This window comes from Burkholderia sp. L27(2015), assembly GCF_009765705.1.
Classification (GTDB): Bacteria; Pseudomonadota; Gammaproteobacteria; order Burkholderiales; family Burkholderiaceae; genus LMUX01.
This window is the reverse complement of sequence record NZ_LMUX01000012.1, coordinates 1-56680: the sequence shown is the minus strand read 5'-3', so window position 1 is coordinate 56680 and position 56680 is coordinate 1. Positions and strand designations below refer to the sequence as shown.

Below are 56680 nucleotides of genomic sequence, written 5' to 3'. Positions count from 1 at the left end.
CCGTTGATCGTGAAGGAGATCATGCACATCATCGCGAAGCTGCGCGAGACGGGGGTGGCGACCTTGTTGATCGAGCAGAACGCGCGGGCCGCGCTTCAGGTGGCCGACTACGGCTACGTACTGGAGACCGGTGAGCTGGCGCTTGAAGGCCCCGCTCATGAACTCGCCCATAACCCCAGGGTCATCGATACCTATCTGGGATTGGCGAAAAAACCCGTTCCCGTCCCCTAAATAAGCCACTCAGGCTCGTTTATCGAGTCGTGTTTCACGTGAAACACGACCTCTCCCGATGCGTTTCGATCAAGTTACGGCTGGCGTCTACCGATAGCCGTTATAATTCGGCCATATGTTTACCGGAGATTCGCGCCCCAGCCACTCGGCACGACGCGCGAAATAGCGATGCTTTATCCCACAGAATTCGACGTGATCGTTGTCGGCGGCGGCCACGCTGGCACCGAAGCGGCGCTTGCCGCGGCCCGTATGGGCTGCAAAACGCTGTTACTTACCCACAATATCGAAACATTAGGCCAGATGAGCTGCAATCCGTCGATCGGCGGGATTGGCAAGGGCCATTTGGTCAAGGAAGTCGACGCACTCGGCGGCGCAATGGCGGCTGCGACGGACGAAGGCGGCATCCAGTTCCGGATTCTCAATTCCTCCAAAGGCCCCGCGGTACGCGCCACGCGCGCTCAGGCCGATCGTCTTTTGTATAAGCAGGCAATTCGCCATCGGCTCGAAAATCAGCCTAACTTGTGGTTGTTCCAGCAATCAGTCGACGACCTGATGGTCGAGGGCGACCGCGTTGTCGGCGCAGTCACGCAGGTTGGCATCCGTTTTCGCGCCGGCGCGGTCGTATTGACGGCCGGGACATTTCTGGATGGCAAGATTCACGTGGGCTTGAATAACTACACCGGCGGCCGCGCAGGTGATCCAGCTGCGGTGTCATTGTCGGCCCGGCTAAAGGAATTGAAGCTGCCGCAGGGCCGTCTGAAAACCGGTACGCCGCCGCGCATCGATGGTCGAAGCATCGATTTTTCGGTACTTGAAGAGCAGGCCGGGGATCGGGATCCGGTCCCCGTGTTCTCATTTCTTGGCCGTAGCGAGCAGCACCCGAAGCAGGTCCCTTGCTGGGTCACGCACACGAACGAGCACACTCACGACATTATTCGTGGTGGCCTCGATCGCTCACCGATGTACACGGGCGTGATCGAAGGGGTCGGCCCACGCTATTGCCCGTCGATCGAAGACAAAATTCACCGTTTTGCCAGCAAGAACTCGCACCAGATTTTTCTGGAGCCCGAGGGTCTGACGACGAATGAATACTATCCGAACGGTATATCGACCAGCTTACCGTTTGATGTTCAACTAGCGCTAGTGCGCTCGATGCGTGGACTGGAGCAGGCGCACATTTTGCGGCCGGGCTACGCGATCGAATACGACTATTTTGATCCTCGCGGACTAAAGGCCTCCTTGGAGACCAAGGTCATCGCTGGGCTATTCTTTGCAGGCCAAATCAACGGCACGACAGGTTACGAAGAAGCTGCTGCACAAGGCTTGCTGGCGGGTATCAACGCTGGGCGATTGGTGCGAGGGTTGGAAGCATGGAGCCCACGCCGAGATCAGGCGTATTTAGGCGTTTTGGTCGACGATCTTGTGACAAAAGGCGTATCGGAACCGTATCGAATGTTTACCAGCCGCGCGGAGTATCGTCTCAGTCTTCGTGAGGACAATGCGGACATGCGTTTGACCGAGATTGGCCGCGAACTCGGGGTGGTGGATGACCATCGTTGGGATATATTTTCGCGCAAACGCGATGCTGTTTCACGTGAAACAGAGCGATTGAAGTTGAGCTGGGTCAATCCTAAGTCACTACCAGCAGACGAGGCCGTGCGCCTGCTCGGGAAGGCCATCGAGCACGAATACAGTCTCGCCGATTTGTTGCGTCGTCCCGAAGTGACTTATTCGGCATTGATGGCATTGCAACAGGGCGCATTTTTGCCGCAGCCTCCACTGGACGATAGCGATCCGGTTCTCCACCAGCAGATCGAAGAGCAGATTGAAATCAGTATCAAATATCAAGGCTATATCGAGCGACAAGCTGACGAAATCGAGCGCCACGGAGCGAACGAAAATATGCGTCTTCCGGAGAACCTCGACTACGCCGAGGTACGCGGCTTGTCATTTGAGGCTCGCCAAAAATTGACAGCGGTGAAACCGGAAACGATTGGGCAGGCTTCTCGGATTTCCGGCATGACGCCGGCCGCCATTTCGCTGCTCATGGTTCATCTGAAAAGGCGTCTGGGTCGCTCGTCGCGCGATGGCGGTGCCGAGACTAACGAGAGCGACGACGGGCTCGGTCTTCCGCAGGTTCTCAGTCAATGACGAGTTACGACGCGGGTTCCATGGCTCGATCGACAAATTCGCGCGGAGGGGCTCCCGGGGGGGCTCCAACACGCAACCAACTGGCGGGCATGTTGGCTGAAGGCGTCCAGTCTATTGGTATCTCAGTCGACGAAGCCCAGCAAGCTCAACTGCTGGATTATCTCGAATTGCTCTCGAAGTGGAATGCCGTCTACAACCTTACGGCGATCCGCGATCCGCGGCAGATGCTGATCCAGCATGTGCTCGATTCGTTGGCCATTGTGCCGCATCTGGCGCCGCGGGGCCCCTCGTCGGCGCTCGACGTGGGCACGGGCGGTGGCCTGCCGGGTATCGTCATGGCAATCGCGATGCCAGACTGGCGCATCACCCTAAATGACATCGTCCACAAGAAAACCGCGTTTTTGACCCAAGCAAAAGGCTTGCTGCGACTCGCCAATATCACCGTGGTCACAGGAAGGGTAGAGACGTTGCGACCGGGAACAGAAGTGGTTGCGCCTTTCGACGTCATCGTTTCACGTGCATTTGCTGAATTGGTCGATTTCGTTACTGTCGCCAGACACCTTGTTGCGCCACGCGGAGCGATGTGGGGCATGAAAGGCGTGCGACCCGACGCGGAAATCGAGCGGCTTCCCGAAGACGTGAGGGTCGAGCAATTGGTACGTCTGGATGTGCCGTTTCTGGGCGCAGAGCGGCATCTGGTTGAAATGACGATAAGGGCATGATGAAAAACGCGCTGACTGTAATTGCATTGACGATAGGCATGGCCAGCACAGCGGCGTCGGCGCTTACCCCGGCACCGTTGCAGCCGGTGCCGGCGCTGGACATTACGCGCTACGAAGGCAAATGGTTCGAGATTGCGCGCCTGCCAAATTCGTTTCAACGCGACTGCATGGGCAGTGTGACTGCGCAGTATGAACCCCTGTCCAATGGCGCGATAAGTGTGGTCAACTCCTGTCGCAAAGCCGACGGCACCATAGACCATGCGTCGGGTGTGGCTCGTCCCGACCGTGCCGATCCGGCTGCTACAGCCAAGCTGCAGGTGCGCTTCGCCCCCGCGTGGTTGAGTTGGGTGCCCTTCGTGTGGGGACGGTACTGGGTGGTGGTGCTCGACCCCGACTATCGCTATGCCGTAGTGAGCGAGCCCGACCGCAAATATTTGTGGATCTTGTCGCGCACACCGATCATGGAAGTCGCCACGTATGATGCCTTGCTCTCGCGTGTCGCAGCCATGGGCTTTGACACGTCCCAATTGATAAAAACGATACAACCCTGAATCGCGTTTGCTGGATGCGATCAATAGTTCAAAGCCACCGCCCGGATAAGGAAAACATATCAATGACCCGAATTTTTTGCGTCGCCAACCAGAAGGGCGGAGTCGGTAAGACCACCACCACGGTAAATTTGGCGGCGAGCCTGGCGGGGCAGCAGCAGCGAGTTTTATTGATCGATCTGGACCCGCAGGGCAACGCGACGATGGGTAGCGGCATAGACAAGGCGGCCTGCGAAACGACGATTTACCAGGTGCTGCTCGGGCTGGCGAAAATCTCGGAAGCGCGGGTGCGCGCCGAAGGCGCCGGCTACGACGTCGTACCGGCCAACCGCGAGCTGGCTGGCGCCGAGGTCGAGCTGGTCGGTATCGAGCAGCGCGAGCGTCAACTCAAACGCGCGCTGGTCGATATCACAGCCGAATATGATTTCATCCTGATCGATTGCCCACCGGCCTTGTCCTTGTTGACGCTGAACGGCTTATGCGCCGCCCACGGCGTAATTATCCCGATGCAGTGCGAATATTTCGCGCTCGAAGGGCTCTCCGACCTGGTCAATACGATCAAGCAAGTGCACGCTAATTTGAACCGCGATTTGAAAGTGATAGGCTTGCTGCGCGTCATGTTCGACCCGCGCATTACCTTGCAGCAACAAGTCTCGGATCAATTGAAAGACCATTTCGGCGATAAAGTGTTCGACGCCGTCATCCCGCGCAATGTGCGGCTTGCCGAGGCGCCCAGCTATGGGTTGCCGGGCGTTGTGTTCGACCGGGCTTCGCGCGGTGCGCAAGCCTATATCCAATTTGGCGCCGAGATGATTGCGCGCGTCGAGAAGCTGTGACCTCGTCAATCCGGGAATCGAAATGAAAGCAGCTGTGAAAAAGAAGGGCCTGGGCCGCGGTCTCGAGGCATTGCTGGGCAGTAGCGTGGACGTGACGGACTTGGCTCGCCCGGAAGGGGAGCCCACCGTGTTGTCGCTGGACCGCTTGCAACCGGGCAAATATCAGCCGCGCACACGTATGGACGAGGGCGCCTTGCAGGAGTTGGCGGCCAGTATTCGCGCGCAAGGGCTGATGCAGCCGGTGCTAGTGCGAAGAGTAAGCACTGACTCCGAAGGCGACCGGTTCGAGATCATCGCCGGTGAGCGGCGCTTCCGCGCGGCGCGCATGGCGGGCCTACACGAGGTGCCGGTGCTGGTCAGGGATGTACCCGATCAGGCCGCAGCGGCGATGGCGCTGATTGAAAACATTCAGCGCGAAGATCTTAATCCGCTCGAAGAAGCGCAGGGCATTCAGCGCTTGATCGACGAATTCAACTTTACCCACGAAGAAGCCGCGGAAGCGGTCGGACGCTCACGTAGCGCGGTTTCCAACCTGCTACGGCTGCTGCACCTGGCTCAGCCGGTGCAAACCATGCTGCTCGCCGGCGACCTCGACATGGGGCATGCGCGGGCCTTGCTGGCGGTCGATGCCGCGAGCCAGATCACAATGGCGCATCAGGTGGTGAACAAGCGCATGTCGGTGCGTGATACCGAAAAGCTGGTGACGACCGCACTCAAATCCGCGCAAGCTGACGCTTCGGCGCGCCCGGTCAAGTCCGGAGGGCGCGACCTGGAGCGTCTTGAGGAGGAGCTGTCCGACGCACTGGCGGCCAATGTCAAAATCAAGCTGGGCCGCAAAGGGCGCGGTACGCTGACCATCGATTTTGGCAATCGCGATGCGCTGGAAGGCATCATCGACCGCTTGCGTACCGACCGCGCCGAAAGCGCCTGACGCCGTCCGCGTGACATCGGTGCCGTCCAAACGCGTTGCCCCTGTGCGGCTATCGCGGCATGTCGCGCTCTGGACGAGGCGCTGGATAACGGGCGAGCCGGTGCTGGCCATCCTGCTGCTGGCGTTCATCATATTGGAAGTGCTGCGCCCTCAGACGCCGCCAGCGTTGATGGGCCTGGTCGACTGGCCAACGATAGTGACACTGGCCGGCCTGCTGATGCTGACCAAGGCTATCGAATTTTCGGGCGCGCTCGATTGGCTGGCGCGCCGGTTGCTGCAGCGAGTTCACACGCAGCGCGGTCTTGCATGCTTGCTGGTGTTGCTGGCCGCGGGCCTCGCGACGCTACTCACCAACGATGTTGCACTGTTCGCGGTGGTGCCGCTCGCGCTCTCGCTGCACAGGCTCACACCGCTGCCGATCAAACGCCTGGTGATTGCGATCGCGCTCGCGGTCAACGCGGGTTCGGTGCTCACGCCGCTGGGCAATCCCCAAAATCTGTTTCTCTGGCAAAGCAGCGGCGTCTCGTTTCTAGCGTTCACCTGGGCCTTGGCGCCGCTGGCCGGCGTGTTGATGCTGATGCTCGTACTGCTGACGATATTTCTGTTTCCCCCCAAGAAGTTTGCCCTACCCACGGGAAGTGGTTCCGCTCCCCATACGCTCGCGCACCCACCGCTCGATATCCCGTTGATCTGCGTGACGGGCCTGGCCTTCATCGCTTTCGTGGTCTTGGCGGATCTGCGTCATGAATTGATCGCCTGGTCCTTGGTGTTGGTGGGGTATGGATTGTGGCGCCGCAATGCCGTACTGAAAATCGACTGGCTGCTGCTGTTGATTTTCGTACTGATGTTCATCGTGCTGCGCGGCGTGGCGGCGTTGCCCGTCATTCTTGGCTTGCTGGCGGGCGTCGATCTACGAGCGCCGCTGCGGGTGTATCTCGCCGCAGCGCTATTGTCGCAGGGCATCAGCAACGTACCGGCGACCATTTTGCTGGCCGAATTCACCCGCAACTGGCACGCGCTGGCGTATGGGGTGAGCGTCGGAGGGTTCGGTGTCGGAATCGGCTCGCTCGCGAATCTGATCGCCATCCGCCTGGCAGGCGAACGCGGCATCTGGGGACCTTTCCATGCGATCTCGCTGCCGTTTTTTGTGTTCGCGACGGGCGCGGGGGCGGGCCTGCTGTTTTACCTGGGTAAGTAAGTCAACCCGTAAGCCAACCCGTGAGTCAACCCATTGAACTAGCCCTTGCATTAGTCACGTCTGAAAAGCCGTTGTGCTGATGCTACAGCTTTTTCCGCCACGGCAAGTGGGCCGCCAGAGCGCTCCCGCGCAGGGGTGCGTAGGACCCTGTTGACTCGATATTTGCGCCGTTTGTAAGGTGCTCAGAATTCGTCTTACAGGGTCGTAAAAAAAACCAAAACCGACCAAAGCGCATGACCGATCGGGACCGAAAAACAGCCATACCCAAGAAGCGATTTGCGGGTGTAAAGTCTTGAATCGGCAGTAAGAATCGCTTACAATCGCTCCGATTTATCAGTTTGATGGGCCCGAAAGCCTTGTGTAAGGCGTGGGCCGGACTAAGGAAGTACGATGACGCGTGAAGTACATGGCGTGCCGCCCGTTGGGCCGTCCGCCGAACAGGACGCGCGCGGCAACCCCGATGTTCGGACAATATACCGCCAAGACCAATGGGACGTCGAGCAAGACAATAATATCGTTCCGCTCACCCGGGCTGAGGCAGAGAAGCTGTTTGGTCCGGATGTGAGTCGTCCATCTCGCGTTACGCCACTAAAAGTGGTGGTCGCGCAAATGGTTTTGTCCCTGGTTGTGACACTGGTGTGGTGGTTATTCGACCGCCAGGGACCTGTCGCGCTGTCCGCACTGTTGGGTGGCGCAATTTGCTGGATCCCGAGTTGCTTGTTCGCATTGGGTCTGAAACGCGTGAAGCGTCCGACCTTGATGACCCTGATAGGGGGTGCCGCGATCAAGACGGGGATAACGGTTGCGCTGTTCATTGCACTGGCTTGGACCTATCACGACGTTCGCTGGATACCGCTGTTGGTGACGTATCTGGTCGCGCTCAAGACGTATTGGGTTGCGATGGCGGTTAAATGAGGGCTTGTTACACGTGGCTTGTCGGCGTGGCTTGTAGGTGCGCGCGTCCCGCTTTCGCGGCATGCGCCTGATAAGCCGAGAGTCGGCAGGCTAAAGAATTTCACTATTGTTGGGGTGTCTGAACAAATGACAGTTAGCGTCGAAACGCATCCGGTTGATCCGTCCGAGTATATAACGCACCATCTGACTTTCTTTTCCAACAAACCTCAGACGAGCGTCATCGATTTTTCCGTCGTCAATTACGACACGCTGTTCTGGTCGATTGCGATGGGTCTGCTAACCCTTGCGATTTTGTGGGCAGCGGCACGTCGCGCCACCCCGGGTGTACCCAAGCGTTTCCAGTGCGCAATCGAGATGCTGGTCGAGCTGGTGGAAGACCAATCGAAATCGATGGTTCATGGCACCCGCACGTTTATCGCACCGCTGGCGTTGACCGTGTTCGTCTGGGTTGCGCTGATGAATTCGCTCGACTTGATCCCGGTCGATTTGCCGGGGCGCGTCATCGGCTGGCTTGGCCTGTCCGAGGCCATTCCGCATCACCGCATCGTGCCGACGGCCGATCTGAACGGCACGTTCGGTATCGCGCTGGGCGTGTTCCTGCTGATGATTTTCTACAGTATCAAGATCAAGGGCCTGGGCGGCTGGCTGCATGAGCTGGTGTCGGCGCCGTTCGGTGCGCATCCGTTGCTGTGGATCCCCAACCTGGGCCTCAACATCATTGAATATGTCGCCAAGACGGTTTCGCTCGGCATGCGGTTGTTCGGCAACATGTATGCCGGCGAGTTGCTGTTTTTGCTGATCGCGCTGCTGGGCGGCATATGGGGCTTCGGCGCCGACTTTACGGTGCTGGGTTTCGTCGGACATGTGATTGCGGGCAGCGTTTGGGCTATCTTCCACATTCTGATCGTGTTGCTGCAAGCGTTCATTTTCATGATGTTGACGCTGGTCTATCTGGGTCAAGCGCACGACAAGCACTGAGCATTGCGAGAGTGCCGGTGCGTGAGTTTTTATTTGGTTTCGTGTTTTTAAATTTAAGTTTTTAAGACTTTTCTCAAAGGAGTAATCATGCAAGCTTTGATCGCCAACATCCAGGGTCTGACTGCCCTCGTTCAGGGTCCGACCGCTATCGGTATCGGCATCATTATCGGTTTGGGTGCTTGCGGCGCATGTATCGGTATCGGCATGATGGGTGGCAAGTACATTGAAGCAAGTGCGCGCCAGCCGGAACTGATGAACGTGCTGCAAACGAAGATGTTCTTGCTGGTTGGCCTGATCGATGCGGCATTCCTGATCGGCGTGGGTATTGCAATGTTGTTCGCGTTCGCCAACCCGCTGTTGTCGAAGCTCGCGGGCTGATTTGTCGGACAAAGCGGAGCCTAGGGGCTCGCGCAGGGGGAGGGGCGTGGTCGAGCATGTTTTCATCGACGCTGGCCACACCGTCCGCATCCGATAATGCACTACAGTAAGGAAACACCGTGAATCTAAACGCAACATTGTTTGCGCAAATGTTCGTGTTTCTGATCCTTGCGTGGTTCGCGATGAAATTCGTGTGGCCACCGCTGATCAAGTCCCTCGACGAGCGCGCGCATAAAATCGCCGAAGGACTGGCCGCTGCCGAAAAAGGCAAGGCCGAACTCGAAGACGCTCATAAGCGTGTCGACACCGCACTGGCAGACGCACGTGCCGAAGGTCAGCAACGCATCGCCGATGCTGAGCAACGGGCGCAAAACGCCGCGGAAGAAATTCGTCGCAATGCGCAAGCGGAAGCAGCACGTATCGTGGCCCAGGCGAAAGCCGAAGCCGACCAGCAAATGGTAACGGCACGCGAAACGCTGCGTGGCGAAGTTGCCGCGCTGGCGGTCAAGGGCGCCGAGCAGATCCTCAAGCGTGAAGTTAACGCCCAGGAACACGCTGGCCTGCTGAACCAATTGAAAGCAGAGCTCTGATCATGGCCGAACTTGCAACCATCGCCCGTCCGTACGCCGAAGCGTTGTTTCGTGTGGCCGAAACCGGCGACCTCGCCGCCTGGTCGGATCTCGTGCAGGATCTGGCGCAGGTTGCGGGCCATCCCGAAGTGCAGTCGCTGGCGTTGAGTCCCAAAGTGAGTCGCGACGCCGTGGCCGATCTGATGCTGTCCGTCGTGAAAGCGCCGGTGCCCGCCCAGGTCCAGAACTTCGTGCGCATGATCGTCGCCAACCACCGGATCGAAGCGCTGCCGGAAGTGGCGGTGCAGTTCGAAGCATTGAAGAATGCGCTTGAAGGCGCGGCCGACGTAGAAATCGTGAGTGCCTTCCCGCTGGAAGGGTCGCTGCTGGATGAACTGGTCGTCGGGCTGGAGCGCAGGTTCAAGCGCAAACTCAAGCCCGCTGTCTCGGTTGATGCGTCGTTGATTGGCGGCGTGCGCGTGACAGTTGGCGACGAAGTACTCGATACCTCCGTGCGTGCGCAGCTCGCCAGGATGCAAGTGGCGCTGACGGCCTGATGGGCCATCGCCACTCGAGCGTGAAGCTGCGCCCCAGGAAGGGGCTGGCCAGGCCGATGGGCGGTGCCGGATTCAGGTAATACGCAGGCAACAGCAGAATTGACTATCAGGAGCGAAAATGCAACTCAACCCCTCTGAAATCAGCGAGCTGATCAAGAGCCGGATCCAGGGTCTGGAAACCGGCACCGATGTTCGCAATCAGGGAACCGTCATCTCCGTGACCGACGGTATCATCCGCATCCACGGCCTGTCCGAAGTGATGCAGGGTGAAATGCTGGAATTCCCGGGCAACACGTATGGTCTGGCACTGAACCTCGAGCGTGACTCCGTGGGCGCCGTGATTTTGGGCGAATACGAGCACATTTCCGAAGGCGATACCGTCAAGACGACGGGCCGCATTCTGGAAGTGCCGGTCGGCCGCGAACTGATCGGCCGTGTGGTCGATGCGCTCGGCTTGCCGATCGATGGTAAAGGCCCGATCAACGCGAAGGAAACCGACGCTATCGAAAAGATCGCTCCGGGCGTGATTTGGCGTAAGTCGGTGTCCCAGCCGGTGCAAACCGGCCTGAAGTCGATCGACGCGATGGTGCCGATCGGCCGCGGACAGCGCGAATTGATCATTGGCGACCGTCAGTGCGGCAAGACCGCAGTGGCAGTCGACGCGATCATCAACCAGAAAGGCAAGAACCTGACGTGTATCTACGTCGCGATCGGCCAGAAGGCTTCGTCGGTCATGAACGTGGTGCGCAAGCTCGAAGAGCACGGCGCGATGGAATACACGATTGTCGTGGTTGCGACCGCTTCGGATTCGGCCGCGATGCAGTTTATCGCTCCTTACTCCGGCTGCACGATGGGCGAATACTTCCGCGATCGCGGTGAAGACGCGCTGATCGTGTACGACGATTTGACCAAGCAGGCTGTCGCGTATCGTCAGATCTCGCTGCTGCTGCGCCGTCCGCCGGGCCGTGAAGCTTACCCGGGCGACGTGTTCTACCTGCACTCGCGTTTGCTCGAGCGTGCGGCTCGCGTCTCGGAAGACTACGTCGAGAAATTCACCAAGGGCGCGGTCAAAGGCCAAAGCGGTTCGTTGACGGCTCTGCCCGTGATCGAAACGCAAGCTGGCGACGTGACGGCATTCGTGCCGACCAACGTGATTTCGATTACCGACGGCCAGATCTTCCTGGAAACCGACTTGTTCAACGCAGGTATCCGCCCGGCTATTAACGCCGGTGTTTCGGTATCGCGCGTCGGTGGTGCAGCGCAGACCAAGGTCGTGAAGAAATTGTCCGGCGGTATTCGTACCGACTTGGCCCAGTATCGTGAACTGGCCGCGTTCGCGCAGTTCGCATCGGATCTGGATGAGGCGACCCGCAAGCAGCTCGAGCGTGGTCGTCGCGTGACCGAACTCCTGAAGCAGCCGCAGTATCAGCCGCTGCAGGTGTGGGAGCTGTCGGTTGCGCTGTTCGCCGCCAACAACGGGTACATCGACGACATCGAAGTCAAGGATGTGCTGCCGTTTGAGAAAGGCCTGCGCGAATATCTGAAGGCCAGCCATGCGGATCTGATCAATCGTATCGAAGACCAGAAGGACTTGTCGAAGGACGATGAGGCTGCGTTGCATACGGCACTCAAAGACTTCAAGAAGTCCGGCGCTTACTGATCCGATTTTGCGAACGGACATCGAGAGTGCCCGGAGCAACGGGCCTCTCGGCTAGAGGAGTAGGCAATGGCGGGAATGAAGGAAATCCGCGGCAAGATCAAGAGCGTGCAAAACACGCGCAAGATCACCAAGGCGATGGAAATGGTCGCGGCGTCGAAAATGCGCCGTGCACAGGAACGCATGCGCGCAGCGCGTCCGTACGCCGACAAGGTTCGCGAAATAGCCGCGCACATGAGCAAGTCGACGCCCGAGTATCGTCACTCGTTCATGGTCCATCACAAGGACGCGCGTACGAGCGGCATCATCATGGTGACGACCGACAAGGGGTTGTGTGGTGGTTTGAACACCAACATCAGCCGTGCCGTGCTGGCCAAGTTCAAGGAACTTGAGCAGCGTGGCGTGACCGTCGAAGCGACCGCAATCGGTAGCAAGGGCTTCGGTTTCCTCAACCGGTTTGGCGCCAAAGTGGTGTCGCACGTGGTGCAACTGGGCGATACGCCGCATTTGGAACGGCTGATCGGTGCGGTCAAGGTTCAGCTCGACGCGTATGCGCAAGGCCGACTTGAAGGGGTGTACCTGGCCTATACCCGCTTCGTCAACACGATGAAGCAGGAAGCCGTGATCGAGCAACTGCTGCCGCTGACCGACGAAATGTTCGCAGCAAAAAGCGACACGCAAGCGCCGGCCAAAGCCGACGCAAGCGCGCCGGGAACGCCGCGCTATTCGTGGGATTACATCTACGAGCCAGACGCCCAAGCGGTAGTTGACGATTTGCTGATGCGTTACGTCGAGGCGCTGGTGTATCAGGCCGTGGCGGAAAACATGGCGTCCGAGCAATCGGCGCGGATGGTGGCAATGAAGGCGGCATCCGACAATGCCAAGACAGTGATCAGTGACTTGCAGCTCGTCTACAACAAGAGCCGGCAGGCCGCGATTACGAAGGAATTGTCCGAAATCGTCGGTGGCGCAGCAGCTGTTTCGTAATACGCGCCAGGCACCCGTTTAGCAATGCGCATTGAGCGCTGATTGCGCCCATGATGGTAACGAATTAAGTATCCGAAAGGAAAAAGGAAAAGCGATGAGTACTGCGATAGTGGAAGGCAAAATCGTACAGTGCATCGGCGCCGTGATCGACGTGGAATTTCCGCGCGACCATATGCCGAAAATCTATGACGCGCTCGTAATGGAAAGCTCCGAACTGACGCTCGAAGTCCAGCAACAACTGGGCGACGGCGTGGTGCGGACCATCTGTCTGGGCTCGTCGGAAGGTTTGCGCCGTGGGTTGAAGGTAACGAATACGGGCGCCGGGATCTTGGTGCCGGTCGGCACCCCGACCCTGGGCCGCATCATGGACGTGCTGGGCCGTCCGATCGACGAAGCAGGTCCGATCGACCAGACCACCACGCGTGCGATTCACCAGAAAGCGCCGAAGTTCGAAGAACTGTCGCCGTCGACCGAACTGCTCGAAACCGGCATCAAGGTGATCGACCTGATCTGCCCGTTTGCCAAGGGCGGCAAGGTGGGTCTGTTCGGTGGCGCCGGTGTGGGCAAGACCGTCAACATGATGGAATTGATCAACAACATCGCCAAGGCGCACGGTGGTTACTCCGTGTTTGCCGGCGTGGGCGAGCGTACCCGTGAGGGCAACGACTTTTACCACGAGATGAAAGACTCGAACGTGCTCGACAAAGTGGCGCTCGTGTACGGCCAGATGAATGAGCCGCCGGGTAACCGCTTGCGCGTCGCATTGACCGGCCTGACGATGGCTGAGCACTTCCGCGACGAAGGCCGCGACGTGCTGTTCTTCGTCGACAACATCTACCGTTTCACGCTGGCCGGTACTGAAGTGTCGGCACTGCTGGGTCGTATGCCGTCGGCCGTGGGCTATCAGCCGACGCTGGCTGAAGAAATGGGCCGCTTGCAGGAACGGATCACGTCGACCAAGCTCGGTTCGATCACCTCGGTGCAAGCCGTGTATGTGCCTGCCGATGACTTGACCGACCCGTCGCCTGCGACCACCTTCGGTCACTTGGACGCAACCGTCGTGCTCTCGCGTGACATCGCCTCGCTGGGTATCTACCCGGCCGTCGATCCGCTGGATTCCACCTCGCGCCAGATCGACCCGAACGTGATCGGTGAAGAGCACTACTCGATTACCCGCCGCGTGCAGGTGACCTTGCAGCGCTACAAGGAATTGCGCGACATTATCGCGATTCTGGGTATGGACGAACTGGCACCGGAAGACAAACTGGCTGTTGCGCGTGCGCGTAAGATCCAGCGTTTCCTGTCGCAGCCGTTCCACGTCGCTGAAGTGTTCACGGGTTCGCCGGGCAAGTATGTACCGCTGAAGGAAACCATCCGTGGTTTCAAGATGATCGTCGACGGTGAATGCGATCATCTGCCGGAACAGGCGTTCTACATGGTCGGCACGATCGACGAAGCTTTCGAAAAAGCCAAGAAGATCCAGTAAGGAAGAGTGTGAGTTGTACCCGGCGGCGTGCGACGTAGAGTAGTCGCTGCGCACACCTCGCCGGACCACGCGCTCAACCAGGAGTCGGGAATCAATATGGCAACCATTAAAGTAGACGTCGTCAGTGCCGAGGAACAAGTGTTCTCGGGTATGGCGAAATTCGTCGCACTGCCGGGCGAAGCGGGTGAACTCGGTATTTTGCCGGGCCACACGCCGCTGATCACGCGTATCCGTCCGGGCGCGGTGCGCATCGAAACCGAAAACGGCGAGGAGGAGTTTGTCTTCGTCGCGGGCGGGATTCTCGAAATCCAGCCGGGTACGGTGACCGTGCTGGCCGATACGGCGATTCGCGGTAAAGATCTGGATGAGGCGAAGGCCGAGCAGGCACTTCGTGCCGCGGAAGAAGCCGTGCAAAATACCGGGTCCAATCTGGAGTATGCGACGGCTCAGGCCGAGCTCGCTTACGCGACTGCGCAGTTGGCAGCGATCGCGCGCTTGCGGCAGAGCCACGGGCGGAATCGTTAAAGTGACGGAGATGAGGCGACGTAGATAAGGCGACGCCTTCGTCCGTTGGGCGACTGTAATATGCAATGAGAAGCCATCAGTGCTTCGTGATGGTGATTAAATTAAAGCCCACGTTTTTACGTGGGCTTTTTCTTTGTGTGCGGCGATCTGAGCGTTGCGCGTTCGAGCCGACGCGACCTGCAGGAGGCGGGTCGGTTGGAGCCACCCAGGAAAGAGCGACGTCTCCCTTGACAAACAATCTTAAGATATATATCTTAAGATATGTCTTTTGATATTCAAGGAGATTCCACCATGCGTCATCATCACGCACATTCGTCGAACGGCCGCGCCTTCGGCGAGCGGTTTTCGCTGCACGCACTCTGGCACGCCATCGGGCGCCATGATCATCGTCGCGGCGGCGGTCCTTTCGGCGGCGGCCCCAGCGGTTTCGGCGGCGAGGGCGACGGCATGCCACGCGGCCGCAAATTCACATCCGACGATCTTCAACTGCTGCTATTGGCGCTGCTGGCCGATCGGCCTAGCCACGGCTATGAACTGATCAAGGCGCTCGAAACACGTTCCAACGGTTTCTATACGCCCAGCCCCGGCATGGTCTATCCCGCGCTGACCTACCTCGAAGAGTTGGGTCATGTCACGGTGGAAGCGGAGGGCAATCGCAAGCGCTACGCGGTGGCCGAAGCGGGCCGCGAACACCTCGCGGCCAACCGTGAGCGAGTCGAGTTTATGCTCGCGAAGCTCAGTCACATCGCTCGCAAGATGGACTCGGTGCGCCGCGCGTTCGCAGGCGAGGAGGCTGGCGACGGTGTCCAGGAAGGTGGCTGGCTACCCGAACTGATACAGGCTCGCCACGCGCTGAAACACGCGCTGTTTCGCCACAGCGATGCACCCGCTGCGGAACAACGTCGTATCGCCGCCATCCTGTTACGCGCCGCGGCTGAAATAGCCGGCACGGACGATAGCACCCCTGCCGCTTAGCTCAACTGGGCCGCAGATTCGCCCAACATCATCATGGAGAACACCATGCCGAACAGGCCTAATCTTGAAATCACACGCGTGCGGCATCCGCTCAAGTTCCGTTTGCTGCAAGTCAAACGCGTTCACGCCGTCACGCCGCATCTAGTGCGTATTACGCTAACTGGCGACGACCTGCACGATTTCGCCTCCGATTCGTTCGACGACCACGTGAAGGTATTTTTCCCCGAACCGGGCGCGCAACGCCCGATCATGCCGACGGCCGGCCCACAAGGTCCCGTCTTCCCTGATGACCAGCCCCGGCAGGTTGCCCGCGACTACACGCCCCGGCGATACGACCGCGACAGTGGCGAACTCGACATCGAATTCGCACTTCATGGCGTCGGCCCCGCCGCCACTTGGGCAGCACAGGCACAGATCGGTCAATACCTGGGCGTCGGCGGCCCGCGCGGCTCGATGGTGATTCCGCAAGCTTACGACTGGCACCTGCTGATCGGCGATGAGACCGCACTGCCGGCTATCAGTCGCCGGCTCGAAGAGTTGCCTGCCGGCACGCGGGTTGCGGCGGTTCTGGAAGTAGCCTCGCCCGAGGCGCGCATCGACTTCGACACTGTGGCAGACCTATTCGTCGTGTGGCGCTATCGTAGCGAAAGTAGCGAAAGTAGCGAACGCAGCGAATCAGAACATGACAGCAGCTCGTTGCTGGACGCCGTGCGTGGCACCTATCTGCCCGATGGCGAGGGCTATGTATGGGCTGCCGGCGAGTCGGCGAGTATCCGCGCGGTGCGTCACCATCTGTGTACCGAGCGCGGTGTAGATAAAGCACGCATCCGCGCCGCTAGTTACTGGAAGCAGGGTGCGCAGGCTGTGCACGAAACGCTCGATGATTGACGCACACCGAGGGTGGCGGACTACAGGCGCCGTCAGCCTGGTCTGCAACTCGCCGGCTGACTCGATGGCCAACTTGGCAGTCAGCCAAGACCACCGAAACTAAAGGACATTGCCGATGTACGCATTGAGCAACGACCGCGAACGCCGCCTGCTCTGGCTGCTCGCGCTCACCCAATTCACCGTCATCATGGATTTCATGGTGATGATGCCGCTAGGCCCGCAGATCATGCGCGCGTTCACGATCACGCCCGCGCAATTTGCCACCGCCGTGTCGGCCTATTCGTGGTGTTCCGGTTTATCGGGACTGTTCGCGGCCACCTATGTCGATCGCTTCGACCGCCGTCGCTTGCTGCTGACGATCTACGCGCTATTCGCACTATCCAATCTCGCGTGCGCGCTCGCGGGAAGCTATCCCTTGCTGCTGATCGCCCGGGCGTTTGCCGGCATCACGGGCGGTGTGCTGGCTTCGGTCATCATGACCATCGTCAGCGACGTGATTCCGATCGCGCGACGGGGCACAGCCACCGGCATCATCATGACCGCATTCTCGTTAGCGGCGGTTGCCGGCGTGCCCGCAGGCGTGCTGCTCGGCGCACACTTCGGTTGGGCCGCGCCGTTTGCCTTGCTGGTGGTGCTGTCGGTTGTGATTTGGCTGGGCGGCATGCGCATCGTGCCATCGTTGGCGCAGCATCTGATTCATATTCCGCCCAGGCTGAGCCAAGTGATGCCCGAGCTATGGAGCTTGCTCACGCAGGGCCGCCATATGAGGGCGTTCGCGCTCACCTTCGTGATGATGACGTCGCACATGCTCGTCATTCCGTTCATCGCACCCATTCTGGTCGCCAACCACGGCGTACAACCTGCGCAGCTGGCTTGGATCTACATGGCAGGAGGCGTCACGACCTTCTTTACCTCGCGTGCGGTCGGACGGCTCACTGACCGCTACGGCAGTCGTCGGACGTTTCGTACGATTGCGGCCCTATCGGCATTACCCGTGCTCTTCATCACGCACTTGCCCAACATGCCATTTGTATTCGTCGTGCTGTTTTTCCCATTCTTCATGGTCGCGATGTCTGGTCGGATCATTCCGTTGCAGGCGCTCCTTACCACCGTGCCGCCAGCGGCCAGCCGAGGCGCATTCCTCAGCGCCAACAGTGCGGTGCAGGCGCTCGGCACCGGTTGCGGAGCGTGGCTGGGTGGACTGATGCTGTCCAGCACACCGAACGGACAGATCGCGGGCTACGGTATGGTCGGATGGACGGCCGTGCTGCTAATGGCCACGATGCTGATTTGGGTGGGACGGGTAAAAAGCGCACCCGATGGCGCCGCTGCAACGGACGTGCCCGAGTACGATGCGAGCGACGCGGTACCCACCGCGCCGCTCGCCGCACGAAGCACTCAAGCCGCGAGCGGGGGCAGTTGATTCGCCGCGTTGCGCAACGCCGTACGTAAGCCTTCCTCAACAACCGGATGGTAGAACGGCATTGCCAGCATGGCGTCGACAGTCAGCTCCATCTGCAGCCCCCAGGACAGCAAGTGAGCGATGTGTTCGGCATCGGGCCCGATCCATTCCGCGCCGACAAATCGCCGGGTCGCCTTGTCCACATACACGTGCATCAGACCACGGTTTCTCAGCATGACCCGGCTGCGGCCTTGATTTTCAAAACTGACCTCACCGACCACATAGCTGTCAGGCGCTAAATCGCTGAAAGCTTTACCCACCATGGCAATACCGGGGTCCGTGAACGCAATCGAAATCGGCGCGCGCCGCTTGAACGGCACCACAGTCGGGTAGTGTCCGGCATTGGTGCCCGCGGCACGTCCCTCATCGGCAGCCTCGTGCAACAGCAGCAAAACGCCATTCGAATCGCCCGCGACGAACACCGGGTGCTCGCCCGCTTGCAAGGTCAGCGGATCGAAGATCGGCACGCCCTGTGCGTCGAGCGCGAGCGATGTGTTCTCAAGTGCCAGCTTGCTAACGTTGGGCGAGCGCCCGGTCGCCACCAACACATAGTCGAACGTCTCGTCGATCGCGACACCGTCGACGGTGGTCACCTGCACCCGCACACCGTCTTCCTCACGCGTCAGCGATTTGATCTTGACCTGAGGCTCAAACCGAAATGCTTCGTTGAAAACCCCCCGGGCGTATTGCCTGATCTGCGGGTCGGTGAACGGGCCGACACGACCACTTCTGCCGAACACGCTGACGCGCACGCCGAGTCGAGCGAGCGCTTGCCCCAGCTCGAGTCCGATCACGCCGACGCCGAACACAGCGATACTACGCGGCAGTTCCGCCCAATCGAACACGTCGTCGTTGATGATCGCCCGGTCGCCGAGCGCGCGAAACACTTCGGGAACATCGGCCTTCGAGCCGGTTGCAATCACGACGCGGCTTGCTCGCACCAGCGTGTGATCGCCGACCTGCAAGAGCCCGTCGTCGACGAACCGCGCGTAACCGATCAAGTGGTCCTGCGCCGGAAGCGCATGGACGTCGTCGACGATAAACTCGACCAGCCGATCCCGTTCGCTCTTGACGCGCTGCATGACCTGCGCACCATCGATCCGTGTCGCGCCGTCCACGTGCACGCCAAACGGCCGAGCCCGGTCCACGGAATGCGCCGCTTCGGCAGCCGCGATCAGCAGCTTGGAGGGCATACAACCCACGCGGGCACAGGTGGTGCCGTACGCGCCGCCTTCTATCATGACTACTGACGCGCCGGCCGCTTTCGCCGCGCGATATGCCGACAGGCCTGCGCTGCCGGCTCCGATAACAGCAACATCAATTTCAATGGTTTTCATGGCATTTCTTCGAGTTAATTCAGCTTACACATCGGGGACATCGAAGTCGATACGACTTTCGTATATCAGTTTTGTCCCCGGGCATCGTAATAAAGGCATCCGAACTGCATGGCTTCACTGTATGCCGGTGTAGAGCTGGCGTTAATCTCCAGGAATTGCAAAGATTTGCTCAAACGGCTCATAAGGATGGATCGACGCGGATAGCTCGACCCGGGTAGGCCGGGTAGGCCGAGATAGGCGGACCCGGGCCTATCGAATCCGCGCGCGATCGGCGGCTTACGCGTCGCGCGTATCCACCCGAAATACCGCCACCGCGCTCGATAGGCGTCGCGCCTGCTCTTCCAGCGAGCTTGCGGCAGCCGCGGCTTGTTCGACGAGCGCGGCGTTTTGCTGCGTGACTTCGTCCATCTGAGCCACCGCGAGATTGACCTGATCGATACCGGTGCTCTGTTCGGTCGCCGCCGCCGAGATTTCATCCATGATCGAGCTCACCCGAGCGATCGCGTCGACGATCTCCTTCATGGTCGCGCCTGAGCGCTCGACCAGTTGAGCGCCCGATTCGACGCGGCCGGTGGAAGCATCGATCAAGCCCTTGATCTCTTTTGCGGCGCTCGCGCTGCGTTGCGCCAGCGAGCGCACTTCGCTGGCGACGACCGCGAAGCCGCGCCCCTGTTCGCCCGCGCGTGCGGCCTCCACCGCTGCGTTGAGCGCCAGAATATTGGTCTGGAACGCGATGCCTTCGATCACACCGACAATGTCGGCGATCTTGTGCGAATCGCCGACGATGTGTTGCATCGTGCCGACCACTTGTTGCACCAGGTCTCCGCCTTGCGCCGCGAGCGCCGAAGCACCTTGCGCGAGCGTGCTGGCTTGGCCTGCGTTCTGCGCGGTTTGTTTGACGGTCGAGGTCAGTTCCTCAATGCTCGCGGCCGTTTGTTCGAGCGATGCCGCCTGTTCCTCGGTACGTTGCGACAAGTTGATATTGCCCGAGGCGATTTCGCTTACACCGGTGTCGATCGACTCGGTGCCCCGGCGCACCGCGCTCACGGTAACGATCAGCGATTCCTGCATTTTCTTCAGCGCCGCGGCGAGTTTGCCCATTTCGTTATCACCGCCCGCGAGAACACGGCCCGTGAGGTCGCCATTTGCGATACGTTGGAATTGCACGATCGCAGCATCCACCGGATATACGATCGCACGCACCAGTGCCACGCGGCCAAGCCACGCACCCAATAGGGCCAGCCCCATGCCGACGAACACGGTCACGCTAACCGCATAGAACCGGTCCTCGGCCTCCTGATAACGTTGCGCGCCGCGATCCATTTGGAATTTCTCGAGCGCGAGCATCGATTTTTCGTAAGCGCTGTAGAGCGGTGGAAGTTTGTACGCCTGTAGTTGCATGAAGCTTGCCTTGTCATTGGCCCTCAGCGCCGTGACTGCCGGATCGACGCCGCTGTGCAGGAAGGCATCGCGCGCATCCTGCATGCTGGTGGCCAGGCGCTGTTCGTCTGAATCGGTGCTGGGGCGGCTCAGATAGTGAGCCAGGCGATCGTTCGAGATCTGCTGATATTGGTCGAAGCGCTTGAGCACCGCCGCGGCGCCGTCATGGTCGCCCAGCTCGACTAGCGAAGCGTAGGTCGCCAGCGCCAAGCGCAAGCGCAGCAATTGACCTGCGCTACCTTCGAGGTCGGCAACGGCAGGCGTGTCGACCGTGTACATCAACTGCAGCGCCGTGTTACCCGCGCGCATCGAGAGCAATCCGGCGGCTGCGCCGATAAGCAGGACAACTCCGAAAAAGGCGATGGTCAGGCTCAGGGAGGCGCGAATCGACAGGTTTTTCAGCATGACTTCCTTTTAAGATGCGAGCCGTCAGTGGGTGACGAGGCCAGCTATCCGTGCGCGGGTAGCGCTACGGTCAGGCGCCGCGCAGTTTGGATTCAAACGCGGCGCTGTCCTCGCGGTTAACGGCAAATCTGCGGGAAACTGAAGGGATCGAGCTGCGTCGGAGATCGGTGCGAGAGTGGCAACTTCGGGCGGAAGGCTGAAGGCTGAAGGCTGGAGCGAAAAAGAATCGCCGCGTTTTCTGCGTGCGGAATCAAGCGAAAAAAAGCCCCACATCGACATGCATGTGGGGCTCCTTAAACACTGCGAGAGCAATTACATCGGCGGCGCGACGCCATCCTTCTCGACAAAGATACGTGCGGCGCTAAGGCTATCCGCAGCGCCGGTCGCGACCACGAACACCTTCTTACCGGGGATCAAATCGGCGCGCGAAGCCGGCACCGGTGTGACGACCGGCACGTTTTCCGGAACCGTCACTTGGTTGGTGCCGCCCTTATACGACAGCTTCAGCTCGCGACCGTTGACGCCCTGCATCACGGTATCGACGTTGGCGTTGGTCATCATGCTGCCGGGCAGCAAGTCCCACGCGTAGTTGCCTTCGCCGGTTCCACGCGCCGATTCCGGAAACACCAGCACTTCGACAGCAACCTGCTTGCCGTCGGGGCCCGGCTTGCTCGCGGTGCCGATAAACGAACCTTGCTTGATATCGGCGAGCTTCATGCTTTTCAACGCGCCGACGGCCTGATCCGGTTTGATCGCGATCTTGACCGTATCGCCGCTGCGACGATGCACCGTCAACGTCGTTGCATCCACCGAGACGATCTCGCCGCGGATGCGCACCGGAGCGGGAGTCTGGGCAAACGCCTGGCTGCTAAACAGCGCAGCCGAAGCGGCCAGCATCAACAATTTTGCTTGTATTTTCATGATTTCGCTTTCGCCTAAGAGTGTAAGGAGTGGATCTCGCATGGGTCGCCGCTGCGTATCGACGCATAGGGCACGCACAGTGCGTCAATCAGTCTAGCTCAGCGGCAAAATCCGCGCTTGGTGCGGCCCCGTCAACCGTGACGGTCTTCATGCGAGCGTCCTTCCTGGCGATTCGCGTCGGAACGAGGCTCGGCGCGTGCACGATTTTCCGGCGCGGCTGCGTGCGGTGCCTGCTGCGTGCGCGGGGCTTCGCGAGGAGCCTCGTTGCGTTGGGGCTGCTGGGGTTGCGCTCGCGGCTCCAGTCGCTGCATCACAGGCGCATTGACCGTGCGCGGCGCAGGCGGGTGATAGGGCGGCTCCGTATGCTGCGCGGGGGCCGCGTACCGTGGCGCCTCAGGGTGCATGGCCGGCGGGCGCGATAACGTTACTTGAGCGGCTTGCTGACGTGGCGTTTCAACTTGGGCGGATTGCGGTCGTGATGCTTGATCGCGCAGCGCAGTCGGCCCCGGCATTTGGGCGCGAGGCGTATTGAATTGCGGCGCTCCATCACCCGGCATGTGCGGCGGCACCCCTTGGGCGTGTACCTCATCCAAACCTGCCGAACGTTGCGTCGGCGGGCTCGGAACACGCGCTTGCGGCGTAGCCATCTGGCGCGCGATCGGACGTTTCACTGCCTGTACCACCTGAAAGCGGCCCAGGCCTGAATTTCCCTCGACCGAAGCGATGCCGCGGTTCCCGCCATCTGCCGGCACCGCGCGGACCTCAGCCGGCGCCGCCTCATTGCGTATCACCGGTTCGCCTGCACCGGGAACACCACCACCGGGAACCTGTGCATTGCGCTGCGCCAGCGTGTCGCGCAGGGCCGGCGGCACAACCGGGGCGCGAGTCGCTACCACCTGACGCGCTTGCGCAAGCTGCGGCGGCTGTTCATGAGCAATCCGGGCATTCGGCATGAAGCTGGCGCGCACGGGTGCCACTGGCGGCGCACCATTGAGTACGCTCAAATGAGCCAGTTGCTCGGGACGCAATCGTTGCGCAATCGAGGCGACCTGCCGGCCCTGCACGAAGGCGCTGGCAGGTACCGCGGTGACCGCGCCTGGTATGCGACGGTTGATAGACCCGTTATTGATGGCGGTGTTATTGATCGTGGTGAGGTTCGTCACTCGCACGTTGCCCACATTGAGCCGGTTGTAATAGGACGGGCTGGCCTGATACGCCGGTCGCCACGCCTCGCCGGGCGCGAGCGCAAACCATGCGATGCCGGCAGCAGCAGCGCCGCCGACCGCCAGGTTGACGTTCCAGTTGTTGCCACCGCCGCCCACAAAAGCGACGAGCGCCGGTGAGTACACGGGTTGGCGCGCAGCTACCCTGGGGCCGGGCACCCATGCCCATGAGCGGCCGACATGCGCCCAGCGACCATAGTGAAACGGCGCAAAGCCCCACGCTGCGTCATCCTGCCAGGTCCAACCCCACGGCGCGATCCAGGACCATTGCCCTTGTTGGTATGGCGCCCAGTTACCCGATTGCGCCACGTGCGGCACCCAGATTTCGCCGTATGTCGGGTCGTTGCTCCAGGAGCCATTGGCATCGAGGTCTTCATAACCGGGGATTTCGCGCGAGACGTAGCGTGCCGATACCGCATTGTCTTCCGCCTGATCGCGGCCCGCGACCCACTGGTCGAAACTGTCCAGTGCCGGCGCCGCGCCGGCCTGCGTTTCCTGCAGATTCGAGCCGCTGAAACTAACTTGCTGACCGGCTTGCAGCGCGAGCGACCCGTCGCTGCCGTAGGCGGTAGCCGCGCCTACGCGTACGGTCACCGTCGACGTGCTGCCGTCGGGGGCGACATCGACCCGATACAGGCCCGGCGCGGCAATTTGCAGCGCCAGATTGGGCGTATCGATTTCATAGACGGTGCCGGGCGCAACAGCGCGCACGCGCAGATCGAACGTGCCCTGTGTCAGCTTCATCTGGGCCAGCGTATCGCTGAGTTCGACGAACTGCAGACTGGTTTGCGCACCGAGGCGCAAAGCGGTGGAACCGATGTGCAATTCCGAGCGGCCATTGGCATCCACCCACACCTGGTCGCCCGTGGTGAGCGGTCGGTTCAGCGGCGCATAGGCCCAGTCGGCGGAGCCCGCCGGCTCGAACGTGACCGGCCCGTCGATGTAGTTGAGCTGCGCGACGCGGCTTGGCGGATCGGCATCCGGGGTGGTTTGCGCATCTTGTGCGCGCGCGGTGGGTAATGCTGCGCCGAGTAATACGGTAAGCCCGACGGTGAGCCCGGCAGTGAGCCCGAATGCGCGCCCGGCGCGCCAGCTAAGAGTGAATGGCATAGCGATGTTTCCTTGCGAGGGCGCCGCTTACGCGCCTATAAATAAGTATCCGATGGCTGCACTTTAGCGACCTCGCACACCAAATGGATGACTAAAGTGTTTGCTTTGTAAGCAACTATGTCCAGGCAGGCCTAAAACAGGCCTAAAGCGACCAATACGAAATGACGGAAAGGCGGGTTCGAACGGATCGCGCCGGGGTGCCCGGAAGTGGCACAATCGACGGACTAGAAAACATCAGAACCGGAGATAGCGATGACGCAACAGGATCCGACCGCGGCGGCAGTCGGCGAAGCGCTGATTGAGCCCCGCGATAATCTCTCATACGTACGTGGCACGACCGACATACCGCTATCCAACCAGACCGTCTCGCAACTACTGGCCGATACCGTGGGCAGATGGCCGGATCGTCCCGCGGTGGTGTTTCGTGAACAGAGTGTGCGTTGGTCGTGGCGCGAGTTCGAGGCTCAGGTCGATGCGCTGGCCGCGGGGCTCGACCAGCTCGGTTTGGTCAAAGGCGACCGGGTCGGCATCTGGTCGCCCAATCGTGTCGAATGGCTGGTTACGCAGTTCGCCACCGCGCGGCTCGGCTTGGTGCTGGTCAATATCAACCCCGCCTATCGGCTGGCCGAACTCGAATATGCGCTGAACAAGGTCGGTTGCCGCGCGCTGATTGCCGCTCAGGAATTCAAGACGTCGCGTTATCTGGAGATGCTGCAGGAACTGGCGCCGGAATTGGCCACCGCTCAACCTGGCGCCCTGAAATCGCAGCGCCTGCCTTCGTTGCAGATGGTGCTGCGCCTGGGCGAACATGAAACGCCAGGCATGCTCAGTTATCGCGCGGTGGTCGCGGCCGGCGAGCGGTGCGTGAAACGTGAACGTTTGCAGGCGATCGGCGACGCGCTGGATTGCCACGAGCCGATCAACATCCAGTTCACGAGCGGCACCACGGGGCAACCCAAGGGCGCCACGCTCACGCATCACAACATCGTCAATAACGCGCGCTTTATCGCTCGCGCGATGCGATTTTCCGAACACGATTCGCTATGCATTCCTGTCCCGCTTTACCACTGTTTCGGCATGGTGCTGGCGGTGCTCGCCAGCGTGTCGACGGGTGCTGCGATGGTGTTTCCGGGCGAAGCGTTCGATCCGGCAGCAACGCTGCGCGCTGTGGCCGATGAGCGTTGCACCGCGCTGCACGGCGTACCCACGATGTTCATCGCGCAGCTCGATCACGCGGATTTTGCGCAATACGATTTGTCTTCGCTGCGCACCGGCATTATGGCCGGTTCCCCGTGCCCGATCGAAACCATGAAGCGCGTCGTGTCGCAGATGCATATGGCGGAGGTGACGATCGCCTACGGCATGACCGAAACGAGCCCCGTGTCGTTCCAGAGCTCGACGACCGATCCGTTGGAAAAGCGTGTGACGACGGTGGGCCGGATTCAGCCGCACCTCGAAGTGAAGATCGTCGATGCGCTGGATCAGGTCGTACCGGTGGGCGAGAAGGGCGAGCTGTGTACGCGCGGCTACTCCGTGATGAAAAGCTATTGGGATGATGAAGCGCAAACGCGCGGCGCGATCGTCGACGGCTGGATGCATACCGGCGATATGGCGACGCTCGATGAAGAGGGGTATTGCAATATCGTCGGCCGCGTCAAAGACATGCTGATTCGCGGCGGCGAGAACGTCTATCCGCGCGAGATCGAGGAATTCCTGTTCCGCCATCCCAAGATCCAGTCGGTACAGGTGTTCGGCGTGCCGGACCCGAAGTACGGCGAAGAGGTGTGCGCGTGGGTGATACTCAAGCATGGCGAGCACGCCAGCGAAAACGAGATCCGCAAATTTTGCGAAGGGCAGATCGCGCACTACAAGGTTCCGCGCTATGTGCGCTTTGTAGACGAACTGCCGATGACGGTGACCGGTAAGGTGCAGAAGTTCGTGATGCGCGACGCGATGATCGCGGAGCTCAAAATCGAGCCGACCAGAACCGCTTGATGCACGTGGGATAGCGATGAGGATGAAACGATGACACCGACCTCGAACGATGCGCTATATCGTCGCGTGCTGGAACGCGATCGAGTGATTGCGGTGGTCGGCTTGTCCGCGCAGGCAAGCCGGCCCAGCCACAGCGTGGCGGCCTATATGCAGGCGCATGGCTACCGGATCGTGCCGGTCAACCCCACTTATGCGGGGCGGCCCGAGGGCATACTCGGCGAGACCTGCTACGCCAGTTTGGGCGATGCCGCCGCGGCGCTGGCGGCGCAAGGCAGCGCGATCGGCATGGTCGATGTGTTTCGCCGTTCGGAAGAGGTGGCGGCTCTGATCGACGAGGTGCTCGCCTGCGGGGCGCGCTCGCTGTGGCTGCAGCAGGGCGTGGTCGACGTGCAGGCGGCGCAGCGTGCCAGGGCCGCCGGCCTTGATGTCGTGATGGATCGTTGCGTGAAAATTGATCACGCGCGCCTCATGTCGGTGTAGGATCTCGCGGCGCTAAACCGCGCTGCAAGCGGCGTGTATTCATGCTAAAGCTATACTCGGACCGATACGAAATAGTGAAGGATAGATAGAGATGGCGATTGATCAGGACTTGTTGAAGTACTACGCAAAACTCGCTGACGATTTCCCGCCGCTGACGTCGTCAGACGCGGCGTCTCGTCGCGCGCGCTTCAGCGAGATAGCGGCGCGTTACGCGCCGCCGCGTCCCGCCGGGTTGGCGGTGCGGGAACTGGAGCTGCCGTTGGCCGGGCGCACCTTGCGTGCGCGTATGTACCAGCCGACCGATGCCACCGGGCGTCTGCCGTTGATGGTCTTCTTCCATGGCGGTGGCTGGGTGGTCGGCGATCTCGACACGCATGACAACGCGATCGCCCGGCTCGCCGTTGATACGGGTATGGCGGTGTGTAGTGTCGACTACCGATTGGCGCCGGAATTTCCCTATCCGGCACCCACCGATGACGCGATCGATGCCGTGATGTGGTTAGCCGAGCATCGCGCCCGACTGGGCTTCACGCTCAATACGCTAAGCGTGGGCGGCGATAGCGCGGGCGCTCATTTGGCGACGGTGGCTGCGCGCCAGGCCAACACCAAGGTGCCCGGGCTGGTCAACGCCCAGTTGCTGATCTATCCCGTGGTCAGCCCCGACATGGCGACCGAGAGCTATACACGCGTGAGCAGTGGGCCCGGATTGACGCCGTCGGACATGGCTTACTTCTGGCAGGCATTTCTGGGGCAGACGCCTTCACCCGAAGATACCTGCGTGAACCCGATGGCCGCGGCCCCTGTCCGTCAGCCGGCCGACGCGGTGGTGGTGCTGGCCGGTAACGACCCGCTGCACGACGAAGGCCGCGACTACGCACGCTATCTGGATCAGCACGGCGGGCAGGTCGAGTTGATCGACGCTCACGATATGACTCACGGCTTCGCGCGGCTGCAGGCCGAATCCCCGGCGGCGCGCGCCTGGATGCTACAAGCGGCGCAGGCTTTCAAGAAAATCCTGAAAGCCTGACCGGTTGCCCGGTCAAGTCGAGCATGCCGACGCGCCCTGGACCCCAAGCGCCGCCGCACGCGGTGGCTCAAGACCTCACTTGAGCCACCTTATTTGAGTCGCTTCATTTACGCCACCTCGTTTACGCCACCTCGTTTAAGCCATCTCATTTAAGCCATTTATCGAACACTTTCTGGTAATCGCCCGTGGCGCGCGCCAGATGCAACCACTGGTCGACGTACTCCTGGAATACCACGTCGCCTTGCGGCAGCAGATACGCCTTTTCGCCGTACTGGAAAGGCTGATCCGGATGCACCGAGCACAGGCCCGGATTGAGTTTCTGCTGCAGCAGGGTTTCCGACGCATCGGTGACCATCACGTCGGCTTTGCCTTCGGCGATCTGCTTGAAAATCGTGACGTTATCCGGATACACGGTCACACTGGCGTGGCTGAAATACTGCTTGGCGAATTTTTCGTTGGTGCCGCCCGGGTTCACGATCACGCGCACGCCGGGCTGGTCGATCGCCGCCACCGTCGTGTATCGGCTCGCGTCTGCGCAGCGCACGATGGGCGTCTTGCCGTCGACCATATAAGGCTGCGTGAAGAACGCGCGCTTTTGACGCTCGAGCGTAGGCGACACGCCGCCCACAGCGATATCGCACTTGGCGACAAAATCGTTCATCAGGTTGGACCACGTGGTTTTGACGTATTCGACCTTCACATTGAGCGATTTGGCGAGTGCTTCAGTCAGGTCGATGTCGATGCCTTCGAAGCCGCCGTCGCTGCGCAGGAACGAATAAGGTTTGTAATCGCCGGTCGTGCAGGCGCGCAGCGTGCCGCGGCTGATGATGTCGTCGAGGCGCGAATGAGGCGGCGTCTGCGCCTGCACCGCGGGACTGCACAGCGCACTCAACATACTCAACGCGGCAAGCGAGCCGCAATGGCGTGTCATTCTCGTAAGGGTCGTTTTCGTTTTTTTCATGTTGTCTCCTGATCCGGTGGGCCCGGTTTCGTATAGGTATGAGATGACGGTACAAGCACTGCGGATCATAACGGGATAGCCGCGCGCCGATAAAGAGCGTGTAGACCCTAGTCCGGTCGACGAACTAGCGCGTCGCATTCAGGCGCGGTCCGGTAAAATAGCGGATTGCCTTTCTGAGCAGCTGCGCCGTGGCCCAAACTACCTTCCTGAACGACACATTCCTGCGTGCCCTGTTGCGCCAACCGACGGAGCACACTCCTGTCTGGCTGATGCGGCAGGCTGGCCGTTATCTGCCCGAATACAACGCCACGCGCGCACGCGCCGGTAGCTTTCTGAGCCTGGCGAAGAATCCCGACTACGCGACCGAAGTCACGTTGCAGCCGCTCGATCGCTATCCGCTCGATGCCGCCATCCTTTTTTCGGACATCCTGACGGTGCCCGATGCAATGGGGTTGGGGCTTGATTTTGTCGCAGGCGAAGGGCCGCGGTTCCTGCATCCGGTGCGCACCGAAGCGGACGTGGCGCGCCTGGCCGTACCCGATATCGATACGACACTGCGCTATGTCACCGACGCCGTAAGCCAGATCCGGCGTGCGCTCACCGATGACCAGGGGCGCCAACGCGTGCCGCTGATCGGTTTCTCCGGCAGCCCCTGGACGCTCGCGTGTTATATGGTCGAGGGTGCTGGCTCGGCCGATTTTCGTACCGTCAAAGCGATGTTGTACAGCCGTCCCGACTTGATGCAGCGAATCCTCGAAATCAACGCACAATCGGTTGCCGCCTATTTGAACGCACAGATCGCCGCGGGCGCGCAAGCCGTGATGATTTTCGACACGTGGGGCGGCGCGTTGGCCGACGGCATTTATCAGCGCTTTTCGCTGGCCTACATCGAGCAGGTGGTCGCGCAACTGCAGCGCGAGCGCGATGGCACGCGCGTACCGGTGATCACCTTTACCAAGGGCGGCGGTCAGTGGCTGGAAGCGATCGCGGCAACGGGCGTCGACGCGGTGGGACTGGATTGGACCACCGATATCGGTCGCGCCCGCGAACGAATTGGCGACAAGGTCGCGCTGCAGGGTAACCTTGATCCGAGCGTGCTGTTTGCGCCGCCGCAAGTGGTGCGCGCTGAGGCCCGGGCGCTGCTGGAACGCTTTGGCAACCACCCGGGGCATGTTTTCAACCTCGGTCATGGCATTTCGCAGTTCACGCCGCCGGAGATCGTCGTCGAACTGATCGATGAAGTACACACGCATAGTCGGAAGATGCGGCAGTCGATTTAGGGGCGGGTTGCACTGCACACTTTTTTCGACCCCGGACATACCCTGTAATAGGACTGAAAGCCGCGCAGCGAGGGCTGATCAGGTTTGTCAAGGTGGGACTTATACACATTTTTTTCGCTGCACTGCAGCGGCGTCGGATTTTTTAGATAACAACCCGAAATGTTACGTATCAGCCGCTAAGTCGTTGTTTTGAAAAGCATCAAATCGGCTGCTCCGAATTCGCGTAAACCGATGAGGTGGCGGCAAATCGGCCTTTGCGGCCGGCCGGCCGGCAGTTTTCAACAGAGTTATCCACAGCCAATGTGGACAGTTTCAAAAGCCTAAATGAATCTGCCACTTAGCGACGAACTTGATGCAACACTTTAACTTGCTGAACTCGATTTTCAGGGCGCGGACGCGGCTCGCGCGCCACACCGGCGATGCCGAACGGGTGGGTCGGCCGCTGATCTTTACGGGTTTTTTGTGACCGAGTCAGGCGTGTGCGACGTGTTCGTGCGGGTGGCGCTCGACCATCCGATTCCGACTCTGTTCGACTACCGTTGCCTGATTCACCCGCTGCCGAGAGTGGGGCAAATGGTTCAAGTCCCGTTTGGCAAGCGTAGCGTGGCCGGGCTGGTTTGTGAGGTGACCCACACGTCTGACGTACCTGCCGAGCGCTTGCGCAATGTGCAGGCGGTGTGTTCGGATTGCCCGCCCTTGTCGGCGCAATGGCTGGCGCTGGTGAGTTTTGCCGCCGACTACTATCAGCGCGGCCTTGGTGAAGTGGCGCTGCCTTCGCTGCCGCAGCCGTTGCGCGATGCGTCGCGCTGGGGGCGCCTGCTCGCGCTCGAAACGTATTATCAAATTTTGCCCTCGGGGCGAGAGGCGTTGCTCGCGTCGCTGCCGGCTCGGGCGTTGGCTCTGCGGCGTTTGGCGCAAGCCTTGATCGACGCCGAGTCCCTTTCGCTGGGCGCGGCGCGCGCGCTGCATCCCAAGGCGGCGGCGACGCTGGAAGCTTGGCATGAATCCGGTTGGATCGGGCGCGCGAGCGGTACGTTGGGTGGCGGCGATCAGGGTGAGTGGTCGGCGGCCGCGGCGCCGGCAGACGCACACCTGCCCATGGTCTCGCCCGCGCCGCTTTCCGCACCCTATGCCGCGACGCGTGCCGACCCCATAGCGGCCCCCGTGCTCAACGCCGAGCAGCAACACGCTTGCGACGCCATTTGCAACGCGGGCGGCTTTGCGGCATTTCTTCTGCATGGCGTGACGGGCAGCGGCAAGACCGAGGTCTATCTGCAATCGCTCGCCGCGCTGCTTGCGCGTGCGCGCGACGCCCAAGTGCTGTTGCTGGTGCCGGAAATCAACCTGACGCCGCAATTCGAAGCGCTCTTCAGGGCTCGATTTGCGCACTTGCCCGACGCGGCCATTGTCACGTTGCACAGCGGACTGGCCGAGGGCGAGCGTGCTCGGCACTGGCTCGCCGCTCACACTGGCCAGGCGCGCATCGTCCTCGGGACGCGCCTGGCGATTCTGGCGTCGCTGCCGCATTTGGCGATGATCGTCGTCGACGAGGAGCACGAAGCCGCCTACAAGCAGCAGGAAGGCCTGCGCTATTCGGCTCGTGATCTCGCGGTGTGGCGCGCCAAGCAATTGAATATCCCCGTGGTGCTGGGCTCGGCCACGCCTTCGCTCGAAAGCTGGTGGCAGGCCGATCAGGGGCGGTACACGCGGCTCACGCTAAGCCATCGGGCGGTCGCGGCCGCCACCCTGCCTGCGGTGCGCCTGGTCGATCTCGATCACGAAAAACGGCGCGGTCGCGCCTCGGTCGAAGGGCTGTCGGTACCCTTGCTGGCTGCGCTCAAGGACCGTCTGGCGCGCCAGGAGCAAAGCCTGATTTTCTTGAACCGGCGCGGCTACGCACCGGTGTTGTCGTGCGACGCCTGCGGTTGGGTGGCGGGTTGTCCGCGATGTTCGGCTTATGTGGTGCTGCACAAACCCGAACGCGCAATGCGTTGCCACCACTGCGGCTGGGAATCGAAGATTCCGAGCGCCTGCCCGGAGTGCGGCAATGTCGATATTGCACCCTTGGGCCGCGGCACCCAGCGTGTCGAGGAGGCGCTGGCCGGCGCGTTGCCGCAAGCGCGCATCCTGCGTATCGACGCCGACAGCACGCGTCGCAAGGGTAGTGCGCAAGCACTGTTCTCCGACGTGCATGCCGGCGAGGTCGATATCCTGGTCGGCACGCAAATGATTGCGAAGGGGCATGATTTCCAGCGCGTCACCCTGGTGGGGGTGCTCAACGCCGATACGGCGCTTTTTTCCCATGATTTTCGCGCCAGCGAGCGGCTCTTTGCCCAACTGATGCAGGTCAGCGGACGCGCGGGCCGCGCGGGACTGGCCGGTGAAGTGCTGATCCAGACGCGCTATCCAAGCCATACCCTCTATAACGCGCTAGGCCGTCACGACTATCCCGGTTTTGCGCGTTCGACGCTGACCGAGCGTCGGCAGGCGCAATTGCCGCCCTTTGTCTATCAAGCCCTGCTGCGCGCCGAAGGCCGCACGATTGAGCTGGCGCTGGGCTTCCTGCAACAGGCGGCGGCAGCGCTCGATACGGTGCCCGGCGCCGAGCGCGTGATGCGCTACGATCCGGTGCCGCTGACCATCGTCAAGGTCATGCATGTGCACCGCGCGCAGTTGCTGATTGAATGTGCTTCGCGAGTCGTGCTGCAGTCGGTACTGCACGCCTGGCACCCGCAATTACGCGCACTCAAGGGCGCGTTGCGCTGGACCGTCGAAGTCGATCCGCTCGACATTTGAGGTCTCTCCGCGATATACGCCTCGCGGTATATCCATATATGAAGACGGGCGCCAACGCAGATGCTGGAGGAAACGCGAAAGCGGATCCGAGAGCCGAGCTCGGCCCGGTCCAGCGGCACGCATCGCCGCGCACGTGCGGGCGTTGCCGCCATGCGATTGGCGGCGGCGCGGTGATGGAGCAGCAGATTCGCGGGCTACGCACTTTGGGCTCCGGCTTTGGCTCCAGCATCGGGGCCAGCCGGTTATGCCAATTGCATGATCAGTTGGTCGACCCGGGCGACGCTTGCCTGGAGTTCTCGCAGAACCTTGATTTCGAACAATGAGTTGGCCGGTAGCGCGGGCGACGCCTCAATGACGGGTTGTACCGTGAAAGAGCCGAGGGAAAACCACTACGACCATTTTGCTCGGGATAAATCTGAGTAAATACCAGTAAACCGTTTTAAAACAGTAGCTTAACAAGGTGCAACCTGGATTAATGTCTGGTTGCACCTTTTCGCCGAGTGCAGTACGATTCGCCCAAATCCCCCGCATTCTCCAGCTAAAGCCGGTAGATCCGCACTGGCGCAAAGGAATCATGGCGAACACCACTCTTGGCGTCAAAGTCGACGACCTGCTCCGCGCTCGACTCAAGGAAGCGGCTCAACGCATCGAGCGTACTCCGCACTGGCTGATCAAACAGGCCATCTTCGCGTACCTCGAAAAAATCGAACGAGGCCAGTTGCCGCCCGAGTTGTCCGCCGCCGACGGCGCGTCGGCCGGCGTCACCGAGCTTGCGGAACATGTCGCGGATACCATCGACGAAAACGCGCCACATCCATTTCTTGAATTTGCCCAAAGCGTCCAGCCGCAATCGGTCTTGCGCGCGGCGATCACCGCAGCTTATCGGCGCCCGGAACCGGAATGCCTGCCGTTTTTGATCGGCCAAGCTCGCTTGCCGGCTCAGCAAACCGCCGACGCGCAGGCGCTGGCCACGCGCCTGGTCGAGGCCCTGCGCGCCAAACGCAGCGGTGGCGGTGTGGAAGGCTTGATCCACGAATTCGCTTTGTCGAGTCAGGAAGGCGTGGCCTTGATGTGCCTGGCCGAGGCGCTGCTGCGCATCCCCGACCGCGCCACGCGCGACGCGCTGATTCGCGACAAGATCAGCAAAGGCGATTGGCGCTCCCACCTTGGCAACGCGCCCTCGCTATTCGTCAACGCGGCGACCTGGGGCTTGATGATCACCGGCCGACTGGTCACGACCAATAGCGAAACCGGCTTGTCGTCGGCGCTGACGCGTTTGATCGGCCGGGGCGGCGAGCCGCTGATCCGCAAAGGCGTGGATATGGCCATGCGGCTGATGGGCGAGCAGTTCGTCAATGGCGAAACGATTTCCGAAGCGCTGGCCAATAGCCGTAAATTCGAAGCGCGCGGCTTTCGCTACTCCTACGACATGCTGGGCGAAGCCGCGACCACCGAGGAAGACGCTCAGCATTACTACGCCGCTTACGAGCAGGCGATCCATGCGATCGGCAAAGCGGCCGGCGGCCGCGGCATCTACGAAGGCCCTGGCATTTCGATCAAGCTGTCGGCGCTGCATCCTCGTTATTCGCGCGCCCAGCAGGAGCGCGCGCTCGGTGAATTGCTGCCGCGCGTGCGCGCGCTCGCAGTGCTGGCGCGTCGCTACGATATCGGTCTGAACATCGATGCCGAGGAAGCGGACCGCCTCGAGCTGTCGCTCGATCTGCTCGAAGCGCTGTGCTTCGATGCGGAACTGGCCGGCTGGAACGGCATCGGTTTCGTGGTGCAGGGTTACCAGAAGCGCTGCCCGTTTGTGATCGACTACCTGATCGACCTGGCGCGCCGCAGCCGCCATCGCGTGATGGTACGGCTGGTCAAGGGCGCTTACTGGGACAGCGAGATCAAGCGGGCGCAGGTGGATGGCCTTGAAGGCTATCCGGTGTACACGCGCAAGCTCTACACCGACGTGTCTTATCTGGCCTGCGCCAAGAAACTGCTGGCGGCGCCCGACGCGGTCTATCCGCAATTCGCCACGCACAACGCTCAAACGCTCGCGACGATTTATCACATGGCCGGGCAGAACTATTACCCGGGCCAGTACGAATTCCAGTGCCTGCATGGCATGGGCGAGCCGCTTTATGAAGAGGTCACAGGCCGCGACAAGCTGAATCGTCCGTGCCGTGTGTATGCGCCCGTGGGCACGCACGAAACCCTGCTCGCTTATCTGGTGCGCCGGCTCCTCGAAAACGGCGCGAACACCTCGTTTGTGAACCAGATCGCCGACGATAAAATCGCGATCGCCGATTTGCTGGCCGACCCGGTCGAAGCCGCCGCGAAGATCGTTCCGTTGGGCGCACCGCACGCAAAGATCCCACTGCCGCGCCAACTGTATGGTGCCGAGCGCGCCAATTCGATGGGCCTGGATTTGTCCAACGAACATCGCCTCGCGTCGCTTTCGTCGGCATTGCTCGCGAGCGCCAACGCGCCGTGGACGGCGATGCCGATGCTGGACGATAGCGAAGCGCCGGACGGCGTCGCACGCGAAGTGCGCAATCCGTCCGACGCACGCGACCTGGTCGGCACCGTGATCGAAGCCAGCGAAGCTCAGGTAGCGGCTGCGCTTCAATATGCCGTGGCGGCCGCGCCGATCTGGCAGGCGACTCCCGTGCAGGCGCGTGCCGATTGCCTGATGCGAGCAGCCGATTTGCTCGAAGCGCAAATGCCGACCCTGATGGGCCTGGTAGTACGCGAAGCCGGCAAGTCGCTATCCAATGCCGTGTCGGAAATTCGCGAGGCGGTTGATTTCCTGCGCTATTACGCGACGCAAATCCGTGTCGAATTTTCCAACGACACGCATCGCCCGCTGGGTCCGATCGTGTGTATCAGCCCGTGGAATTTCCCGCTCGCGATTTTCATGGGACAGGTCGCAGCGGCATTGGCTGCTGGCAATCCGGTGCTGGCCAAACCGGCGGAACAAACGCCGTTGATTGCGGCGCAGGCCGTGCGCATTCTGCGTGAAGCCGGCGTGCCCGCAGGCGCGGTGCAATTGCTTCCCGGCAACGGCGAGACGGTCGGCGCGATGCTGGTCGCCGACGCACGTACGCGTGGCGTGATGTTTACCGGTTCGACCGAAGTGGCGCGTCTGATTGCGGCCACGCTGGCTGAGCGGCTCGATGCCAACGGCAAGCCGATCCCGCTGATCGCCGAAACCGGTGGCCAGAACCCGATGATCGTCGATTCCTCGGCGCTCGCCGAACAAGTGGTGGGCGATGTCTTGCAGTCGGCCTTCGATTCGGCTGGTCAACGCTGTTCGGCGTTGCGCGTGCTGTGTTTGCAGGAAGACGTGGCCGATCGCATTCTGAAAATGCTCAAGGGCGCGATGATCGAATTGAGCGTGGGCAATCCGGATCGCCTGTCGGTCGACGTGGGTCCGGTCATCGATGCCGACGCCAAGCGCGGCATCGAACGCCATATCGAGGCCATGCGTGCCAAGGGCCATCCTGTGTACCAGCTTGAACTGCCGCAGGCCTGCCGCCACGGCACCTTCGTGCCGCCCACCTTGATCGAACTCGATACGCTCGACGAACTGGAGCGCGAAGTGTTTGGTCCGGTGCTGCACGTGGTGCGCTATCGCCGCAGCGCGCTCGATCGTTTGCTCGAGTCGATCCGTGCGAGCGGCTACGGCCTCACGCTGGGCGTGCATACGCGCATCGATGAAACGATCGCGCATGTTGTGGGACAAGCGCATACCGGCAATATTTATGTGAACCGCAATGTGATCGGCGCAGTGGTCGGCGTTCAACCGTTCGGCGGGGAGGGGCTCTCGGGTACCGGCCCGAAGGCGGGTGGCCCACTTTATTTGCAACGCTTGCTGGCGATGCGCCCGGCCGGCGTGCCGGCGATGCTCGCGAGCAGCCTGCTTGAAGATGCACACCGCGACGCACACGGCGACGCAGCGCTGCAAGACCATCCGGTGGCGGCACTCAAAGCCTGCCGCGACTGGTTTGTCACGCTCGGCGACACCGCTGCGGCGGCGCGCTGCGAAACCTACCTGCAGGGCGTACTTGCCGGCGCTACCGCGTTGCTGCCGGGGCCGACAGGTGAGAGAAACACCTATACGCTGGGCGCACGCGGCACGGTACTGTGCGTGAGCTCCACGGTGGGCGGTGCGCGAGCGCAACTCGCCGCAGCGCTTGCGACCGGCAATCGGGCCATTTTCATTGGCGCGGCCGGCGCGGAACTGGTGGCGTCGTTGCCGCAGGCGCTGCGCTCACGGGCAAGCGCACAAACCGACGAATCAGGCGATTTCGACACGGTGTTATTCGAAGGCGATAGCGACGAATTGCACGCGCTGATCCGGCGCGTTGCCCAGCGTCCGGGGCCGATCATATCGGTGCAAGGCGTCGCCTCGGGCGCTTTGCACAATGGCGCCGACGACTACGCGCTAGAGCGCCTTCTGACCGAACGTTCTGTGAGTGTGAATACGGCCGCTGCTGGTGGCAATGCAAGTTTGATGACGATAGGCTGAGCACCCTCGGCCTATCCTCTCAAAAAATGAAGCGCACAAGGAGACCCCTGAACCGCTTCGCGATAATAATCCGTTAAAGGAACAACACGTGGATCAAACGACAAAACGGTTGGCAGGCGCCATGCTGATGGGCGCAGTTACGCTGACGGCGGCACATGCTGCTTATGCAAGCGAAGATGTGAAAGTGGGTTTTGCCGGTCCGCTGACCGGAGCACAAGCTCACTACGGCGCTGATTTCGAGAATGGCATCACGCTCGCCGTGGAAAATTTCAACGCGACCAAGCCGGTTATCGGCGGCCGTGAAATCAAGATCATCCTGGATGCGCAAGACGATCAGGCCGATCCGCGCACCGGCACGACGGTCGCTCAGAAACTGGTCGACGACGGCGTGAAAGGCATGCTTGGCCACTTCAACTCGGGCACGACGATTCCGGCTTCGCGCATCTATGCGCAAGCGGGCATTCCTGAAATCGCGATGGCGACGGCGCCCGAATACACCCAGCAAGGATACAAGTCCGCGTTCCGGATGATGACCTCGGACACGCAACAAGGCGCCGTCATTGGCGGCTACGCAGTCAAGGGCCTGAACCTCACCAAACTGGCGATCGTGGACGACCGCACTGCCTACGGGCAGGGTCTGGCCGATCAGTTCGAGAAGGCGGCCAAGGCCGCAGGGGCTACTATCGTCGATCGCGAATTCACGAGCGACAAATCGGTCGACTTCAAGGCGATCTTGACCAAACTGAAAGCATCGGGCGCGCAGGCGGTGTTCCTGGGCGGTGCCGATGCGCAAGCCGCGCCGATGGTCAAGCAGATGCGTGCACTGGGCATGCAGCAGACGCTGATTGCCGGCGAAATGGTCAAGTCGGACACCTTCCTCAAGTTGGCGGGCCAGGCTGCCAACGGCACGGTGGTTTCGCTGGCCGGTTTGCCGCTGGACCAGATGCCGGGCGGCAAGGCTTACCAGGCTCAGTACGTGAAGCGCTTCGGCACGCCCGTGGAAACCTATTCGCCGTACGCGTATGACGGCGCGATGGCGATGTTCGATGCGATGAAGAAGGCCGACTCGACCGATCCGGTCAAATACTTGCCGCTGCTGGCCAGTACGTCGATGGCGGGCGTCACCACCAATTCGCTCGCCTACGACGATCGCGGCGACCTGAAAAACGGTGGCATCACTGTCTACAAAGTGGTCGACGGCAAATGGACCACCTTGCAAACGATAGGCGGTAAATAAGCGCGCTCCGCGCAGGCGATTCTGACCCCTCCGGTTTATTGACTGGGGTCGAAACATAAAACCTCGCCGACCCATTACGTCGGCGAGGTTTTTTTATATCGATACCTATAAACCCGTCGACACAAGTACTATAGCGATTGCTCGCTTGCGAGCCGTGGCGCTTTCACGTGCTCTCCGTTTCCATGGAATATGGTTTTGAATCTCATCTCGCCTGCAGATTGGAATGGTGATTGGACTCTTCGAGGCACCGATCGGGCGAGTGATCGGCGCGGCGCTGTGGCCCCGCGGTCCAAGACGCCTACGCGCCGCCGAGTTGGGATGAGGATGTTGGGTTTAGGCCTGGGTTTAGGTCTGAGTGCGGGCCTGAGTGCGAGCCCGGCGCTCGCGCAATCGGACACGAGCGCTGCGGCACAACGCGCTTGCTGGATGGCGGCAGGCCTGGGCGAACCGATACGCATGCATCTGGCCGCGCATTTCGACGATTCGGTCGGTTACGATGTGTTAGCCATAGACGGACGCGACTTGAGTCAACCGGACAAGGTCGTTACCGCTCATGTCATGTGTTTGTACGAACGCAAATCGGGCCTCGCCTATTTAAGCAGCAACGAGACGACGGCCTCCGCGAGCTCGAATTCGCATGTGCTCAAACTTGCCAACGGCACATCGGTCGTCGTGGCTGAAGAGTCCTCCGAACCTTCCTCGTCCGGCAGTTATTCGGTGCGTCTTTATTCCGACCTCAGTAGCGGCGCGCTGGTATTGGGGGTGCTGCATCCGCGCGCCGGCAAGATTGTCCAGGTCGAGCTCAAAGATGTCGATGGCGACAACCAGCCGGAGGTGGTGGTCACGATCCAGGCGGTTGGCAGCGATCATGAAGCGTTCGTGACTCGCGATGTCTACAAGCTTTATGGCGCCACCGGTTTGGAATACAGCAGTCGGCTATCGGGGCGGGTGCCCTGAGCTTAGCACTCGACGATATTGACGGCGAGTCCGCCGCGCGAGGTTTCCTTGTATTTGGTTTTCATGTCGGCGCCCGTTTCGCGCATCGTCTTGATGACCGAGTCGAGCGAGACGTAATGGCTGCCATCGCCGCTTAACGCCATGCGCGCCGCATTGACCGCTTTCACCGCACCCATCGCGTTGCGCTCGATGCAGGGGATCTGAACCAGACCGCCCACCGGATCGCAGGTCAGGCCCAAGTTGTGCTCCATGCCGATTTCCGCAGCGTTCTCGACCTGCTCGGCACTCCCGCCCATTACCGCCGCGAGCGCGCCAGCGGCCATCGAACAGGCCACGCCCACTTCACCCTGGCAGCCCACTTCGGCGCCCGAAATCGATGCATTCAATTTGTACAAAATGCCGATCGCCCCAGCCGTAAGCAGGAAGTCGATGACGCCTTGTTCGGACGCCCCGGGCATGAATCGCGTGTAGTAGTGGAGCACGGCCGGAACGATGCCGGCCGCGCCATTGGTCGGTGCTGTCACTACGCGTCCGCCTGCGGCATTTTCTTCATTGACCGCGATCGCAAACACGTTGATCCAGTCGATCAAGGCCAGCGGATCGCGCGGCGGTGCAGGCGTGCCATCGCTTCCGGCTTCGTTGTGCTGGGCTGCCCGCGTCAGTGCGGCGTACAGCCTGGGCGCGCGTCGCTTGATATGCAGCGGCCCTGCCAGCTCGCCGTTTGCATCCGGGTTGTCGATGCCAAGGCCGCGTGACACGCAAGCCTGCATCACCTCCCAGATATGCAGCAGGCTGCTGCGTATCTCGGCTTCACTGCGCCAAAACCGTTCGTTTTCCCACATCAGGCGCGCGACCGAAAAGCCGGACTCGTGGCACATTGCCAGCAACTCGCGCCCGCTATGGAACGGGTAGGGAAGTTGCTCAAGCGCGCCCAGCACTTTGGTGTTGGCGGTGCCGGCCGTCACCACGAAACCGCCACCAACCGAAAGATAGGTCGTGGTGCGCAGCAGTTCGTCCGCACTGTCATAGGCGTAGAGCTTGATGCCGTTTGGATGCTCGGACAGCGCCTGACGGTAGAACAGCATGTGCTCCTTGGCCATGAAGCGCACCGGATGGCGGCCCAGCAACGGTAATTGCTGGCTGTGCCGCACCTGCTCAAGCCGCACAGCAATCGTGGCCGGATCGACGGTGTCGGGTGCGTCGCCCATGAGGCCGAGGAGTACGCCGCGATCGGTGCCGTGCCCTTTGCCCGTGGCGCCCAAGGATCCGTACAGTTCGACGCGCACGCGCGCGGTGCGGTCGATCAAGGCGTCGCGCTCCAGGCTTTGCGCAAACATCAGCGCGGCACGCATAGGCCCGACCGTGTGCGAGCTCGAAGGACCAATGCCGATTTTGAAGAGGTCGAATACACTGACAGCCATATCGATTCCTTAAGGATTCCGTATTATCAGATCAGCGTATTCTTCACTGCGCGTTACGCGTAGTCGCTCATCGGAATGCATGAGCAGAACAGATTGCGGTCGCCATAGACGTTGTCCGCACGCCCGACCGGTGGCCAGTACTTGCGGTTAGCCAGCGTGGCGAGCGGATAAGCTGCGCTTTCGCGACTATAGGCATGCGGCCATTGATCGGCGGTGACGACCATCGCCGTGTGCGGGGCGTGCTTCAGCGGGTTGTCTTCGCGATCGGCCTGCCCGTTTTCCACTGCGCGGATCTCTTCGCGTATTGCAATCATCGCGTCGATAAAGCGATCGAGTTCGGCTTTCGATTCCGATTCGGTCGGCTCCACCATCAACGTGCCCGGCACCGGGAAGCTCATGGTCGGTGCGTGGAAGCCATAATCCATCAGGCGTTTCGCGACGTCGTCCACGCTGATGCCGCTAGTGTCCTTGATCGGGCGCAAGTCGAGTATGCACTCGTGCGCGACCAATCCGCCGGGGCCTGTGTAGAGCACCGGGAAATGCGAACTCAAGCGTTTGGCAACGTAGTTGGCCGAGAGAATCGCGTTTTCGGTCGCGGCGGTGAGGCCGCTCGCGCCCATCATCGCGATATACATCCACGAGATCGGCAGGATCGCAGCCGAACCGTAAGGCGCGGCGGAAACGGCATGGATGCCTTGTTCGTTGCGCACATAGCCGGTGCTCTGGTGGTTGGGCAAGAACGGCGCGAGATGCGCGCCGACCGCAACCGGGCCTACGCCCGGGCCGCCACCACCGTGCGGAATGCAGAAGGTCTTGTGCAAATTCAAATGCGAGACGTCGCCGCCGAATTGGCCCGGTGCCGTCAGCCCGACCATCGCGTTCATATTGGCGCCATCCACATAGACCTGCCCGCCATGCGCATGCACGATTTCACAGATTTCACGCACATGCGCTTCGAACACGCCGTGAGTGGACGGATAAGTGATCATGATCGCGGCGAGGTCGGCGGCGTGCCGCTCGGCCTTGGCTTTCAGGTCAGCCAGATCGACGTTGCCATTGCTGTCGCAAGCGACCACCACCACCTGCATGCCGGCCATTTGCGCGGAAGCCGGGTTGGTGCCGTGAGCCGATGCCGGGATCAGGCAGACGTTGCGATGCGTGTCGCCGCGTGAAGCGTGATACGCGTGGATGATCAGCAAGCCAGCGTATTCGCCTTGCGAGCCGGCATTCGGTTGCAACGACACGGCCGCGTAGCCGGTACACGCTACAAGCATGGCTTCGAGCTGCGCGATCATCTCGCGATAACCGAGGGTTTGGGTGTCGGGCGCGAACGGGTGAATGTGCGCAAATTCCGGCCACGTGACTGGAATCATTTCCGAGGTCGCGTTGAGCTTCATGGTGCACGAGCCCAGCGGTATCATCGTGCGATCCAGCGCCAGGTCCTTATCGGCCAAGCTGCGCAGATAGCGCAGCATTTCGTGCTCCGAGTGGTAACGATTGAACACCGGATGGGTCAGATACGGGGTCGCGCGGGCGAGCGCGGCTGGCATGAAATCGGCGACGCCGGCATCGAGCTTATCGACATCGGGTAAGTGGGGAGACGTCGACCCCGAGATCTCAGCGAACACACCCCACAGTGCAGCCAGATCGGCGCGCGTCGTGGTTTCGTCAACGGAGATACCGAGCTTGTTCGCATCGATGCAACGCAGATTGATGCTGCGCTGTGCTGCCGCCTCATGCAGCGCGGCGGTGCGCTCGCCGGTGGCGACGGTCAGCGTATCGAAGGCGGTTTCGTTGACGATGTCGTAGCCGAGTTCGCGCAGCCCCGCGGCCAGGATCGCCGCCATCCGGTTCACGCGCAGCGCGATCGTGCGCAAGCCTTGCGGCCCGTGATAGATCGCGTACATGCTGGCCATGATCGCGAGCAGCACTTGCGCGGTACAAATATTCGAGGTGGCTTTCTCGCGGCGGATGTGTTGCTCGCGAGTCTGCAGCGCCAGGCGCAGCGCAGGTTTGCCTTGCGCATCGACGGTCACGCCGACCAGCCGGCCCGGCATTTGGCGCTTGAATTCGTCGCGCACCGCCATGTAGCCGGCGTGCGGGCCGCCAAAGCCCATCGGAACGCCGAAGCGCTGGGTGTTGCCCACGGCCACATCGGCGCCCCATACTCCGGGCGCTTCCAGCAGCGTCAGCGCGAGCAGGTCGGCCGCGACGATCACATGTGCGCCGGCCGCATGGAGGGCCGCAGTCAGCGCGCGATAGTCACGCACGTCGCCGTTGGCGCCCGGGTACTGCAGCAATACGCCGAACAGTTCGCCGGCTTTCTGCTCGGCCGCGGCCGCCGGGCCCACGAGCACTTCGATACCCACCGGCTCGGCGCGCGTACGTATCACTTCGATGGTTTGCGGCAGAACATCGTCGGCCACATAAAACAGGTTGGACTTCGATTTACCGGCGCGCAGCAGCAGTGTCATCGCCTCAGCGGCGGCGGTCGCTTCGTCGAGCATCGAGGCATTCGACACGGCCAGTCCGGTCAAATCGGTAATCATCTGCTGGAAGTTCAGCATGGCCTCGAGGCGGCCCTGCGAAATTTCCGGCTGATACGGCGTGTAGGCCGTGTACCAAGCGGGATTTTCCAGCACGTTGCGCAGGATTACGCCGGGCGTATGGGTGCCGTAATAGCCCTGACCGATGTAGGAGCGAAACACCTGGTTTTTGTCGGCCAGCGCGCGCAGCGTGGCGAGCGCTTCGGCTTCGCTGCGGGGCGCGGCAAACGGGCCCAGCGGCAGGGTTTCGCGGCGGCGGATGTCAGCCGGAATCACGGCATCCATCAACGCTTCGCGCGAAGTAAAACCGAGTGCCGCAAGCATCTCGTGCTGGTCGCCCGAGGCCGGGCCGATGTGCCGTTCGATAAAGGCATCGTGGCGTTCCAGCGCGTTCAAGGAGGGGCGGTTCATCAGGTCGGCGTGATCGAGCTTCATGTCTGGGTCCTGCTGGCCGCGCGCTAGCGTCGCGGCCGGGTTGGGGAAAACGCATCAGTGGCGCGACCTGCGTCAGGCGCAGGCCGAGCCACGGCTTGGGGCACAAGTCGGGCCATAGTTCAGGCCATTATTCGAGCCACTGTTCAAGCGTGCTTCATTCGCCGATCAGCTTGCCGTAATCGGCTGCGCTGAGGAGCTTGTCGAGGGCGCTGATATCGGACGGCTTGAGCTTGAACAGCCACGAGCCATACGCATCGCTGTTGACGGCTTCAGGGCCGCTGGCCAGCTCCGTATTGGCGGCGACGATTTCTCCAGCCAACGGTGCGTAAATATCGGACGCAGCCTTCACCGATTCGACCACTGCGATCGCGTCGCCGGCGGCAACTTTCTTGCCGGCCTCCGGCAGTTCCAGAAATACGATGTCGCCGAGCGCTTCTTGCGCATGCTCGGTAATGCCCACCGTCAGGCTGCCGTCGGTTTCGGTGCGAATCCATTCGTGCGATTCGGTATATTTGAGTTCGGTTGGAATGCTCATGAGATGTCCTCGGTCGGTTGTGGTCGCGGGTGCAGCATCAAGGGGTCAAGGGGTACAGCGCCAGGGTGACGTTCCAGCCCTGGGGTTGGATTCAAAAGTGCCAGATTCAAAGTGCCGGATCCAGACGTGCATCGGGCTACGCGTGCCAAATCAAGCAACGAGGGCCTTGCCCTGACGCACGAACGGTAATTTGACCACACTGGCAGGAAATTGCTTGTCACGAATCTGGACCTGCACCGTGTCACCGGGGTGAACGCCGGTAGGCACGCGGGCAAACGCGATCGACAGGTTCAGCGACGGCGAGAACGTGCCGCTGGTGATTTCGCCGGCGCCTTGCGGCGTCAGCACTTTCTGGTGCGCGCGCAGCACGCCGCCCGGCTTGCCGCCGGGTTTGCCGTCTTCGGGGCGCAGGATCAAGCCGACGAAATTCGCGCGCTGGCCTTGCTCGAGCAGGGCGGCCCGGCCGACGAAAGCCCGTTTGCTTTCGAGCTCGACCGTCCAGGCCAAGCCCGCATCGAGCGGCGAGACGTGTTCGTCCATATCCTGGCCGTATAGGTTCATGCCTGCCTCAAGACGCAGCGTATCGCGCGCGCCCAGTCCGGCCGGCGCGACACCTGCCGCCTGCAGCGCTTGCCACAAGGCCGCGGCGTGCTCGGCCGGCACCACCAGTTCGAAACCGTCTTCACCGGTGTAGCCGGTGCGAGCGACCATCAACTCACCGAACTGCTCGGTGGCGACAATGGCGGAATTGAACGGCTTGAGCGTCTCGCTGGCGGCCTGGCTGGCCGGCACCGCTTGCCATACCTTGGCGCGGGCCTGCGGGCCTTGCACGGCGATCATGGCGAAATCGGTGCGTGGGGTGATGGTCATGTCAAACCCGTGTTCGGCATTGAGTTGCGCTAGCCACGCAAGGTCTTTGTCGGCCGTAGCCGCGTTGATGACGATGCGGAAAAAATCGTCGCGAAAGAAGTAAATGATCAGGTCGTCAATAACGCCGCCCTGAGGATTGAGCATGCACGAATATAGTGCGCGCCCGGGCGTGCGCAATTTGTCGACGTTGTTGGCAACGGCGAGCTTGAGGAAATCGCGAACGCGTGCGCCGTGCAGGTCGACCGTACGCATATGCGACACATCGAACATGCCGGCGTCGTTACGCACGGCCTGGTGTTCTTCGATTTGCGAGCCGTAATTGACCGGCATGTCCCAGCCGCCGAAATCGACCATGCGTGCATTGAGCGCGCGATGGGTCGCATGTAGCGGGGTTTTTTTGAGTTCGGTCATGGCGCCTCGGTTACGTGGAAACGAAAGAGATCAATAGCCGTCGCCGAAGATCGAATCGGTCGATTCGATACTGCGGTGGACATGCTTGACCCCTCTGTCCTCGATACCTGAGAGATTACGCAGAAATGCGTGCGCCCCTTCGGTGGGCAGCCGGCCGTGATGGCTACTGCCGCTCTCCAGAGATCGGAAGCGAACTTCCGGCGGCGTCGGTCCTTTGTGCCTGAGAGTTTGCGGGTGTTACCCCTTCGGCGGCGCCGGCACGTGCTTCCCGGCGCGCTCTCCCGACGCGCCGAAGAACTTTACGGAGAAATGAGGGGTGTGTCAAATGCTCTAAAAGGGGATCGGAGCGTGTCGGGTGATGCCGACGCTGCTCGGCCAGCGCCGGTTGCCGCTCACATGGACGGACGGTCGAAGCCCACTTCGCCGATTCGTGCTTCTTCTCTCGCGCTTTTACATACCGTGGTTTTTCTCCCGTGTTAACATCTGGCCTCTTTCTCCGTAAGCGCCTCCTGCGCTTACCGGCATACATCGAAATTCAATAAACATGTCCGCTGGCTTGAACCCCGCGCAACGCGAAGCGGTGCGCTATCTCGATGGCCCTTGCCTGGTGTTGGCCGGCGCCGGTAGCGGCAAAACACGCGTGATCACGCAGAAAATCGCGCATCTGATCGAGGAAAAGGGGTTTGAGCCCCGCCATATTGCGGCGGTCACTTTCACGAACAAAGCCGCGGCCGAGATGCGCGAGCGCGTGGCCAAGCTGCTCGAAGGCAAAACCCTGAGTGCGCCGGGTAAAGAGGGACGCCGGGTTCCGGTCAATCAACTGACGGTCTGTACATTCCACTCGCTAGGGGTGCAGATCCTGCGGCAGGAAGCCGAACACGTCGGGCTCAAGCCGCAATTCTCGATCATGGATTCGGACGATTGCTTCGGCATGATCCAGGAGCAAGTCGGCACGACCGATAAAAGCATGATCCGGCGGATCCAGAATCAGGTCTCGCTGTGGAAAAACGGTTTAATTCTGCCCGATGAGGCGATCGCAATCGCGCAGACCGAAGACGAGCAGCAGGCAGCGCTGGTCTACCGCAACTATGTCGCCACGCTGCATGCCTATCAGGCTGTCGATTTCGACGATCTGATCCGTATACCGGCCAATCTTTTCGCCGCCAACGAAGCGGTGCGTGATAAATGGCAAAACAAGCTGCGCTATCTGCTGATCGACGAATACCAGGACACCAACACCTGCCAGTACGAGCTGGTCAAGCTGCTGGCCGGGCGCCGCGCCGCCTTCACGGCGGTGGGCGACGACGACCAGGCGATCTACGGCTGGCGCGGCGCCACGATCGAAAACCTGGCGCAGCTGCAAGTCGATTTCCCGGCGCTGCATGTGGTCAAGCTCGAGCAGAACTACCGCTCGACGATTCGCATCCTGACTGCCGCCAACAACGTCATCGCCAACAATCCCAAGCTGTTCGAGAAAAAGCTGTGGAGCGAGCACGGCATGGGCGACTCGATCACCGTGACGCCCGCCAACGATGAAGAACACGAAGCGGAATCGGTGGTGTTTCGTTTAAGCGCGCACAAATTCGAACGGCGCGCGCAGTTCCGCGACTACGCGATTCTGTATCGCGGCAATTTCCAGGCACGTATTTTCGAGCAGGTGCTGCGGCGCGAGCGCATTCCTTATGTGTTGTCGGGTGGGCAGTCGTTTTTCGATCGCGCCGAAATCAAGGATTTGTGCTCGTACCTGCGCTTGATCGCCAACCCCGACGACGACCCCGCTTTCATCCGCGCTGTCACCACGCCGCGGCGGGGCATCGGCAACACTACGCTGGAAGCGCTCGGCTCGTTCGCCGGGCAGGCCAAGGTGTCGCTGTTCGAGGCTGTTTATATGGGCGGGCTCGAAGCGCGCCTGACACCGCGACAGGTCGAGCCGCTACGGGCTTTTTGCGATTTCATCCAACGGCTGACGGATCGCGCGGGGCGCGACCCAGCCAGCGTGGTGCTCGACGATATGATGGAAGGCATCCACTACGAGCCCTATTTGTACGATGCCTTCGACGAGCGACAAGCGCAGACCAAATGGCAAAACGTGCTTGAGTTTCTCGAATGGCTCAAGCGCAAGGGTACCAAGCCCGAGAGGGTGATCGGCGCACCTGATGACGAATCGGGCGAAGACGCTGGCGACGGCAACGGCGCAGGCGGTGCTCGTACCGAGGCCGCGACGGGTTTCGATAACAACGACGGCTTGGCCGATACCGGCAAGAATTTGCTCGGGCTGATCCAGACGGTGGCGTTGATGTCCATGTTGGAAGGCCGTGACGAAGATCCCGATGCGGTACGTCTTTCCACTGTGCACGCCTCCAAGGGCCTCGAATATCCGCACGTGTTCCTGGTCGGCATCGAGGAGGGTATCGTGCCGCACCGCGGCAACGACGACACCGAGATGGATGACGCGCGTATCGAAGAGGAACGGCGCCTGATGTACGTGGCGATCACGCGAGCGCAGCGCAGCTTGCATGTCACCTATTGCAAGAAGCGCAAGCGTGCCCGCGAGACGCAGGTCTGCGAGCCGTCGCGTTTTATCCACGAAATGGGGCTGGACGAAGCGCCGCCGCCGACTGCGGAAGAAGCGCCGATGTCGCCGAAGGACCGGCTGGGCGCGCTCAAGGCGTTGCTCAATGCGGGCAAGGAATAAGCGCGTGGGGCTGGGCGGCTGGGCTGGCGCAGCGTCGCGCACAACACAGACAAGAGGCCGGCTGCGGTGGCCGCCCCGGGCCGGGCAGTGGACTTTGCAGCTGAAAACACGTATCCTTCGGGGCCTGCATGCGCGTGTCTGCGTGCGGGAATTCCAACCAGTTGCCGGTTTTTAAGGCAACTGCGTCACATAAGCGCCCGTAGCTCAATGGATAGAGTACTGCCCTCCGAAGGCAGGGGTTGCTGGTTCGATCCCAGCCGGGCGCACCAATCCACACAAAAGTGTAGAAAAAATAGCCTTTCCGATTTTGATTTTCCGGGACAAATCCGGGACAATCAGATTCAGCGAGACCCAAGAATTTCGCTAAGGGCTATATAACAACCATCAAAACGGTCAGACAATCTCGGCGATGCCAGTTGGCAGGTGAAGATCCATTGCTGCTTGTGTAGTCGCTTGGCGTCAGCGACCGTGTAAAAATCTTTTTCCGCGCAGATCGAGAAGGGGGCGGCGAGCCCAAGTCGTTGCAAGGCGAGCCGTGAGCGGGAAGCAGGGTGGCGCCGAGCAATAATGGCCGATAGGTTTAACGTGATTAGGCAGGGTATTTCAGATGATCTATATGCTTGGCATGAGCCATCTCGAACCGGTGCTCGATGTCATCAGCGCAAACGGACTACCGGAACAACTGTGGAAGATCAGAGGTGCGGAAGAGCCAGCCTTCATCGATTGGGACATCAAGCCGGAAATCCTGCCGGATCGCGTGAAAGCAACCAGCATTTACATCAGGCAGATCGGCGTGCATTGGGGAATGGTTCCGGCCGTGGAGATGGGACCGTCGATAGTCGGAATGGCACCCGGTTTTCGCACGCTGCTTGAATCCATCGACGGGGACGACGGCAGGACCACATTGTTCGTCTTCATGTACGGCGAGGAGCACGTCCACATGAGTCGACGGGGGTATGACGTGCCCCACGACTTTTACCTCCCTTGGCGCCCGGACCTTCCCGTCTTACCGCACCGGCAGGTCGTACCGCTGGGCGTAATCGAAAAGGAAGTCGCTCAATATCTCGCGAAAGCGAAAGCCAACTTCATGGCGATCAGCGCGTGTTGTCCGGGGGTAAGGGTAGTCAACGTTGTTTGCCCACCGCCGCCTGGCGTTGATATAGAGGCGGAAGATATGCCGGAAGATCATGCAAATGCGCAAGGCGATAACTATCGCGCTCGGCTCAAATATTACCTGCTTTATGCAAAGGCCCTGAGTGAGGCGGTACTGCCGCTCGGTATCGAATCGATGATGCCCGCGCCGGATACGCTCGACGCCGATGGTTTCTTGCTGGAGGAGTACGCACTTGATGGTGTGCACGGCAATGCTCGGTATGGAAGCCGCGTGCTGGCCCAAATGAATGAGGTTTTGCAAGCAGGAGCACCGTGATGCACCCGTATTCGCAGTTACCAGATCGTAATTTCTGGAAAAAATTTGTGTCGGACTCGCCTTGGCGCGATCTGCAGTTGAGCGACGAGCCGAAGTTCAAGCTAAACGCTAGCGATCGCGTCGTGACTGCCGGCAGTTGCTTTGCGCAGCATATTTCACGGTATATGAAACGCGTTGGGCTGGCTCCCTATATCGCCGAGCCGGCGCATACGCTGATGGCCGAGCACGGTGGTAATGTCGAGAGCTACGGCTTGTTCTCCGCTCGCTACGGCAATATCTACACCGTGCGTCAATGCTTGGAATTGTTCCGGCAGGCGTTCGGCCTGATCCCGATGGTCGAGGATTTCGTCGAGCACGAAACCCGTTGGTTTGATCTTGTGCGACCGAATGTGCACAAGGAGGGCTACGCGAGTTTGCACGAGGCGCAAGCGGACAGGGCGTATCACCTCGAGCGCGTGAAGGTGATGTTCGAGACCGCGGACGTCTTCGTCTTCACGCTCGGCTTGACGGAGTCCTGGTACAACGCGCGGTCTGGACATACCTATCCGGCGTGTCCCGGCACCGTGCGCGGCACGTTCGATCCGGATGAGCACCGTTTTCGTAACTTCACCTGCTCGGAGGTTGTCGCCGACCTCGAGGCGTTGATCGGCGAGTTGAAGCAGGTCAACCCCGCATTGAAGATCATTCTGACGGTGTCGCCCGTGCCGCTGGTCGCCACCCGCAGTGATCGCAATGTATTGGTTGCGTCGACCTATTCGAAATCGATTCTGCGCGCGGCAGTCGGCGAAGTGGAGGTCAAGCATGACCACGTCGCTTATTTCCCGTCGTACGAGATCATTAGCCACCCGGCGTCGTTCGGGCAGTATCTGGCTGAGGATTTACGCGAGGTGACGGAGCGCGGCGTTGCGCACGTGATGGACTGCTACCTCTCCGGTTTCTATGAACTCGGTGCGCCCGCGAGTCCTCGGGCCGATGTTGCATTGGCTGTGCCGGTGGTTGCCGCGCCGCCCGTCGAAGTGCCGTTGCCGGAGTGCGACGAGCTGTTCAACTTCCGCCCGTGAAGAAGGGGTAGCCACGGCCGGGAAACGCTCCCGTTGCCGCCCATTTGATCTGCTTCGCATGTGGCGGGATCCATTGGGCCGAGAAGGGGCCCGTCTCGCGACGGTTACCCGGGTGCCGGCGCGTGAATCGCCTTCAAGACCTCGCTGGTAAATCGGGTGTCGCCCATTTTGATGTCCCCGGACAATCGCACAGTAATCTCCTGCAACAGCCAACCGTTGCCGTCCGGATCGCTGAACGAAGCGTACGAGGCATAACTTTGTCGTTGCGGATTTAAGCCGCTAACCACGCATTTCCCGTCAGCATGGTGGAACACACCGCCCGTGTCGTGGAATGGCTCGCTGATTTCGATGCCACGACGGAGCAGTTCGCGGCGCGCAGCCTCGATGTCGGAGACGATGAGGTGTAGCCCCTGGACTGAGCCAGGAGCCGCCGCGGTAATGTTCTTGCCGAACATGACTGAGCATCCCGATCCGGGTGGCGTGAACTGGATCACGCGGTAGTCGTCCCCTACCTTGAAGTCGAGATCGAGTCGCCAACCCAACTCGCCATAGAAGTGCTTGGCGCGATCGACATCCGAGACAGGGATGACGACGATCTCAAGCTTCATGTCGAACGTGCCGGCCCCCACGGGTTCAGCCGCATGCTCGCTGCGCGTCGGAGTGTTGCTCATGTCTGGCTCCTTGGATGCGTTGACTATCGGTTCCCCGTTCACCGCTTCGGGTATGTAAAAACACGATAGGTGAAAACACCATCTGAAAACACGACATGTGAAGAAACAATCTTCTGCTTTGGTGCCAGCACGGAAACGACAACGAATTCGGCGTTGCACCAAGGCGCGGCCAATGCTTCGACCACAACCCACGATGTGGACGGGCGATACCTTCGTATGATGGCGCGGCCCGGAAGGCCGAGGAAAATACAAACGTTCATCGGAGGTGTCTGCGATAGAAGGCTGCTATGACAGCGTCGTCTTCATCGTGACCGGTGGCCCGCCCGTCCGGCAAGCCCGCACGGGCCAATTTTCCGGCAAGGCGGGGACCACAAACATCCGATCTGAGCAATGCCTTCCACTTCGAGAGTTCCCCCGGCGATACCGCGTTTAGGCATTCGCCTCAATGAACGGAGATTGCAATGAAAATTCTGTTGGTTTTGACTTCGCACAACGTGCTTGGAGATACCGGCAAGCCGACTGGCTTCTGGCTTGAAGAGTTCACCGCCCCCTACTACGCGTTCAAGGACGCCGGTGTTGAGGTCACCGTAACCTCGCCCAAGGGTGGCCATCCACCGATCGATCCCAGAAGTGACGACCCGGACAATCAGACCGATACGATGCAACGCTTCAAGAAAGACTCTGCAACGCAGAAGGTGTTGGCCAATAGCGTCAAGCTTGCCGACGTCAAGGCGGACGATTACGACACGATCTTCTATGCCGGCGGTCATGGCCCGATGTGGGATCTGACCAATGACAAGAACTCGATCGCCTTGATCGAGGCTTTCTACAACGCCGGCAAGCCGGTCGCCGCGGTCTGTCATGGGCCTTGTGTTCTGCTAAAGGCGACCTACAAGGGACAACCTCTCGTGAAGGGCCGGCGCGTCACCAGTTTTACCAATGATGAGGAAGAAGCCGTAGGTCTGACCAAGGTCATGCCCTTCCTCGTCGAGGACGAGCTCAAGCGTCTGGGCGGCCACTTTGAAAAGGTGGCCAATTGGGGGGTGTTCACCATTGTCGACGGGCAGTTGATCACCGGCCAGAACCCGGCCTCATCGGGCCCGACTGCCAAGGAGCTGCTCAAGGTTCTGCAGGCCTAGTTCCAATCCGGCGCGGGCCATGAAGCCCGCGCGCCCGTCCATGTCGACGATAGGAGCCCCGATGAAAGCCACGACAACCCCCGTTCAGATTAGAGTCGCCCGGCCGTCGCCGGCCTATTGGCGTGTCACGATCGACAACCCGCCGATCAACGTCATGAGCCCACCCATGGTCGCGCAGTTCCACGAGATCATCGACGCCCTTGAAACCGACGAGCATGTCCGGGTCGTGGTCTTCGACAGCGCGGTGGACGGCTACTTCCTGAATCACTCAGATTTCCAGGCTAGTCTCGAGGACCTGACCGCCATGCCGCCCGGTCCCACAGGCTTGCCACAATGGCCGGACTTCCTCGTGCGCCTGACGCGCGCGCCCGTTGTCTCCATCGCCCTCATCCGTGGGCGGGCGACTGGCAATGGCAGCGAGATCACGCTCGCTTGCGACATGAGTTTCGCCAGCCGAGAAAAGGCCATCCTGTCGCAATGGGAGGTGGGTGTCGGGATGGTCGCGGGCGGCGGCCCCATGGCCCGACTGCCCCAACTCCTCGGCCGTAATCGTGCCCTGGAGGTGCTCTTGGGTTCGGAAGACATCCGTGGCGAGCAGGCCGAGGCCTACGGCTACGTGAACCGTGCACTGCCTGATGCCGACCTCGACGCGTTCGTGGATGCGCTGGCGACCCGGATTGCCGGGTTTGACAAGTGGGCAATCGCCAACACCAAGCGCCTCGTCAATACCAGCTTGCCGCCGGACGTCGAACTTGGCGCCGGGTGGGATGCGTGCATCGCATCGCTGGGGCGCCCCGCCGCGCAGGAAAGCATCAAGACTCTGCTCGCACGTGGGTTCCACAAGCCGGGGGATGTCGAAGATCGGCTCGGATACTACCTCGGCCAGCTCGCGGACAGAAAGCCCCGGTGAGCGACATGGATAAGCTCACTGCACCTCGTTAGCAACCCGAATTCTTCCCCGCTGCGGCCACATACGCTATGATGCCAACGGCCTGGAAGCAGGTTAAGTCACCCCCATCAGATTCCGTAAAATCGTTACCACCGACACGTACAAAAAATATGGATTTTTTACTCGAAGAAACTAAGACGTATCTGGAAGCGATGCCTATGACCCGGTTTCACTTGGGATGCGGCATAACTTTTCTGCGAGGGTGGCTTAACATTAACCATTGGGACCACTTGGAACAGGGGCGCTTGTATCCCAACCCCAACGGCGCCGAAGGCACCATTCTTCTGAACCACGATTTGCGAATGGGAATCCCCGCGCCGGATGATAGCCTCGATTCCGCATATCATTGCCACCTGCTCGAACACCTTGAGTTCAAGGAGGGACTGGCGTTTCTGGATAAGATCTATCGGGCACTGAAGCCGGGGGCAATTCATCGCATCGTCGTTCCCGATTTGGAGGCATTCGCCAAGGCATATACATCGGGTGAAGGCATGCTGCTGGAAAAATACAAAGAACATGTATTGCAAGCCGATGCGGAAATTTACCAAACAAAAGCCTCGATATTCATGGGCATGCTGCACGGCCACGGCCACAAATGCGGCTACGACTGGGATACGCTACGTTGGGCGCTTGCTCACGTCGGATTTCGCAATATCACTCGCAAGCTATACCAGGAAAGCGACATGCCGGACATCAAGGAGGTGGAGGCCTATTCCCCTCTGCGTGCATTGGAGAGCCTCTGCGTCGAGTGTTACAAATAGATCCACTATGGCCGCCCAAGATTGATGTGATTAGCAAAACGCAAGCAATCTGGACATCAAGGAACGCTGGCTTGGCCGCGGGCACCGCCGAGCGAAATGGCGTCGCGCAGATCTTCAGGACAGAGAAAAAATGCAATCCCCCGTGCCTTTTGTTTCGATCATTGTTCCAACTCATAAGCGACCCGTTTTACTGGAACGAGCGCTCATTTCGATTAAGTCGCAGGAATGTCCGCTCCCTTACGAAATCATTGTTGTATCCGACGAGGTGGACATCGCCAACGATGTGGTTTGCGCGAGGGTGCTTGGTCAAAATGACACTTATATTAGGCGCAGCGGCGCACGCGGCCCCGCCGAAAGTCGGAATTTGGGCCTGACGCTGGCGTCCGGTCAATATATTCTGTTTTTAGACGACGACGACGCGTGGCAACCGGGTTTACTTGCCCAATTAGCCAATGCCCCAGCCGTCAAGGAACAGGGTTTTGTTTACTTCGATTGCTCCGTCGCCACAGAAAGCCGCTCGGCTCCCCAATTGGGCGATATTTCCTGCACCCAACTCGATTTATCGAAACAACTTAATGAACTGGTTTATATAAAAAACCAGGTTCATATGTCGTGCTTTGCATTTCCGCGCCACTTAATTGGCAACACGCGGTTCGACTTGCATATGCGAGCCTACGAGGATTGGGATTTTCTGCTGGCTATTTTCGAGAAAGCCATGCCTCGGCACCTGCCAATACAGGGATCGCTCATATTCGAGGTGAGCGACGAATCCACCGATCGGCGAGGCGATAGTCAGAACGCCAGCAACTTTAATGCAGTCATGGACTATTTATATGTCTATCGCCGCCATCCAGCCCCTAGCGAGGCGCTTCGCCTCCAGCGAGCCGACTTTCTGGCCAATAATGCCGGCTTGGTCGTGCCTGCGGACATGCTATAAAAACGCAAATAGTGATGGCAGATCCTAAGCGCAGGCGTTATAGACGGATCGGCCTTCCCTGATACGGCGACGAGCAGCAAAAAAACTAAAGTCTAGGTTCGGCGTAGCCGATAACCTAGAGGACAGCCTGCGGTCGCGTCTTCTCCTTTCTCGCTTGCGGCCGCACGTATTTCATAAATAAAGGCCGATAAGCGATTAAGCGTGCCACTACGCAACTTTTGTTGGCTCTCCGCTGAAACCCGCGCTGTTACGCGTGGTGGCTTCGAAAATAGCGTTTTTTTGGCAGTAGAACTGCCTAATTCCGGTACGCCAGCAAAAAAACCCAAAAAAAAACTAAAGTCGCGGTGGGGCGTAGCCGATAACCTATTTGACAGCATTTGCGGCCGCATCGGACGTAAAGAGAACTTTCGCGCAGAGAGTGTGAATGCCTGTGGAGCCAGCCTCGAGGGAATCGGTTGGCGAACATGTTTGAAAAAATAAAGGACGAACAGATGACATCGCTCATTTCCTCGCTAACGGCTGCCCAGGTCCAGTCGCTAACGACTTCGCAGTTTGCCGCGTTCACCACGGCCGACGTCGCGGCATTGACGACGGCAGACGTCAGTGGATTGGCGACACAGGATCTTCAGGCGATTCAGGCGTCGGCGATCGTGAGTCTTAGCAATTCGGCGCTCGCTGCGCTTGGCACGTCGTTGCAGGATCTGACGACGGCGCAGACGGTGAAGCTCTCGGGCTCGCAGATCGGCGCGTTGGGCGCTGCAGGTATTGTCAACCTGGGGACCAACAACATCGGCGTGTTGGAAACGAGCCAAGTCAAGAGTCTGACGACCGCACAACTCGCCGCGCTCGTTACCGGCGGGCTCGGGTCGCTGACGTCGTCGGCTGCGAACGCGCTGTCGGCTGCGCAGATCGGTGCACTGGGCACCGCAGGTCTGGCAACACTGACGGGTATCGCCGGTGAAGCGCTGAACTCGGCACAGGTCTCGGGCCTGACCACTGCACAGGTGGCGAATCTGACGTCGGCACAGGTCAGCACGCTGACCACGGCAGAAGTCTCGAAGCTGAGCACCGCGCAATTCTCGGCGCTCGTAGGCGGCGGCCATCTCGGGTCGTTGACGTCGTCGGCTGCAAA

At 60.7% G+C, this 56680-nt stretch carries 44 protein-coding genes, 1 tRNA gene, 2 pseudogenes and 2 riboswitches; of the genes and pseudogenes, 37 read left to right on the top strand and 10 right to left on the bottom strand.

Going from position 1 to position 56680, the window contains the following annotated elements; translation table 11 throughout:
* The 19 genes and pseudogenes from GSQ77_RS07460 to GSQ77_RS07370 all read left to right on the top strand — a co-directional run.
* Positions 1-231: pseudogene (locus GSQ77_RS07460) on the top strand (ABC transporter ATP-binding protein); the annotation flags it as partial.
* Between the two features lie 168 nt (positions 232-399).
* Positions 400-2382 carry a tRNA uridine-5-carboxymethylaminomethyl(34) synthesis enzyme MnmG gene (mnmG, locus tag GSQ77_RS07455; RefSeq protein ID WP_158900624.1) on the top strand — a complete coding sequence of 661 codons (1983 nt, stop codon included), beginning with the start codon at positions 400-402 and terminating at the stop codon, positions 2380-2382.
* Positions 2383-2471: 89 nt separating this feature from the next.
* Entirely contained in the window at positions 2472-3104 is a 633-nt protein-coding gene (gene rsmG, locus GSQ77_RS07450) for a 16S rRNA (guanine(527)-N(7))-methyltransferase RsmG (protein ID WP_254067508.1), read from the top strand.
* The gene (locus tag GSQ77_RS07445; RefSeq protein WP_216854862.1) at positions 3101-3655 is read left to right on the top strand and encodes a lipocalin family protein; all 555 of its coding nucleotides are present in this window, start codon (positions 3101-3103) and stop codon (positions 3653-3655) included. The genes rsmG and GSQ77_RS07445 overlap by 4 nt, the downstream gene beginning before the upstream one ends.
* A 62-nt stretch (positions 3656-3717) precedes the next feature.
* A complete protein-coding gene (locus GSQ77_RS07440) occupies positions 3718-4488 on the top strand; it encodes a ParA family protein (RefSeq protein WP_158900620.1) in 771 nt (256 codons plus the stop codon).
* Positions 4489-4510: 22 nt separating this feature from the next.
* Positions 4511-5419, top strand: coding sequence for a ParB/RepB/Spo0J family partition protein (locus GSQ77_RS07435; protein ID WP_158900618.1), 909 nt, complete (start codon positions 4511-4513; stop codon positions 5417-5419).
* Positions 5364-6617 (top strand): SLC13 family permease, encoded by a 1254-nt coding sequence (locus tag GSQ77_RS07430; RefSeq protein WP_158900616.1) that lies wholly within the window; start codon positions 5364-5366, stop codon positions 6615-6617. Before GSQ77_RS07435 ends, GSQ77_RS07430 begins: the two co-directional genes overlap by 56 nt.
* A 390-nt stretch (positions 6618-7007) precedes the next feature.
* On the top strand, positions 7008-7532 hold the full coding sequence (locus tag GSQ77_RS07425) for an ATP synthase subunit I (RefSeq protein WP_158900614.1): 525 nt from the start codon (positions 7008-7010) through the stop codon (positions 7530-7532).
* Between the two features lie 126 nt (positions 7533-7658).
* Positions 7659-8510, top strand: a complete 852-nt coding sequence (gene atpB / locus GSQ77_RS07420) for a F0F1 ATP synthase subunit A (RefSeq protein WP_158900612.1) — start codon at positions 7659-7661, stop codon at positions 8508-8510.
* Between the two features lie 87 nt (positions 8511-8597).
* Positions 8598-8888, top strand: coding sequence for a F0F1 ATP synthase subunit C (atpE, locus tag GSQ77_RS07415; protein ID WP_158900610.1), 291 nt, complete (start codon positions 8598-8600; stop codon positions 8886-8888).
* A 119-nt stretch (positions 8889-9007) separates the two neighbouring features.
* Positions 9008-9478, top strand: coding sequence for a F0F1 ATP synthase subunit B (locus tag GSQ77_RS07410; RefSeq protein ID WP_158900608.1), 471 nt, complete (start codon positions 9008-9010; stop codon positions 9476-9478).
* A 2-nt stretch (positions 9479-9480) separates the two neighbouring features.
* Positions 9481-10014 carry a F0F1 ATP synthase subunit delta gene (locus tag GSQ77_RS07405; RefSeq protein ID WP_158900606.1) on the top strand — a complete coding sequence of 178 codons (534 nt, stop codon included), beginning with the start codon at positions 9481-9483 and terminating at the stop codon, positions 10012-10014.
* A 118-nt stretch (positions 10015-10132) separates the two neighbouring features.
* On the top strand, positions 10133-11674 hold the full coding sequence (atpA, locus tag GSQ77_RS07400; protein WP_158900604.1) for a F0F1 ATP synthase subunit alpha: 1542 nt from the start codon (positions 10133-10135) through the stop codon (positions 11672-11674).
* Positions 11675-11740: 66 nt separating this feature from the next.
* Entirely contained in the window at positions 11741-12658 is a 918-nt protein-coding gene (atpG, locus tag GSQ77_RS07395; RefSeq protein WP_158900602.1) for a F0F1 ATP synthase subunit gamma, read from the top strand.
* 94 nt (positions 12659-12752) lie between these two features.
* On the top strand, positions 12753-14144 hold the full coding sequence (gene atpD / locus GSQ77_RS07390; RefSeq protein WP_158900600.1) for a F0F1 ATP synthase subunit beta: 1392 nt from the start codon (positions 12753-12755) through the stop codon (positions 14142-14144).
* Between the two features lie 96 nt (positions 14145-14240).
* Complete coding sequence (locus GSQ77_RS07385) at positions 14241-14669, top strand: F0F1 ATP synthase subunit epsilon (protein ID WP_158900597.1); 429 nt, start codon at positions 14241-14243, stop codon at positions 14667-14669.
* Positions 14670-14960: 291 nt separating this feature from the next.
* A complete protein-coding gene (locus GSQ77_RS07380; RefSeq protein WP_254067506.1) occupies positions 14961-15644 on the top strand; it encodes a PadR family transcriptional regulator in 684 nt (227 codons plus the stop codon).
* A 45-nt stretch (positions 15645-15689) separates the two neighbouring features.
* Positions 15690-16532: a siderophore-interacting protein gene (locus tag GSQ77_RS07375; protein WP_158900593.1), complete on the top strand. Its 843-nt coding sequence runs from the start codon at positions 15690-15692 to the stop codon at positions 16530-16532.
* 115 nt (positions 16533-16647) lie between these two features.
* Positions 16648-17955: an MFS transporter gene (locus GSQ77_RS07370; protein WP_158900591.1), complete on the top strand. Its 1308-nt coding sequence runs from the start codon at positions 16648-16650 to the stop codon at positions 17953-17955.
* Here the strand turns inward: GSQ77_RS07370 and GSQ77_RS07365 are convergent.
* From GSQ77_RS07365 to GSQ77_RS07350, 4 genes are all read right to left on the bottom strand, one after another.
* Positions 17931-19331 (bottom strand): dihydrolipoyl dehydrogenase, encoded by a 1401-nt coding sequence (locus tag GSQ77_RS07365; RefSeq protein WP_158900589.1) that lies wholly within the window; start codon positions 19329-19331, stop codon positions 17931-17933. The two genes, GSQ77_RS07370 and GSQ77_RS07365, sit on opposite strands and share 25 nt — an antisense overlap.
* Before the next feature lie 276 nt (positions 19332-19607).
* The gene (locus GSQ77_RS07360) at positions 19608-21176 is read right to left on the bottom strand and encodes a methyl-accepting chemotaxis protein (protein WP_158900587.1); all 1569 of its coding nucleotides are present in this window, start codon (positions 21174-21176) and stop codon (positions 19608-19610) included.
* Between the two features lie 312 nt (positions 21177-21488).
* On the bottom strand, positions 21489-22097 hold the full coding sequence (locus GSQ77_RS07355; protein ID WP_158900585.1) for a hypothetical protein: 609 nt from the start codon (positions 22095-22097) through the stop codon (positions 21489-21491).
* A gap of 131 nt (positions 22098-22228) precedes the next feature.
* Entirely contained in the window at positions 22229-24430 is a 2202-nt protein-coding gene (locus GSQ77_RS07350; protein ID WP_158900583.1) for a DUF6600 domain-containing protein, read from the bottom strand.
* A gap of 252 nt (positions 24431-24682) precedes the next feature.
* Here GSQ77_RS07350 and GSQ77_RS07345 point away from each other — a divergent pair, with 252 nt between their 5' ends.
* From GSQ77_RS07345 to GSQ77_RS07335, 3 genes are all read left to right on the top strand, one after another.
* Positions 24683-26425 carry an AMP-binding protein gene (locus GSQ77_RS07345; RefSeq protein ID WP_158900581.1) on the top strand — a complete coding sequence of 581 codons (1743 nt, stop codon included), beginning with the start codon at positions 24683-24685 and terminating at the stop codon, positions 26423-26425.
* Between the two features lie 30 nt (positions 26426-26455).
* On the top strand, positions 26456-26905 hold the full coding sequence (locus GSQ77_RS07340; protein WP_158900579.1) for a CoA-binding protein: 450 nt from the start codon (positions 26456-26458) through the stop codon (positions 26903-26905).
* A gap of 91 nt (positions 26906-26996) precedes the next feature.
* Positions 26997-27932: an alpha/beta hydrolase gene (locus GSQ77_RS07335; protein ID WP_158900577.1), complete on the top strand. Its 936-nt coding sequence runs from the start codon at positions 26997-26999 to the stop codon at positions 27930-27932.
* A 145-nt stretch (positions 27933-28077) separates the two neighbouring features.
* Here GSQ77_RS07335 and GSQ77_RS07330 read toward each other — a convergent pair whose 3' ends face one another.
* Complete coding sequence (locus tag GSQ77_RS07330; RefSeq protein WP_254067507.1) at positions 28078-28827, bottom strand: transporter substrate-binding domain-containing protein; 750 nt, start codon at positions 28825-28827, stop codon at positions 28078-28080.
* 254 nt (positions 28828-29081) lie between these two features.
* Here GSQ77_RS07330 and hemE point away from each other — a divergent pair, with 254 nt between their 5' ends.
* The 6 genes from hemE to GSQ77_RS07300 all read left to right on the top strand — a co-directional run bounded on the left by hemE (position 29082) and on the right by GSQ77_RS07300 (position 39688).
* The gene (gene hemE, locus GSQ77_RS07325; protein ID WP_158900575.1) at positions 29082-30173 is read left to right on the top strand and encodes a uroporphyrinogen decarboxylase; all 1092 of its coding nucleotides are present in this window, start codon (positions 29082-29084) and stop codon (positions 30171-30173) included.
* Positions 30174-30650: 477 nt separating this feature from the next.
* Complete coding sequence (locus GSQ77_RS07320; protein WP_158900630.1) at positions 30651-32969, top strand: primosomal protein N'; 2319 nt, start codon at positions 30651-30653, stop codon at positions 32967-32969.
* A gap of 38 nt (positions 32970-33007) precedes the next feature.
* Positions 33008-33292, top strand: coding sequence for a hypothetical protein (locus tag GSQ77_RS07315; RefSeq protein WP_158900573.1), 285 nt, complete (start codon positions 33008-33010; stop codon positions 33290-33292).
* A 251-nt stretch (positions 33293-33543) separates the two neighbouring features.
* Positions 33544-37494, top strand: a complete 3951-nt coding sequence (gene putA, locus GSQ77_RS07310) for a trifunctional transcriptional regulator/proline dehydrogenase/L-glutamate gamma-semialdehyde dehydrogenase (RefSeq protein WP_158900571.1) — start codon at positions 33544-33546, stop codon at positions 37492-37494.
* A gap of 88 nt (positions 37495-37582) precedes the next feature.
* On the top strand, positions 37583-38731 hold the full coding sequence (locus tag GSQ77_RS07305; protein ID WP_174246409.1) for a branched-chain amino acid ABC transporter substrate-binding protein: 1149 nt from the start codon (positions 37583-37585) through the stop codon (positions 38729-38731).
* 324 nt (positions 38732-39055) lie between these two features.
* The gene (locus GSQ77_RS07300) at positions 39056-39688 is read left to right on the top strand and encodes a PliI family lysozyme inhibitor of I-type lysozyme (RefSeq protein ID WP_158900569.1); all 633 of its coding nucleotides are present in this window, start codon (positions 39056-39058) and stop codon (positions 39686-39688) included.
* A gap of 2 nt (positions 39689-39690) precedes the next feature.
* Here GSQ77_RS07300 and GSQ77_RS07295 read toward each other — a convergent pair whose 3' ends face one another.
* The 4 genes from GSQ77_RS07295 to gcvT form a co-directional block, all read right to left on the bottom strand.
* Positions 39691-41109 (bottom strand): L-serine ammonia-lyase, encoded by a 1419-nt coding sequence (locus GSQ77_RS07295; RefSeq protein ID WP_158900566.1) that lies wholly within the window; start codon positions 41107-41109, stop codon positions 39691-39693.
* A 53-nt stretch (positions 41110-41162) separates the two neighbouring features.
* Positions 41163-44090, bottom strand: a complete 2928-nt coding sequence (gene gcvP / locus GSQ77_RS07290) for an aminomethyl-transferring glycine dehydrogenase (RefSeq protein WP_158900565.1) — start codon at positions 44088-44090, stop codon at positions 41163-41165.
* A gap of 154 nt (positions 44091-44244) precedes the next feature.
* The gene (gene gcvH, locus GSQ77_RS07285; protein WP_158900564.1) at positions 44245-44625 is read right to left on the bottom strand and encodes a glycine cleavage system protein GcvH; all 381 of its coding nucleotides are present in this window, start codon (positions 44623-44625) and stop codon (positions 44245-44247) included.
* Between the two features lie 150 nt (positions 44626-44775).
* Entirely contained in the window at positions 44776-45906 is a 1131-nt protein-coding gene (gene gcvT, locus GSQ77_RS07280; protein ID WP_158900563.1) for a glycine cleavage system aminomethyltransferase GcvT, read from the bottom strand.
* A gap of 84 nt (positions 45907-45990) precedes the next feature.
* A riboswitch (glycine riboswitch) is annotated at positions 45991-46096 on the bottom strand.
* 7 nt (positions 46097-46103) lie between these two features.
* Positions 46104-46200: riboswitch (glycine riboswitch) on the bottom strand.
* Positions 46201-46450: 250 nt separating this feature from the next.
* Here gcvT and GSQ77_RS07275 point away from each other — a divergent pair.
* The 4 genes from GSQ77_RS07275 (at position 46451) to GSQ77_RS07260 (ending at position 51091) form a co-directional block, all read left to right on the top strand.
* Positions 46451-48601, top strand: coding sequence for a UvrD-helicase domain-containing protein (locus GSQ77_RS07275; protein WP_158900562.1), 2151 nt, complete (start codon positions 46451-46453; stop codon positions 48599-48601).
* Positions 48602-48794: 193 nt separating this feature from the next.
* Positions 48795-48870 (top strand) — tRNA-Arg (locus tag GSQ77_RS07270).
* 374 nt (positions 48871-49244) lie between these two features.
* Positions 49245-50030: a hypothetical protein gene (locus GSQ77_RS07265; protein WP_158900561.1), complete on the top strand. Its 786-nt coding sequence runs from the start codon at positions 49245-49247 to the stop codon at positions 50028-50030.
* 47 nt (positions 50031-50077) lie between these two features.
* A complete protein-coding gene (locus GSQ77_RS07260; protein WP_158900560.1) occupies positions 50078-51091 on the top strand; it encodes a GSCFA domain-containing protein in 1014 nt (337 codons plus the stop codon).
* A 104-nt stretch (positions 51092-51195) separates the two neighbouring features.
* Here GSQ77_RS07260 and GSQ77_RS07255 read toward each other — a convergent pair whose 3' ends face one another.
* On the bottom strand, positions 51196-51762 hold the full coding sequence (locus GSQ77_RS07255; protein ID WP_158900558.1) for a VOC family protein: 567 nt from the start codon (positions 51760-51762) through the stop codon (positions 51196-51198).
* 461 nt (positions 51763-52223) lie between these two features.
* Between GSQ77_RS07255 and GSQ77_RS07250 the strand changes: the two genes are divergently transcribed.
* The 5 genes and pseudogenes from GSQ77_RS07250 to GSQ77_RS07230 all read left to right on the top strand — a co-directional run.
* Positions 52224-52901, top strand: a complete 678-nt coding sequence (locus tag GSQ77_RS07250) for a type 1 glutamine amidotransferase domain-containing protein (protein WP_158900556.1) — start codon at positions 52224-52226, stop codon at positions 52899-52901.
* A gap of 61 nt (positions 52902-52962) precedes the next feature.
* Positions 52963-53811, top strand: coding sequence for an enoyl-CoA hydratase/isomerase family protein (locus tag GSQ77_RS07245; protein WP_174246408.1), 849 nt, complete (start codon positions 52963-52965; stop codon positions 53809-53811).
* 149 nt (positions 53812-53960) lie between these two features.
* On the top strand, positions 53961-54611 hold the full coding sequence (locus tag GSQ77_RS07240) for a methyltransferase domain-containing protein (RefSeq protein WP_158900554.1): 651 nt from the start codon (positions 53961-53963) through the stop codon (positions 54609-54611).
* Positions 54612-54741: 130 nt separating this feature from the next.
* Positions 54742-55548 carry a glycosyltransferase family 2 protein gene (locus GSQ77_RS07235; protein ID WP_158900552.1) on the top strand — a complete coding sequence of 269 codons (807 nt, stop codon included), beginning with the start codon at positions 54742-54744 and terminating at the stop codon, positions 55546-55548.
* Positions 55549-56039: 491 nt separating this feature from the next.
* Positions 56040-56680: pseudogene (locus tag GSQ77_RS07230) on the top strand (heme utilization protein); the annotation flags it as partial.

Bases quoted from the DNA above. Each gene is read 5' to 3' on its own strand.
- GSQ77_RS07255 (WP_158900558.1), bottom strand. From the start codon at position 51,762: ATGAGCAACACTCCGACGCGCAGCGAGCATGCGGCTGAACCCGTGGGG.
- GSQ77_RS07440 (WP_158900620.1), top strand. From the start codon at position 3,718: ATGACCCGAATTTTTTGCGTCGCCAACCAGAAGGGCGGAGTCGGTAAG.
- gcvP (WP_158900565.1), bottom strand. From the start codon at position 44,090: ATGAAGCTCGATCACGCCGACCTGATGAACCGCCCCTCCTTGAACGCG.
- GSQ77_RS07240 (WP_158900554.1), top strand. From the start codon at position 53,961: ATGGATTTTTTACTCGAAGAAACTAAGACGTATCTGGAAGCGATGCCT.
- GSQ77_RS07295 (WP_158900566.1), bottom strand. From the start codon at position 41,109: ATGGCTGTCAGTGTATTCGACCTCTTCAAAATCGGCATTGGTCCTTCG.
- GSQ77_RS07345 (WP_158900581.1), top strand. From the start codon at position 24,683: ATGACGCAACAGGATCCGACCGCGGCGGCAGTCGGCGAAGCGCTGATT.
- GSQ77_RS07340 (WP_158900579.1), top strand. From the start codon at position 26,456: ATGACACCGACCTCGAACGATGCGCTATATCGTCGCGTGCTGGAACGC.
- GSQ77_RS07235 (WP_158900552.1), top strand. From the start codon at position 54,742: ATGCAATCCCCCGTGCCTTTTGTTTCGATCATTGTTCCAACTCATAAG.
- GSQ77_RS07370 (WP_158900591.1), top strand. From the start codon at position 16,648: ATGTACGCATTGAGCAACGACCGCGAACGCCGCCTGCTCTGGCTGCTC.
- GSQ77_RS07355 (WP_158900585.1), bottom strand. From the start codon at position 22,097: ATGAAAATACAAGCAAAATTGTTGATGCTGGCCGCTTCGGCTGCGCTG.
- GSQ77_RS07250 (WP_158900556.1), top strand. From the start codon at position 52,224: ATGAAAATTCTGTTGGTTTTGACTTCGCACAACGTGCTTGGAGATACC.
- GSQ77_RS07430 (WP_158900616.1), top strand. From the start codon at position 5,364: ATGCGCTGGAAGGCATCATCGACCGCTTGCGTACCGACCGCGCCGAAA.
- GSQ77_RS07445 (WP_216854862.1), top strand. From the start codon at position 3,101: ATGATGAAAAACGCGCTGACTGTAATTGCATTGACGATAGGCATGGCC.
- atpE (WP_158900610.1), top strand. From the start codon at position 8,598: ATGCAAGCTTTGATCGCCAACATCCAGGGTCTGACTGCCCTCGTTCAG.
- mnmG (WP_158900624.1), top strand. From the start codon at position 400: ATGCTTTATCCCACAGAATTCGACGTGATCGTTGTCGGCGGCGGCCAC.
- GSQ77_RS07385 (WP_158900597.1), top strand. From the start codon at position 14,241: ATGGCAACCATTAAAGTAGACGTCGTCAGTGCCGAGGAACAAGTGTTC.
- atpD (WP_158900600.1), top strand. From the start codon at position 12,753: ATGAGTACTGCGATAGTGGAAGGCAAAATCGTACAGTGCATCGGCGCC.
- atpG (WP_158900602.1), top strand. From the start codon at position 11,741: ATGGCGGGAATGAAGGAAATCCGCGGCAAGATCAAGAGCGTGCAAAAC.
- GSQ77_RS07365 (WP_158900589.1), bottom strand. From the start codon at position 19,331: ATGAAAACCATTGAAATTGATGTTGCTGTTATCGGAGCCGGCAGCGCA.
- atpA (WP_158900604.1), top strand. From the start codon at position 10,133: ATGCAACTCAACCCCTCTGAAATCAGCGAGCTGATCAAGAGCCGGATC.
- GSQ77_RS07375 (WP_158900593.1), top strand. From the start codon at position 15,690: ATGCCGAACAGGCCTAATCTTGAAATCACACGCGTGCGGCATCCGCTC.
- GSQ77_RS07275 (WP_158900562.1), top strand. From the start codon at position 46,451: ATGTCCGCTGGCTTGAACCCCGCGCAACGCGAAGCGGTGCGCTATCTC.
- gcvT (WP_158900563.1), bottom strand. From the start codon at position 45,906: ATGACCGAACTCAAAAAAACCCCGCTACATGCGACCCATCGCGCGCTC.
- GSQ77_RS07435 (WP_158900618.1), top strand. From the start codon at position 4,511: ATGAAAGCAGCTGTGAAAAAGAAGGGCCTGGGCCGCGGTCTCGAGGCA.
- GSQ77_RS07245 (WP_174246408.1), top strand. From the start codon at position 52,963: ATGAAAGCCACGACAACCCCCGTTCAGATTAGAGTCGCCCGGCCGTCG.
- GSQ77_RS07350 (WP_158900583.1), bottom strand. From the start codon at position 24,430: ATGCCATTCACTCTTAGCTGGCGCGCCGGGCGCGCATTCGGGCTCACT.
- putA (WP_158900571.1), top strand. From the start codon at position 33,544: ATGGCGAACACCACTCTTGGCGTCAAAGTCGACGACCTGCTCCGCGCT.
- GSQ77_RS07360 (WP_158900587.1), bottom strand. From the start codon at position 21,176: ATGCTGAAAAACCTGTCGATTCGCGCCTCCCTGAGCCTGACCATCGCC.
- gcvH (WP_158900564.1), bottom strand. From the start codon at position 44,625: ATGAGCATTCCAACCGAACTCAAATATACCGAATCGCACGAATGGATT.
- GSQ77_RS07330 (WP_254067507.1), bottom strand. From the start codon at position 28,827: ATGTTGAGTGCGCTGTGCAGTCCCGCGGTGCAGGCGCAGACGCCGCCT.
- GSQ77_RS07335 (WP_158900577.1), top strand. From the start codon at position 26,997: ATGGCGATTGATCAGGACTTGTTGAAGTACTACGCAAAACTCGCTGAC.
- atpB (WP_158900612.1), top strand. From the start codon at position 7,659: ATGACAGTTAGCGTCGAAACGCATCCGGTTGATCCGTCCGAGTATATA.
- GSQ77_RS07405 (WP_158900606.1), top strand. From the start codon at position 9,481: ATGGCCGAACTTGCAACCATCGCCCGTCCGTACGCCGAAGCGTTGTTT.
- GSQ77_RS07300 (WP_158900569.1), top strand. From the start codon at position 39,056: ATGTTGGGTTTAGGCCTGGGTTTAGGTCTGAGTGCGGGCCTGAGTGCG.
- GSQ77_RS07380 (WP_254067506.1), top strand. From the start codon at position 14,961: ATGCGTCATCATCACGCACATTCGTCGAACGGCCGCGCCTTCGGCGAG.
- rsmG (WP_254067508.1), top strand. From the start codon at position 2,472: ATGTTGGCTGAAGGCGTCCAGTCTATTGGTATCTCAGTCGACGAAGCC.
- GSQ77_RS07425 (WP_158900614.1), top strand. From the start codon at position 7,008: ATGACGCGTGAAGTACATGGCGTGCCGCCCGTTGGGCCGTCCGCCGAA.
- GSQ77_RS07315 (WP_158900573.1), top strand. From the start codon at position 33,008: ATGAAGACGGGCGCCAACGCAGATGCTGGAGGAAACGCGAAAGCGGAT.